Source organism: Streptomyces sp. P3, from assembly GCF_003032475.1.
Classification (GTDB): Bacteria; Actinomycetota; Actinomycetes; order Streptomycetales; family Streptomycetaceae; genus Streptomyces.
Genome location: NZ_CP028369.1, coordinates 3612546 through 3669783, shown reverse-complemented (window position 1 = coordinate 3669783; position 57238 = coordinate 3612546). Strand labels below are relative to the sequence as shown.

General features: G+C 71.3%; 47 protein-coding genes, 3 tRNA genes and 1 pseudogene (1 of these 51 running past the window's edge). 25 read left to right on the top strand and 26 right to left on the bottom strand.

What is annotated here, in order from left to right; all coding sequences use genetic code 11:
• Nucleotides 1-1382 precede the first annotated feature (1382 nt).
• From C6376_RS16405 to C6376_RS16390, 4 genes are all read left to right on the top strand, one after another.
• On the top strand, nt 1383-2813 hold the full coding sequence (locus C6376_RS16405) for a glycoside hydrolase family 43 protein (protein WP_107444096.1): 1431 nt from the start codon (nt 1383-1385) through the stop codon (nt 2811-2813).
• A gap of 101 nt (nt 2814-2914) precedes the next feature.
• Entirely contained in the window at nt 2915-5941 is a 3027-nt protein-coding gene (locus tag C6376_RS46145; RefSeq protein ID WP_107444095.1) for an RICIN domain-containing protein, read from the top strand.
• 393 nt (nt 5942-6334) lie between these two features.
• On the top strand, nt 6335-6607 hold the full coding sequence (locus C6376_RS16395; protein ID WP_107444094.1) for a hypothetical protein: 273 nt from the start codon (nt 6335-6337) through the stop codon (nt 6605-6607).
• Nucleotides 6608-6828: 221 nt separating this feature from the next.
• Complete coding sequence (locus C6376_RS16390; protein ID WP_107444093.1) at nt 6829-7344, top strand: MarR family winged helix-turn-helix transcriptional regulator; 516 nt, start codon at nt 6829-6831, stop codon at nt 7342-7344.
• 78 nt (nt 7345-7422) lie between these two features.
• Here C6376_RS16390 and C6376_RS16385 read toward each other — a convergent pair whose 3' ends face one another.
• The 4 genes from C6376_RS16385 to C6376_RS16370 all read right to left on the bottom strand — a co-directional run bounded on the left by C6376_RS16385 (nt 7423) and on the right by C6376_RS16370 (nt 9674).
• Nucleotides 7423-7848 (bottom strand): PPOX class F420-dependent oxidoreductase, encoded by a 426-nt coding sequence (locus C6376_RS16385; RefSeq protein ID WP_107444092.1) that lies wholly within the window; start codon nt 7846-7848, stop codon nt 7423-7425.
• Between the two features lie 75 nt (nt 7849-7923).
• Nucleotides 7924-8316 (bottom strand): nuclear transport factor 2 family protein, encoded by a 393-nt coding sequence (locus C6376_RS16380; protein ID WP_107444091.1) that lies wholly within the window; start codon nt 8314-8316, stop codon nt 7924-7926.
• Between the two features lie 37 nt (nt 8317-8353).
• Nucleotides 8354-9136 (bottom strand): MBL fold metallo-hydrolase, encoded by a 783-nt coding sequence (locus C6376_RS16375; RefSeq protein WP_107444090.1) that lies wholly within the window; start codon nt 9134-9136, stop codon nt 8354-8356.
• 157 nt (nt 9137-9293) lie between these two features.
• Nucleotides 9294-9674: a VOC family protein gene (locus C6376_RS16370; protein WP_107444089.1), complete on the bottom strand. Its 381-nt coding sequence runs from the start codon at nt 9672-9674 to the stop codon at nt 9294-9296.
• Nucleotides 9675-9966: 292 nt separating this feature from the next.
• Between C6376_RS16370 and C6376_RS45225 the strand changes: the two genes are divergently transcribed.
• A complete protein-coding gene (locus tag C6376_RS45225) occupies nt 9967-10152 on the top strand; it encodes a hypothetical protein (protein WP_254075963.1) in 186 nt (61 codons plus the stop codon).
• The gene (locus C6376_RS45220) at nt 10149-10391 is read left to right on the top strand and encodes a hypothetical protein (RefSeq protein WP_254075962.1); all 243 of its coding nucleotides are present in this window, start codon (nt 10149-10151) and stop codon (nt 10389-10391) included. The genes C6376_RS45225 and C6376_RS45220 overlap by 4 nt, the downstream gene beginning before the upstream one ends.
• Nucleotides 10392-10881: 490 nt before the next feature.
• Here the strand turns inward: C6376_RS45220 and C6376_RS16355 are convergent, their stop codons facing one another.
• Nucleotides 10882-11970: an MFS transporter gene (locus C6376_RS16355; protein ID WP_254075961.1), complete on the bottom strand. Its 1089-nt coding sequence runs from the start codon at nt 11968-11970 to the stop codon at nt 10882-10884.
• Nucleotides 11971-12338: 368 nt separating this feature from the next.
• Between C6376_RS16355 and C6376_RS16350 the strand changes: the two genes are divergently transcribed.
• On the top strand, nt 12339-13412 hold the full coding sequence (locus tag C6376_RS16350; protein WP_107449001.1) for an AraC family transcriptional regulator: 1074 nt from the start codon (nt 12339-12341) through the stop codon (nt 13410-13412).
• A gap of 8 nt (nt 13413-13420) precedes the next feature.
• On the opposite strand, the gene C6376_RS16345 is transcribed toward C6376_RS16350, so the two are convergent.
• The 5 genes and pseudogenes from C6376_RS16345 to C6376_RS16325 all read right to left on the bottom strand — a co-directional run bounded on the left by C6376_RS16345 (nt 13421) and on the right by C6376_RS16325 (nt 18666).
• Nucleotides 13421-14833 carry an aldehyde dehydrogenase family protein gene (locus C6376_RS16345; protein ID WP_107444086.1) on the bottom strand — a complete coding sequence of 471 codons (1413 nt, stop codon included), beginning with the start codon at nt 14831-14833 and terminating at the stop codon, nt 13421-13423.
• Nucleotides 14830-15708, bottom strand: a complete 879-nt coding sequence (locus tag C6376_RS16340) for an SDR family NAD(P)-dependent oxidoreductase (RefSeq protein WP_107444085.1) — start codon at nt 15706-15708, stop codon at nt 14830-14832. Before C6376_RS16340 ends, C6376_RS16345 begins: the two co-directional genes overlap by 4 nt.
• Nucleotides 15705-17051 (bottom strand): NAD(P)/FAD-dependent oxidoreductase, encoded by a 1347-nt coding sequence (locus C6376_RS16335; protein WP_173985656.1) that lies wholly within the window; start codon nt 17049-17051, stop codon nt 15705-15707. The genes C6376_RS16340 and C6376_RS16335 overlap by 4 nt, the downstream gene beginning before the upstream one ends.
• A 304-nt stretch (nt 17052-17355) precedes the next feature.
• A pseudogene (locus C6376_RS45215) lies at nt 17356-17499 on the bottom strand (ABC transporter ATP-binding protein); the annotation flags it as partial.
• Between the two features lie 708 nt (nt 17500-18207).
• The gene (locus C6376_RS16325) at nt 18208-18666 is read right to left on the bottom strand and encodes a hypothetical protein (RefSeq protein ID WP_159083212.1); all 459 of its coding nucleotides are present in this window, start codon (nt 18664-18666) and stop codon (nt 18208-18210) included.
• Between C6376_RS16325 and C6376_RS16320 the strand changes: the two genes are divergently transcribed.
• Nucleotides 18667-19473, top strand: coding sequence for a tetratricopeptide repeat protein (locus C6376_RS16320; RefSeq protein ID WP_159083211.1), 807 nt, complete (start codon nt 18667-18669; stop codon nt 19471-19473). It abuts the gene before it with no gap.
• Nucleotides 19474-19653: 180 nt separating this feature from the next.
• Here the strand turns inward: C6376_RS16320 and C6376_RS16315 are convergent, their stop codons facing one another.
• Nucleotides 19654-20538: a LysR family transcriptional regulator gene (locus C6376_RS16315; RefSeq protein ID WP_107444082.1), complete on the bottom strand. Its 885-nt coding sequence runs from the start codon at nt 20536-20538 to the stop codon at nt 19654-19656.
• Nucleotides 20539-20798: 260 nt separating this feature from the next.
• On the opposite strand from C6376_RS16315, the gene C6376_RS16310 reads away from it, so the two are divergent.
• The 3 genes from C6376_RS16310 (at nt 20799) to C6376_RS46395 (ending at nt 23038) form a co-directional block, all read left to right on the top strand.
• The gene (locus C6376_RS16310) at nt 20799-21917 is read left to right on the top strand and encodes a M20 family metallopeptidase (protein WP_107448999.1); all 1119 of its coding nucleotides are present in this window, start codon (nt 20799-20801) and stop codon (nt 21915-21917) included.
• Between the two features lie 490 nt (nt 21918-22407).
• Nucleotides 22408-22566 carry a hypothetical protein gene (locus C6376_RS16305; protein ID WP_254075960.1) on the top strand — a complete coding sequence of 53 codons (159 nt, stop codon included), beginning with the start codon at nt 22408-22410 and terminating at the stop codon, nt 22564-22566.
• Nucleotides 22567-22858: 292 nt separating this feature from the next.
• Nucleotides 22859-23038 carry a DUF3459 domain-containing protein gene (locus C6376_RS46395; protein ID WP_367881088.1) on the top strand — a complete coding sequence of 60 codons (180 nt, stop codon included), beginning with the start codon at nt 22859-22861 and terminating at the stop codon, nt 23036-23038.
• Between the two features lie 442 nt (nt 23039-23480).
• Here C6376_RS46395 and C6376_RS43840 read toward each other — a convergent pair whose 3' ends face one another.
• From C6376_RS43840 to C6376_RS16285, 4 genes are all read right to left on the bottom strand, one after another.
• Entirely contained in the window at nt 23481-23627 is a 147-nt protein-coding gene (locus C6376_RS43840) for a hypothetical protein (RefSeq protein WP_159083210.1), read from the bottom strand.
• 223 nt (nt 23628-23850) lie between these two features.
• Nucleotides 23851-23924: transfer RNA gene (locus C6376_RS16295), tRNA-Ile, on the bottom strand.
• Nucleotides 23925-24093: 169 nt separating this feature from the next.
• Nucleotides 24094-24166 (bottom strand) — tRNA-Asn (locus tag C6376_RS16290).
• A 5-nt stretch (nt 24167-24171) separates the two neighbouring features.
• A tRNA-Asn gene (locus tag C6376_RS16285) sits at nt 24172-24244 on the bottom strand.
• Nucleotides 24245-24401: 157 nt separating this feature from the next.
• Here C6376_RS16285 and C6376_RS16280 point away from each other — a divergent pair.
• The 4 genes from C6376_RS16280 to C6376_RS16265 all read left to right on the top strand — a co-directional run bounded on the left by C6376_RS16280 (nt 24402) and on the right by C6376_RS16265 (nt 30091).
• On the top strand, nt 24402-24707 hold the full coding sequence (locus C6376_RS16280; protein WP_057574869.1) for a hypothetical protein: 306 nt from the start codon (nt 24402-24404) through the stop codon (nt 24705-24707).
• Between the two features lie 104 nt (nt 24708-24811).
• The gene (locus C6376_RS16275) at nt 24812-26266 is read left to right on the top strand and encodes an FGGY-family carbohydrate kinase (RefSeq protein ID WP_107444080.1); all 1455 of its coding nucleotides are present in this window, start codon (nt 24812-24814) and stop codon (nt 26264-26266) included.
• Nucleotides 26267-26429: 163 nt separating this feature from the next.
• Complete coding sequence (locus C6376_RS16270) at nt 26430-28163, top strand: ABC transporter ATP-binding protein (RefSeq protein ID WP_107444079.1); 1734 nt, start codon at nt 26430-26432, stop codon at nt 28161-28163.
• The gene (locus C6376_RS16265; protein WP_107444078.1) at nt 28163-30091 is read left to right on the top strand and encodes an ABC transporter ATP-binding protein; all 1929 of its coding nucleotides are present in this window, start codon (nt 28163-28165) and stop codon (nt 30089-30091) included. The genes C6376_RS16270 and C6376_RS16265 overlap by 1 nt, the downstream gene beginning before the upstream one ends.
• Before the next feature lie 143 nt (nt 30092-30234).
• Here C6376_RS16265 and C6376_RS16260 read toward each other — a convergent pair whose 3' ends face one another.
• The 5 genes from C6376_RS16260 to C6376_RS16240 all read right to left on the bottom strand — a co-directional run bounded on the left by C6376_RS16260 (nt 30235) and on the right by C6376_RS16240 (nt 37097).
• A complete protein-coding gene (locus tag C6376_RS16260; protein WP_254075959.1) occupies nt 30235-31533 on the bottom strand; it encodes an RNA polymerase sigma factor in 1299 nt (432 codons plus the stop codon).
• A 54-nt stretch (nt 31534-31587) separates the two neighbouring features.
• Complete coding sequence (gene dnaG, locus C6376_RS16255; protein WP_107444077.1) at nt 31588-33486, bottom strand: DNA primase; 1899 nt, start codon at nt 33484-33486, stop codon at nt 31588-31590.
• Between the two features lie 29 nt (nt 33487-33515).
• A complete protein-coding gene (locus tag C6376_RS16250; RefSeq protein ID WP_107444076.1) occupies nt 33516-34781 on the bottom strand; it encodes an NAD(P)/FAD-dependent oxidoreductase in 1266 nt (421 codons plus the stop codon).
• A 142-nt stretch (nt 34782-34923) separates the two neighbouring features.
• A complete protein-coding gene (locus tag C6376_RS16245) occupies nt 34924-36207 on the bottom strand; it encodes a deoxyguanosinetriphosphate triphosphohydrolase (protein WP_107444075.1) in 1284 nt (427 codons plus the stop codon).
• Between the two features lie 110 nt (nt 36208-36317).
• Nucleotides 36318-37097 (bottom strand): sirohydrochlorin chelatase, encoded by a 780-nt coding sequence (locus C6376_RS16240; RefSeq protein WP_107444074.1) that lies wholly within the window; start codon nt 37095-37097, stop codon nt 36318-36320.
• A gap of 179 nt (nt 37098-37276) precedes the next feature.
• On the opposite strand from C6376_RS16240, the gene C6376_RS16235 reads away from it, so the two are divergent.
• Nucleotides 37277-37954 carry a vancomycin high temperature exclusion protein gene (locus tag C6376_RS16235; protein ID WP_107444073.1) on the top strand — a complete coding sequence of 226 codons (678 nt, stop codon included), beginning with the start codon at nt 37277-37279 and terminating at the stop codon, nt 37952-37954.
• Between the two features lie 63 nt (nt 37955-38017).
• On the opposite strand, the gene C6376_RS16230 is transcribed toward C6376_RS16235, so the two are convergent.
• The 3 genes from C6376_RS16230 to C6376_RS16220 all read right to left on the bottom strand — a co-directional run bounded on the left by C6376_RS16230 (nt 38018) and on the right by C6376_RS16220 (nt 41756).
• Nucleotides 38018-38785 carry an enoyl-CoA hydratase-related protein gene (locus C6376_RS16230; RefSeq protein ID WP_107444072.1) on the bottom strand — a complete coding sequence of 256 codons (768 nt, stop codon included), beginning with the start codon at nt 38783-38785 and terminating at the stop codon, nt 38018-38020.
• Between the two features lie 86 nt (nt 38786-38871).
• Nucleotides 38872-40242: a hypothetical protein gene (locus tag C6376_RS16225; RefSeq protein WP_254075958.1), complete on the bottom strand. Its 1371-nt coding sequence runs from the start codon at nt 40240-40242 to the stop codon at nt 38872-38874.
• Nucleotides 40239-41756 (bottom strand): amino acid adenylation domain-containing protein, encoded by a 1518-nt coding sequence (locus tag C6376_RS16220; RefSeq protein ID WP_107444071.1) that lies wholly within the window; start codon nt 41754-41756, stop codon nt 40239-40241. The genes C6376_RS16225 and C6376_RS16220 overlap by 4 nt, the downstream gene beginning before the upstream one ends.
• A 441-nt stretch (nt 41757-42197) precedes the next feature.
• Here C6376_RS16220 and C6376_RS16215 point away from each other — a divergent pair, with 441 nt between their 5' ends.
• Nucleotides 42198-44288: a molybdopterin oxidoreductase family protein gene (locus C6376_RS16215; RefSeq protein WP_107444070.1), complete on the top strand. Its 2091-nt coding sequence runs from the start codon at nt 42198-42200 to the stop codon at nt 44286-44288.
• Between the two features lie 178 nt (nt 44289-44466).
• On the opposite strand, the gene C6376_RS16210 is transcribed toward C6376_RS16215, so the two are convergent.
• On the bottom strand, nt 44467-45201 hold the full coding sequence (locus C6376_RS16210; protein ID WP_254075957.1) for a TetR/AcrR family transcriptional regulator: 735 nt from the start codon (nt 45199-45201) through the stop codon (nt 44467-44469).
• Between the two features lie 201 nt (nt 45202-45402).
• On the opposite strand from C6376_RS16210, the gene C6376_RS16205 reads away from it, so the two are divergent.
• Nucleotides 45403-46941: an MFS transporter gene (locus tag C6376_RS16205; protein WP_107444069.1), complete on the top strand. Its 1539-nt coding sequence runs from the start codon at nt 45403-45405 to the stop codon at nt 46939-46941.
• A 144-nt stretch (nt 46942-47085) separates the two neighbouring features.
• Here C6376_RS16205 and C6376_RS16200 read toward each other — a convergent pair whose 3' ends face one another.
• The gene (locus C6376_RS16200; protein WP_319594574.1) at nt 47086-47799 is read right to left on the bottom strand and encodes a DUF6215 domain-containing protein; all 714 of its coding nucleotides are present in this window, start codon (nt 47797-47799) and stop codon (nt 47086-47088) included.
• 148 nt (nt 47800-47947) lie between these two features.
• Nucleotides 47948-49594 carry a M4 family metallopeptidase gene (locus tag C6376_RS16195; RefSeq protein ID WP_107444067.1) on the bottom strand — a complete coding sequence of 549 codons (1647 nt, stop codon included), beginning with the start codon at nt 49592-49594 and terminating at the stop codon, nt 47948-47950.
• 153 nt (nt 49595-49747) lie between these two features.
• On the opposite strand from C6376_RS16195, the gene C6376_RS16190 reads away from it, so the two are divergent.
• From C6376_RS16190 to C6376_RS16160, 7 genes are all read left to right on the top strand, one after another.
• Nucleotides 49748-50179, top strand: coding sequence for a gamma-glutamylcyclotransferase family protein (locus tag C6376_RS16190; RefSeq protein ID WP_107444066.1), 432 nt, complete (start codon nt 49748-49750; stop codon nt 50177-50179).
• Nucleotides 50180-50395: 216 nt separating this feature from the next.
• Complete coding sequence (locus tag C6376_RS16185) at nt 50396-50950, top strand: hypothetical protein (RefSeq protein ID WP_107444065.1); 555 nt, start codon at nt 50396-50398, stop codon at nt 50948-50950.
• Nucleotides 50951-51204: 254 nt separating this feature from the next.
• On the top strand, nt 51205-51831 hold the full coding sequence (locus C6376_RS16180; protein ID WP_107444064.1) for a class F sortase: 627 nt from the start codon (nt 51205-51207) through the stop codon (nt 51829-51831).
• Between the two features lie 199 nt (nt 51832-52030).
• Nucleotides 52031-53242, top strand: a complete 1212-nt coding sequence (locus C6376_RS16175) for an NAD(P)/FAD-dependent oxidoreductase (protein ID WP_107444063.1) — start codon at nt 52031-52033, stop codon at nt 53240-53242.
• Nucleotides 53242-55848 carry a nitrite reductase large subunit NirB gene (gene nirB, locus C6376_RS16170; protein WP_107444062.1) on the top strand — a complete coding sequence of 869 codons (2607 nt, stop codon included), beginning with the start codon at nt 53242-53244 and terminating at the stop codon, nt 55846-55848. Before C6376_RS16175 ends, nirB begins: the two co-directional genes overlap by 1 nt.
• Nucleotides 55845-56204 (top strand): nitrite reductase small subunit NirD, encoded by a 360-nt coding sequence (nirD, locus tag C6376_RS16165; RefSeq protein WP_107444061.1) that lies wholly within the window; start codon nt 55845-55847, stop codon nt 56202-56204. The genes nirB and nirD overlap by 4 nt, the downstream gene beginning before the upstream one ends.
• A gap of 349 nt (nt 56205-56553) precedes the next feature.
• Nucleotides 56554-57238 carry the 5' portion of an IS5 family transposase gene (locus C6376_RS16160; RefSeq protein WP_254075816.1) on the top strand. The gene runs 137 nt beyond the window's last position, so the window shows 685 of its 822 coding nt (coding positions 1-685); it begins with the start codon at nt 56554-56556; its stop codon lies off the right edge, out of view.

The following is a 57238-nucleotide window of genomic DNA, read 5'->3' as shown; positions in this document are numbered from 1 at the left end:
CCATGGGCCGGACACTGGCACGGTACCCGCACCGATGACAAGACCCGTGACCGCGTGGGGTTCCCGGTCCCGGTCCCGGCGCCGCCGTCACCGTCGCCGCGCTTCGCGCCGGACCCGGGCCCATGCGTCACCGCACACGGAGGAAGGAGACCCGGGACGGGTGGGGACGGGGAGTGGTGAGGCGCGAGGCCGGCGAGGTGCGCGTGGGTGAGCGCGAGACTCCGAGGGACGGCGACCCCGCCGACGCGAGAGGTCGGCTCCGGCGAGCGGACGTCAAGGCCGGCCACCTCGCGGCTCAGGCGGTCCGCCGTCTCCGACAGCACCGGCGGGATCAGCCGCCGCAGCCTCCCGATTCGGCTGCGCGCACCGGGAGTTCGCGAAGGCGACGATCGGCGGAGGATCGCGCGGGCGGACCAGGCGCGCATCCGGTGGGCGCCGACCGCCGCAGAGGGCCGGGCCAGGGCCGCCGGGACCGCCAGGGCAGTACTGCCGGGCCGGGACCGCCAGTGCGGAACGGTCGAGGCCGCGCGCCGGGGCGATGGGGCGGGGCGGTCGAGGCCACAGGCCGGGGTGCTGAGGCGGGGGGCGGAGCGGTCGAGGCCGCGCGCGGGAGCCGATGGCGCAGGCGATCGCCGCCACCCGTCCCGGCGGGCGGGCTTGGCCGGACTTGGCCGGCGTCCGCTGCGCCGTCGGAATCCCCGGCCGCTACGAGCGGCACGCCGCCAAGATGCTCCTCACCCTCGCGTCCCGAGACGGGGAGGCGTCACGGTGGCGGTCGCCGCCTCCACGGCGCCACCGGTGACGTCGACTGGTGTGCGGTGCGGTGGGCGCCGACCGGTGGCGCGGTGCTCCGCGAGGACACCGGCCCGTGCGGCCGTCCCACCGAGGCTCACGGGACTCCTTCGTCGAACCGGTTCACGTGAAGGGAAGGTAGGAGGTGACTGCGCGGGTGTCAATACCTCTCACACGCCGTCCGCCGCGCCCCCGGAAACCCGTAGGTTCGACCTCGCGTCAACCTGCCGCCTACGCGTCCACCGCGCCCACCAGGAAGAACGGAGCGCACCGCCCTCCACCGAAGCGTCCGACCGCGGCACGGGACCCCGCAGAGGCGGTGCCCGAGTCGGGGCGCTCGCGTCGAGTCCGACCCCCGCTTCGGCTCCCCGGAATTCACGGACGTCGGAGGTATTGACGCATCCTGCTTCCCACACTTACCGTCTGCCCGAACATACGAACACTGTGCGATATTTCGGACAACTTGCCTCGGCCGAACGGGACTCGGCGGCGCAGGTTTCCCGGCCCGAGGGCCGCGACGGCATCCCCTCCACGCCACAGCGGTCACCACCAGGCCGACGCAGTCATCCGCAGAACGACAGGAGACGTACATGTCCGCGCTGCGCGCACGGCTGTCGGCGATATTGCTCGCCGCGTGCCTGCTCTTCACAGGTCAAGCCCTGACCACACCGCAACCGGCCGCCGCCGCCGACCCCGGCTACCTGATGGTGCACTTCACCGGGGAAGGGTCGACCAACCAGCAGATGTACCTCTCGCACAGCACGGACGGCGTGCACTGGAGCGACCTCAACGGCGGCGGCATGGTCCTGCGCTCCACCGTCGGCACGAAGGGCGTGCGCGACCCCGCGTTCGTGAGATCCCCCGACGGCAGTAAGTACTGGATCATCGCGACCGACCTGTGCATCGACTGCGGACAGACCTGGAGCCAGTCCATCAACGACGGCAGCCGCAACCTCGTGGTGTGGGAGTCGACCGACCTCGTCACCTGGTCGCAGCCGCGGCTGCTGAACGTCGCCGGCGCGATCCCCGACGGGCGCAACGCGTGGGCTCCGGAGGCGATCTGGGACCCGGCCAGCAACGACTACGTCCTGTACTGGGCGACGAACGTGCCCCTCAACGGCGCGACCAAGCACCGCATCTTCTACGCCCACACCAGCGACTTCCGCACCATCAGCGCCCCGCAGACCTACATCGAGCGCCCCGGCTCCCAGGAGATCATCGACACCCAGATCATCGAGGTCCCGGCCGGTGTCGGCAACTACCGCTACGTGCGGGCCTCCGGCGACGGTCAGATCACCCTCGAAGGCAGCAACTCGATCCTCGGGACGTGGACCAACCTCGGCAACCTCTCCGGCATCGGCCTGACCGGGTCGATGGTCGAGGGCCCGATGTGGATGAAGTTCAACGGCACCAACAAGTGGGCCCTCTACCTGGACCAGTACGCCACCGGTGGCGGCTACATGCCGGTCCTGACGACCGACCCGTCCAACCCCGCCGCCTACCAGAAGCAGACGTCGAGCAGCTACAACATGGGCGGCACGAAGAAGCGCCACGGCTGGATCATGAACCTGACGGCCGCCGAGGAGAGCCGTGTCCTCGCCCGCTGGCCCAACACCCCGGCCAACCGGCTCCAGTCGTACAACTTCCAGGACCGGTACGTCCGGCACACCAACTTCGACGTGCGCATCGACCAGAACGTCACCAGCGAGGACGCCAAGTTCCGGATGAGGCCCGGCCTGGCGGGCACCGGCACCGTCTCCTTCGAGTCGGTGAACTTCCCCGGACACTTCCTGCGCCACTCCAACTTCGACTTCCAGCTGGCCTACAACGACGGCACCGCCCAGTTCGCCGCGGACGCGACCTTCCGTCAGGTCGCCGGCCTCGCCGACTCCACCTGGTCGTCCTTCCAGTCGTACAACTACCCCGACCGCTACATCCGCCACTACGCCTACGAGCTGCGGCTGGACCCGATCACCACCGCGACCGGACGCAGCGACGCCACCTTCCGCGTCACGAGCTGACCCGACGACCCGACCGGATGCCGGCGCTCCGCTGCGAGCGCCGGCATCTCGGTCCGCGCACGCCGACCCAACGCATCAGTGCCCGATGGAGGTCACCTCACATGCGTCAGAGATTCAGACCCGGCAACCGTCTGGTGGCCGCACTGTGCGGCTCTCTGCTGTCCACGACCCTGCTGGCCGTGGGGCCCGGGGCCACCGCCGCCCAGGCAGCCGACGACCCCAACGCCGTCGCGCTCGACAAGGACGCGATCCTCGCCGCCAACCAGCTCGACGAGCGGCAGTGGTACAAGGACAACATCCCGTTCGTGGACACCCCCGACAACGACATCGACGACGTCTACTACTACCGGTGGAGCACCTACAAGCGCGCGCTCCGCTACACCGTCCCGGGCACGGGGTACGTGTCGACCGAGTACGACGTGCCGATCGGCTACGCCGGCAACCCGTACACGGCGCTCCCGGACGCGACCGGCTATCACCTGCTGGACGGACGCTGGCTGCACAACCGCGACTACGCCGGTGACTACCTGGACTTCTGGCTGCGCGGCGCGGGCAACCCGGGCGCACGGAACTTCAGCGAGTGGATCACGAGCGCCGCCTACCAGCGCTATCTCGCGACCGGTGACGCCGCGCAGATCAAGTCGGCTCTCCCGCACCTCATCGCCCTGTACAAGCGGTGGGACTCCAACTTCACCACCGACATCACGGTGAACGGCACCCAGTCGACCAGCGACCTCTACCACCAGAGCCCGCTGTCCGACGCCACGGAGTACACCGAGACGTCGATGCACAGCAGCAACTGGTTCAGCGGCGGCCGCGGTTACCGGCCCACGATCAACGCGTACATGTACGCCGCCGCCCAGTCGATCAGCAAGATCGCCACCATGACCGGGGACACGGCGACCGCGAACGACTACGACGCGAAGGCCGCGCAGCTCAAGGCAGCGGTGCAGAACTCGCTCTGGGACCCGCAGCGCAACTTCTTCATGCAGGTCTACAACACGGACGGCACCAACGGCGCCCTGCAGCAGACCCGGACGACATGGCGCGAGCTGATGGGCTACGCCCCCTGGGCGTTCAACCTGCCGGACGCGCAGTACTCGTCGGCGTGGAAGTACCTGGCGGACCCCAAGAGGTTCAAGGCGCCGTTCGGGCCCACGACCCTGGAGCGGGTGCACGACTTCGAGGCCGAGCAGGCCACCCGCAACCACGCCAACCTGTTCACCTCGTCGACGGCCTCGAACGGCCAGTACATCGGGCAGATCGACTTCGCCGACAGCTACGTCACGTTCACCGTGGACGCGCCCGGCGCCGGCACGTACCCGGTGACCGTCCACTACGCCAACGGCACCAGCGGCACGTCCACCCACCAGCTCGTCGTCAACGACGACACCGCGCACCCGATCACCGTCAGCTACGCGCCCACCGGCGCCTGGCAGAAGTTCTCGGAGTCGCAGGCCGTCACCGTGCAGGTCCCGTTGAAGGCCGGGGCCAACACGCTGAAGTTCGCCAAGGGCACGAGCTTCGCCGAGCTCGACCGCATCACGGCGAACCCGTACTTCAACTACCAGGCCATCCCGGCCCAGCAGAACCGCGACGACGCCAACTGCTGCCACTGGAACGGCCCGAGCTGGCCCTACCAGACGAGCCAGGTCCTCACCGGCATGGCGAACCTGCTCCAGGACTACCCGGCGCAGAGCTACGTCACCAAGGCCGACTACGCGACCATGCTGGCCCAGTTCGCCGACCTCCAGCACAAGGACGGCAAGCCCTACATCGCCGAGGCGGCGAACGGCGACACCGGCGACTGGATCTACGACGGCCTCAACTTCAGCGAGAACTACAACCACTCCAGCTTCAACGACCTCGTGCTCACCGGGCTGCTCGGCATCAAGCCGCAGGCGGGCAACACTCTCGTCCTGAAGCCGCTGATCCCGGCGGGCTGGGACTACTTCGCGGTGGAGAGCCTGCCGTACCACGGGCACACCTACTCGATCCGCTGGGACCGCGACGGCACCCACTACGGCAAGGGCAGCGGCCTGCAGGTCTTCCAGGACGGCGGCCGTATCCTCCAGTCCGCGACCCTCGGCAACACCACCGTGAACGTGGCCTCCCCGGTCACCCCGGCGCAGCCCGCGCGGATGATGAACGTGGCCGCGAACCCGCTGACCGCCGAGCAGGACTGGCTGGGCCGCGCCATCACCCAGCCCTACCCGAAGGCCTTCGCCTCCTACACCAACACCGTCTCCAACGGCCCGCACTGCCACAGCGGCCAGACCTGCAAGCCCACCACCTTCGACGCCCCGCTGCGGGCCACCGACGGCTGGATCCGCTACGACAAGACCCCCGACGACCGGTGGACCAACTCCGGTTCGCCGAACTCCACCGACCACCTCGGCGTCGACTTCGGCGCACCCCGCAAGATCAACGAGGTGAAGTTCTACACCTACGACGACGGCGCGAACATCCGTGTCCCGGCGAGCTACACCGTCCAGTATCTCGACAACGGCTCATGGGTGAACGTCCCGAACCAGACCAGGAGCCCGGCCGCACCGGTCGCGAACAACGTCAACGAGGTGACGTTCCCGACGATCACGACGTCCCAGTTCCGGGTCGTCTTCACGCCCCAGGCCGGCAAGTTCGTCGGCGTCACCGAGCTGGAGTCCTGGTACCCGGAGACCCCGGCCGTGAAGATCGTCAACAAGAACAGCAACCTGGAGCTCGGCATCTCCGGTTCCTCGATCAGCGCGGGTGGTGCCGCCCAGCAGCAGACGGCCGACACCACGGCCAACCACCACTGGAAGATCGTCCCCGCCGAGAACGGCTACTACAAGATCTTCAACGCCAACAGCGGCCAGGTCCTCGGCATCAAGGACGCCTCCAAGACGGCCGGCGCCGTCGCACTCCAGTGGGGCGACACCCTCACCTCCGACCACCTGTGGTCCCTGGTGGACGCCGGGGGCGGCTACAGCAAGATCGTCAACAAGAACAGCGGCATGGTCCTGGGCGTCCAGAGCATGTCCACCGCGTCCGGCGCCCCGGTCCTGCAGTGGGACGACAACGGCACTCCCGACCACCTGTGGCGCCTCGTCGCGGACGACGGTTCCACGCCGTTCGCCTCCTCCTGACCGGCCCTCCCCCGCCGCGGCGGCGTCCCCCGACGCCGCCGCGGCGGACCGGGAGGTCCAGGAACAGGCGGGAGCCCGGGTGACGCTCCCGGCGGCGGTCCCGGAGTCCGGGTCCGGCTCACGCGGGGTGCGCAGGGGGTACGGTTGCGGCATTGAGCGCACCTCGCACGCCGTCACCCGTTTCGGCGTCGCCCTCGGAGAACGGCACAGGCCGGCGCACGTCGGAGCCGGCCGGAAGAGAGCCGCACCATGCCTTTTGGCTCGTACAGCCACACCCCCTCGAGCGTCAGGCGCCGCGCGGCGCGATAGCGGATTCCCCGGTTGCCGGGATGCCTCCGAGGCGTCCCGGCATCTGGCGTACGCCCCCCGAACCGATCAAGAGGATGCGGACGCATGTACTCACAGGACTCGATCTCCGGCCACCGCCGCGGCCGCCCCGAACCGACTGCGGAGATGCTTTCCGGACTGGCCTGCCTCATCTGCACGACCGACTACCGGAACGCACCCGACACGGAGGCGGTGGTGGTTTCCCACCGGGACGGCAGGCAGCTGCTCGCCTGTCGTGGAACCTGCGCCCGCATCGCGTGCGGTGCGGTCGGCGGTCTGGACGAGACACCGCCGCCGCTGGCCGAGCGCGTCCGCGACCACCGGGCCGACGGCTCCTGACCCGTGTCCCGGGCAGCCACGGCAAGCGCGCCACGAACGACGCGAACGAGGAACGTATGAGCCTGTCGCGACTACCGCCGACGCGATGCCATGGCTCACCAGAGGTTGGAGGACACAGGGGCGGGGTGTTGTTGGTTCCGGGGCCGAAGTCGCGAGTGCGTCGCGTCTGACAGTAGCTACCATTAACTGTCCATGGAAGATAGTTCTACGGAAGTTGAGTGATGGCGGACGCCGACCTGAAGCTGCTGTACCGGGAGCTGGTCTCGCTGGAGATCGAGCTGTGGGACGGTATCGAGGGGCGGTTGAAGGCCGAGTACGACCTGCCGCTGACCTCGTTCGAGGTGCTGCACCTGCTGCATCAGCAGCCCGGGCGGCGGGTGCAGGACATCGCGGAGAAGTTCTCGATCACGGTGGGCGGCGCGAGCAAGGTGGTCGATCGTCTTGAGGCGGCGGGCCTGTGTGAGCGGCGGCCCAATCCGAACGACCGCCGTTCCTCGATCGTCGAACTGACCTCAGCGGGCCGGAAGCTGGTGGACGGGGCGCTGAAGGTCTTCGAGGAGGAGCTGGAACTGCGTATCGGGTCGGTGATTCCTGAGCGGTCCGTACGCGAGGTGACCGCGGTCCTCAGCACGCTGCGAGCAGCCGGACGCGCCCTGGACGCGGAGCGGAAGGCCGCCGCACAGACTCCGGTGCCGGCCATGCGGGCACCGAAGCAGCCCGGCGGGCCGGCATCGTGAGCCGCGACGGCCCGGCAGTGCCCGTGGGTTGACGAGCCGGAGCGGGACACACACAGCCCCGGCCCGTCGGCCCACAGTTCAGTCAGCGATACCGGCGAAGGCGATGACTTTGTCGATGCGGCCCCGGACGAGGAGGCTGCCGGGGCCACCGTTGCGCGCGGCGTACTCCTCGGCACGGTCGTCGCCCATGTACCGGGCGCCCAGGAGACCACCCCAGCGCAGCATGCCGTCCGGATCCTCGGAGATCGTCGCGCGGCCCTGGAGGAGGACGAACGCGTACGGGGGCCGGTCCTCGTCGACGCAGAGGGCGAACCGTCCGTCGCGGGCGAGGTTGCCGCCCTTGACTCCGTTCTTCTCGGTGGTGAGCACGATGTCGTCGCCATCGAGGAGGAACCAGACCGGTGTCACGTGAGGGCTGCCGTCGGCGCGGACTGTCGACAGTTTGCCGGTACGGGTGCCGTACGTGACGAACGCCCGCCACTGCTGCTCGGTCATCTTCCGCATGCGGGTGCCTTTCGTGTGCGTACGGATCACATCGTGGGTGTGCCCGGGGCCGCGTCGGCCCCGGGCACCACGGCTCTAGCCCCAGAAGGCGTCTTCGGAGGCCGGGTCGGCGGAGAAGAGCCACATCTCGGCGATCTTGCCGTTCTCGATGCGCAGGAGGTCGACGCCGTCCATGCTCATCGACGCGTTGTCGCGGCGGCCGGTGAAGTGGATGGTGGCGGTGACCAGGTCCCCGTTGCCCATGAGGGTGTGGATCTTGTCGATGGCGAAGGTGCCCCGGCTGGTCTCCATCATGCTGCCGAGCATCTGGAAAACGGCGCCCTGGCCCTTGTGCTCGCCGGAGAACTGGTTGTCTCCGGGCTGGTGCCAGACGATGTCGGCGTCGAGGAGTCCGCCGAGAGCGGCCATGTCTCCGGTCTGGACGGCCTGGAAGTAGGTGCGGGCGATGTCGATGTTCGCGCTGGTCACGTCGTGCTCTCCTTGGGTTCTTGTGCGGGGGCGGTGGCTATCGGGCGAAGTCGAGGCGGTCGGCGAGGCCGGCTTCGGTGAACGCGGCCTCGATCTCGTTTCGGCCTTCCTTGAAGTGGGCCCAACTGTCGTAGTGGGCGGGGACGACCCGGCGGGCGCCGAGTATCTGCGCGGCCCTGGCGCCCTGGGCACTGTCGAGGGTGAGCAGAGCGTTGTCGAAGGCGAAGGCCATGCGGGCTCCGCCGAGGAAGAGGACCGCGGTGTCGACAGGAGCGAACCTCCCGGCGATCTCCGTGACGTGCTCCAGGGCGGCGTTGTCGCCGCTGACGTAGACCGGCGGCAGGTCGTCGGAGGTGAGCACGAAGCCGACGACGTCGCCGGTGACCGGTTCGCAGCCGACGGGGCCGTGCCTCGCGGGGACGCCCGTGACGGTCACGGTGCCGCCGTCGGGCCTCCGGAGTTCGGCGGTCTCCCAGAAGGCCAGCCCCTGCGCGTTGCCGCCGAGACGACCGGCGCCGCTTTCGGTGGTGAGGACGACGGGGGCCTCGGGCAGGAAGGCCCGGCCTGCGCTGTCGAGGTTGTCGTCGTGCGTGTCGTGGGAGAGAAGGATGGCGTCGATGCCGCCCAGGTCTGCGGCGGTGACGGGCGACGGGTCGGTCTTGACGAGCTTGTGGTCACCGGGGAGAGGCATGGGGTACTCGCCGGGCGGGTCGAAGGTGGGGTCGGTGACGAACCTGAGCCCGCCGTACTCGATCAGGGTGGTCGGGCCGCCGTATACGTGGACGGGGATCCTGTCGCTGACGGCGCTGATGCCGGACATGGGGGCCTCCCGGTCGGGGGACTGTGCGGACGTGAGCCCTGCGGGTGGCTCCGGCAGGGGAGGGGACGAGAAGGGAAGGGGCGGAAGGAGAAGGACTGTCGTCCGTGCTGCGGGACAGACCGTCGGGCGGGTGTCGTGCGGCGGCCCGCGCAGCCGGTCAGGGGGTGGGCACGGAGAAGACGCCGAAGTGGTTGCCGGCCGTGTCCTTCAGCCGGGCGAAGGTGAAGCCCGCGGAGTCGGAGACCGGCTCCATGAGCACCTCGGCGCCCAGTTCACCGGCGCGCTCGACGGTCGTCGTGACGTCCTGGACGAGGACGTAGAAGATCGCATAGTTGGGGAACCCGCCCTCGGACTCCCACACGCCGCCCGTCGGCTGCTGGGCACCGGGCGGCATCACCGAGTGGTAGGTGACGCCCGGGGTGTTGGTGTTGGCGACGTAGTTCCAGTCGAACAGCTCGCCGTAGAACTTCTTGACCTTCTCCGGCTGGTCGGTGCCGAACTCGAACCAGGCGACCGAGTTGAAGGCGGGAACGGTCATGACGCTCACTCCTTGACAGTCCCATTTGGGAACGAACATGACTCTCCGGGGTGTGCTTGATCCGGGGGTGATCGCCGCTGATCCGGGGGTGATCGAGGCTCTCCTCCGGAACGGCTCACGAGCGCCCGCCTGCGGGGCGGGAGATCGAGGCCCCGGACCAGTTGCCCACCCAGCAAACCATTTAGATTCCATGGAATCAACTTCCAGAGATTATTGTTCCTCGTGATGCAGGTCTGGCGTCCAGCCGCCTCGCGCCGGGCGCGGGCGGCCGGCAACGGAGAGGGAGCCCCTCATGGAACCGGTCGAGATCGAGGCGAAGACCCTGATCCAGAAGTCGAAGACCCCGTCGAACGACTATGTGATCAACCCCTGTACCGGCTGCGTTCCGGGCTGCGCGTACTGCTTCGCAATTCACGGCGCCACCGGCGCCCAGGGTGCCCCGTCGCCTCCGCCCTCACGGCCGCGGGCAGGTCCGTGACCGCTGTGACCCGCAACGAGCAGGCCGTCGTGGACGGCGCCCGCGTCGTGGCCGCCGCCCACTCCTCCCCCGCCGACCTGACCGACACCTACCGCGGTGCTGCAGGAGTGTTCGTCCACCTGCCGATCACCTCGGAAGAGGACCGCCATATCTTCGCGAGCAACATCCTCACCGCCGTCCAAACGGCCCAGCCGGCCCGCGTGGTTGTATCCCCAACGTGTCCTCAACACGCCCTGTGAGGACGACAACGGAGGCGGAAGCGGCCTGAGTCGCCGGCTCGGGGCGGGATGCGAAGCCGGCCGCAGCGGATTGCTCTTCCGACGGGCAGAGGCTCTGCCTCGAAAATGGGGGGTAGAGCCTCTGTAACGACAGTCACGAGCCACGCGTCTGCAAGCAGCGCATCCGGAGCAGCCAGCCGTTCCAGACGCCTCGCTCGGCAGGCCTCTCCGTCGGCTGCGCGCGGGGATGGCAGGTCCGAGCCACCTGCCGGTACCTGCGGGCCGGCAGACCGTTGGGCAGACGGCCCCCAGGGGCGGTTCCCCCGTACCCGCGCGGGCCACCCCGGACGGCGCCGTCGTGTTCCCCGACATTGTGCGGGTCCGCCGCTGGGGCTGGGCGGCCTGCCCTTCGAGGTGACCGAGATCGAGCTGCCCGAGGGAAGCATCCGCGCGCCGGCGCGTCCGGACGGACGACGCCAAGCTTCTCATCGGGCACCCGGTGTGGGACCGCTCAGCCCAGTGGCTGAGGATCCGCCCGGTCGAAGGGAGGGACATTCTCCGCTCGGGCCGGGCGTGGAGGCTGCTGGGTGAAGTGGCGGGCCGCGGCCAGGACAAGAACCGCCAGGGCGGCCGGTGCCGCGTAGGCGAGACGGAACCGGCCGGTGGAGCCGAGGAGCCCACTCACTGCGCCACCTGTGATGACACCGGCGTAGTTGAAGAGGTTCAGGCGTGCCAGGACCGCCGCCGAGGCCGCAGGACGCAGCCACGCGGCGGAGGCCAGGCACAGCGGAGCCAGCACGGACACCCCCAGGCCCACCACCCCGGCCGCGAGAACGGCGAACGGCCAGCTCGGTGCCGTGGCCATGCCTGCCAGGGCACCTGCGACGAGCAGGGCAGCGGTGCGTACGACGGCGACCCCTCCGAACCGTTGCACGAGTCTGTCCGTGGCGACGCGACCGATGACTGTGCCGGCCTGGTAGGCCGCATACGCCAGCGGAGCGACGGTGAGGGACGCGGCGAGGGTCCGGCGCAGGTAGACCGCCGACCAGGCCGAGACGGTGGAGTCGACGACGTAGACGACCAGGAGGACCAGGCCGAACGGGATGAGCCGGATCCACAGGCGGCGCCCCAGCGGCGGCTGCGTGGGGCTGTCCGACGGCCCCGCGGGGGAAGAGGGCAGGGCATGCGTGCGCACGCAGACGGCGAGGAGCAGCACGATGCCGGCCTGCACGCTCAGGCCGGCGGCCACGGGCCACTCCAGCCGGGCAGCCCCCGCCGTGAGCAGGGCCGCGACCACGCCTCCCACGCTCCATGCCATGTAGAAGGAGCCGAAGACGCTGCGGCCGTAGGCGCGCTCGATCGCTGCTGCCCGGGTGTTGGCACCGACGTCCAGGGCACCGACTGCAAGCCCGAAGATGACGTACGCGCAGACGACGGTCGCCTCGTCGGGGGCCCACCCGATCAGAACCAGCGTGGCGCCGGCCGTCAGCACGGCTCCGCGCATCGTGGCGACGGGACCGGCGTGGCGGATCGCGGCCAGCCCCAGGAAGCTGCCGCCCCCAGCCGTCAGCGCCACCGCGACCATCAGGGTGGTTGTCACGAGCGGAGCCAGTTTCAGGTGTTCGGTGACCGCTGGGACGGTCGTGTAGACGGCAGCGACGGACACGCCTTGCGCGGCGAACGCGAGGGTCGCGCCCCTTCGGGCGCCGGTCTTGGAGACCGGGTGCCCGGCCCTCACCCGGATTGGAGCAGTGCAGGACATGATGCGGTCTCGCCTTCGTTCCTTTGGGGGCCGGACTGAGCAGTCGGGGACCAGCGAGGCGAACGCCGTGCGGGTTGCGGAAACCGTAGTCAGGCGCCGGGGGCAGCCTCAGGACACGAGAGGCCGTACAGGGGACTTCGGGGGCCACAGCGCGCGACCGGTGACGTCGGCTGCCTACGGTGGTCGCCGAGGAGAAGGTGAGTGCGATGTCCCCTGCCCCCGGCCCGGCAGATCTGCCCGGGACCAGCCGCAGCACATCGGCGACGATCCAGCCGAACATCCTGCGCTACCTGGTCGTGGTCGCCGACGAGCACGGCGTCGATCTGCGGCCCCTGCTGAAGCGGATGGGACTGGACGAGACGGTCATGCGCTCCGCCGCGCTGCGGGTGTCGTACCGGCAGGGCAGCGCGGTGATCCGTCGTGCCCTGAACCTGACAGGGGACGAGCACCTGGGGCTGAAGGTCGGCGCGGCGCAGCACCTGACCGCGTGGGGTCTGCTCGGCTTCGCCCTGATGGCCGACGACACGCTCCACCACGCCATCGAGACCGGGGTGAAGTACCAGAACCTGTCCGGCGCGATGGTGGTGTGGTCGGCCGCTGTGAGTGAGGAGGACGACGCCTTCGTGCTGCGCGCCGACCTTCCCGATCCCGCCATGGACCCGGCCGTGGCTTGCTTCCTGAGCGAGGAGGCGTTCGCCTCCGTGGTCACCCTGTCCCGGCTGTCCGTCGGTCCGCTCTTCGCGCCGAGGGCGGTGGAGTTCTCGTTTCCGTCCCCGCGCCAACTGGACATGTACGAGGCCCTGTTCGGCTGTCCTGTCCGTTTCGGCGCCGCCGTCAATCGCTTGGTCATCGACCCCGCGTGGGCGCGTACCCGGATGCCCGGCCGGGATCCCGTGAGCTACGCGTCGACGCTGGAGATGCTCGACGCGCAGCTGGCTTCCCGCCGTGACCAGCAGGATCTGCTGGAGGTGCTGGAGATCTCCGTCGCGCAGGGCCTGCCGTTGGTGCCGTCGTTCAGTGAGCAGGCGCGGCGGCATGCGACGAGTGAGCGGACGCTGCGCCGTCGGCTGGCCGAGTGCGGCACGACGTACGAGGCACTCGTCGAGGGAGTGCGCCGGGAACGCGTCGAGCAGTTGTTGCTCCGCCCGGAACTGACCCTGCGCGACATCTCCCGCCGGGCGGGGTTCTCCGACGAACGGGCGCTGCGCCGCGCGGTACGCCGCTGGCACGGCACTTCCCCGGTCCAGCTGCGGGAGCGGATGCGTACGGCTCGCCTCTGAGGCCGGGATCAGCGGGTGCGGATCCAGACCGCCTTCTCCCGGGTCCACTGCTCGAAGGCGTTGGTGGACTTCTCCACGCCCCCGAATCCGGACTGCTTCCAGCCGCCGAAGGGGGTGGTGATGTCGCCCTCGCTGTAGGCGTTCACGGAGATCACACCGGCCTCGATGCCGCGTGCCAGCCGGAACGCGCTGTCGAGGTCGCGTGTCCATACGGACGCGGCGAGCCCGTACTCGGTGGCATTGGCCATACGTACCGCCTGGTCCTCGGTGGTGAAGGTCTGGACGGTGACGACGGGACCGAACAGCTCCCTGGTGAGGACGTCACTGCCGGCGGGGGCCCGGGTGATCACGGTGGGCGGGTAGTAGGCGCCGCGCGGGGGCAGTCCGTGGGGCAGGCCCCCGGTGTGGATCTGGGCTCCCCCGTCCCGGGCGGCCTCCACGGCTCCCGCGACCCGGTCGAAGGCGGCGTGGTTGATGAGCGGCCCGATCTGCGTGCGCGGGTCGGCCGGACGGCCGATGACGAGCTCTCTCGCCGCGGCCGTGAACCGCTCCAGGACCTCCTCGGCGATACTGCGGTGAACCAGGACCCGGGAGCCGGCCGTGCAGTTCTGCCCCATGGTCAGGAACGCGGCCTCGATCATGTTGTCGATCAGCTCGTCCCCGTAGGCGAGCGCATCGGGCATCAGTACCTGGGGACTCTTGCCGCCCATCTCCAGTGAGACGCGCTTGAAGTTGCTGTCGGCCGCGTCCTTGAGAATACGGCGGCCGGTCGCGGTGGAGCCGGTGAAGGACAGCACCCCCACGAGGGGATCACGGGCGAGGGCTGCCCCGGCTTCGGAACCGTACCCGGGCAACACCGTGAGCACCCCGTCGGGCAGGCCGGCCTCGGCTGCGAGCGCGGCCAGGTGCAGGGCGGAGCGTGGGGTCGCCTCGGCGGGCTTGACCAGCAGACAGTTGCCTGCGGCCAGGGCCGGTCCGACCTTCCAGGCGGTCATGGCCAGCGGGTAGTTCCAGGGCAGGATCGCCGCGCCGACCCCGACCGGTTCGCGGCTCATGAGACCGAGACCGTCGGGCGCGCTCGGCGCGATGCGGCCGAAGGCCTTGTCGGCCGCCTCGGCGAACCAGCGGATCGTCTCGATCGCGCCCGGTACGTCGCCCGTACGGCACTCCGTGATCGGCTTGCCCGCGTCCTCGCTGTCCAGCCGGGCGAGGATCTCGGCGTCGCGTTCCATCAGGTCGGCCAGCCGCAGCAGCACCGCGGCGCGCTCCCGGACCGGCCGCCGCGACCACACCCCGGCGTCGTGGGCCCGCCGGGCCTGCTCGGCGGCCTTGGCGACGTCGTCGGCGCTCGCGGCGGGCAGGGTGGTGATCGGGTCACCGGTGGCGGGGTTGACGACCAGCAGCGTCTCGTTCGTGGTCATGCCTCCTCCACCAGCTCCCAGCGCCCCTCTGTCCGGCGGACCAGTCCGCGTCGGCGGAGTTCCTCCAGATAGCGGGCCATGCCGCGGTCACCGCGCTTGCGGAACAGCGGGAAGACCCGGGGCAGCAGGTTCGGCATGAGCATCGCGAACCGCACCAGACGGGACTCACCGGGCCGGGGGTAGGCCTCCAGCCGGGGCTTGTCCAGCAGGCTCACCACGGCCGCGACGACGTCGGCGGGCTGCTGGGGCCGGTCCTGGAACTGCAAGGAGTTCCCGCCGTCCACGGCCTCCTGGCGCAGCATCCGGGTGTCGGTCGCCGACGGGAGCACCGACCCGGCCAGAATGCCTCTGCTCCTCAGATCGAGCCCGATGGCGAGCATCGCGCCACGCAGACCGAACTTGGAAGCGGTGTAGATCGGGGTCTCGCCCAGCGGGAAGATCCCGCCGAGGGAGACCGTGGTGACCACCCGGGCGTCCCGTGAAGCCGTGAGAAGAGGAATGGCGATCCGGGTCGCGACCAGCGGTGAGGTCAGGTTGAGGGTGATCTCCCGCTCGATGCTCTCGACGCTGCGGACGTCGAAGCGTTCCGCGCTGGTCATACCGACGTTGTTGACGAGAACGTCTAGGCGACCGTGGGCATCGGAGACCCGTTCGAAGAGGCGCTCCACCTGGGCGCGGTCCATCAGGTCGCATCCGATACCGGTGTGCCCGGCGCCTGGAAGCCCGGCGGCGACCTTCTCGGCCCGGGCCTCGTCGATGTCGACGACGACGCAGCGGGCGCCGCCGGAGGCGAAGCGACGGCACAGAGCACTCCCGATGCCGCCCGCACCGCCGGTCACCAGCATGACCTTGTCGGTGAAGTCGAACCCGCTCATGCCACAGCCTCCGCGCGTCGCAGGGACCGTGCCGGGGGCGGCTGGCCCTCGGTACGCCAGCCCATGTCCCCCGCGACCTTGCCCAGGTACTTCACGAAGGCCCCGCTGTCGACGTAGCCGGTGTGGCGGGGCGAGTCGACGAACCGCAATCCGCCGGACAGATCCGGGCGGTCTGAGCGGATCATGCGGGCGAAACGCTCCGCGTTCGGCAACCGGTGCCGCGCGTCATGGACGTACCCGGCGATCAGTTGCGCCTGGGAGTCGAAGAGCTGGTACGCACCGGAGTTGGTCTCGACGAAGCCGATGCCGAACAAGCCCTCGTGCTCGCGCGAGAACGACGACAGGTACAGGTCCGGGTGCTGCTCGTCGCCGAAGTACCGCTGCGCGACCGGAACTCTGTGGACGTAGCCCGTGGCCAGGAGGATGAGATCGAAGTCGTCGCTCGTTCCGTCGGTGAAGTGCACTGTTCGGCCCTCGGCGCGGGCGATCCCGGGCTTGGCCGTGATGTCACCGTGCTGGAGGTGGTGGATCAGCATCGAGTTGATGGCCGGGTGGGTCTCGAACAGCTTGTGGTCCGGCTTCGGCAGTCCCAGCCGCGCCGGGTCGCCGTTGAGGATCCGCAGGAGGGCGCCGAAGACGCGCTGCGCCAGCCACATCGGCAGGTGCGGCCCACTGTTGGCGAGGGTGTCCACCGGCCGGCCGAACAGGTGCTTGGGAATGAACCAGTACCCGCGCCGCATGCTGATCACCGCGTGGTCCGCGGTCCGGGCCGCGTCGCACGCGATGTCGCAGCCGGAGTTCCCCGCACCCACTACCAGGACCCGCTTGCCCCGCAGTTCCTCCGCGCTGCGATAGCCGACGGTGTGCCGGACTTCCCCGCTGAACTCCCCCGGCAGTTCGGGGACGTTGGGGTGCCACTGCGAGCCCGTGCACACGACGACCTGCCCGTGCACGCTTTCCCGCCCGCCGGCCCGGGTGACCGTCCACGTTCCGTCCGCGTTCTTCTCGACGTTCTCCACCTCGACGCCGAACTCGACGCGGTCCGTCAACCCGTAGGCGTCGGCGAAGGTCCGCAGGTACGACAGGATCTGCCGGTGGGGCGGGTAGTCAGCGAAGTGGTCGGGCATCGGAAAGCCACCGAAGCCCGACAGCGTCCTGCTGGAAATGAAGTGGGCCGACTCGTACATGGGGCTGCCGGGATTGTCGATGTCCCAGATGCCGCCGGGCCCGGTGTGCCGCTCAAGGTGCGTGTACGGCAGATTCCGCTCCGCCAGGGCCCTGGCGACTGCCAGCCCAGCAGGTCCCGCCCCGATCACGCACGTGTCGAACTGGTTTGCCTTCACGGGCCCGCCTCCTCGTTCATCCCTCTTCACGGGTGTTGAAGGAAACGTATGCACCCGCCGCTCCACGGAAACTGACCCACGCGGCCACGGACCGGACCTCAGCGGCCGCACACGCCGGCCAAGCTGCCGCTGACGTTGCCGGCCGTCGCGGACGTCCTGGTGGCCGCGGGCTACTGGTCCTCGTCGAGCGGCAGTTCCAGATGTGCCCAGGCGGGCGTCTTCGAGTGGTACGGCCGGTGACAGCAGAAGTGCCTCGCTGCAGAGCGGGCCGGCGAACCGGACACCGAGCCGCGCTCATGGCGCAGACCACCCGCTGCTGGCCGCCCGAGAGCTGGGAGGGTCGGTGGCCGAGGCGGTCGGCCAGACCGACGGTCGCCACCACCCGGTCCAGCCACGCCTGGTCGGGCTTTCGTCCGGCGATGGACATAGGAAGAGTGATGCTCTCCAGCGGGCACGCCCAAGGTCCACCAGAGGGCTTCTCACTCCGACCGGCCGGAGCCTGGTGGAGAGGGCCGCGCGGCCACCCTTCGCAATACCTGCGTCCTCACAGCGTCCTCGAATTCGCCTCCGGCTCCCTTCCGGAGGCCGTTGACGCGACTCGACCACACCGCGGTCCGACACATTCACGCAGGTCAGCGCAGTGTCGAACCATCGCCGACGCAGGGACGGGCAGCGGATTCAGTCCGTGAGCCCGAGTTGGGGTTCCGGCACCTCAAAGAGACGTTTCCGCAGGTCACAGCCCTGCACTGGTGGGGCGGGTGGGACTCGAACCCACGGCCGACGGATTATGAGTCCTTTGAGGATCTTGGCGACCCTTGCCGATCAACGCCGATCCGTGGCGTTTTTGCAGGTCAGATGGGGTGAGTCGTGCCAGCGTTACTCGGCCCTTGCCAGTCCGTTCCCGTCCTTGCATCCCCAACGCGTCCCCACGGGACGGGGCCGGACACACACACCCGGGGGCTAGCGGCCCCTGCTGCCGACACCGTGACGGCCAGGAGGACCAAGCGGCCAGGCCCAGGACGGCCGGCCCGCACCAGGCGGCAGCCGCCCCTCCTTGCTGCTCCGACAGACGACCGGCTGCGGACCGGCAAACTCCATCTACGCCCACACCATCAGGGACAACAGGATCGGTTGCATACACTCATGAACCGCCCCCTCAATGCTCCAGGGGCAGGCCCGACAGGGCGTCGTCAGCCCACGGGGCGAGATCGGTGGGCAGCCCGCCGATGAGGGCGGTGAGCCGCTCGATCACGCGGACGGCATCGAGGTCGTAGTCGGCCGGCTGACCCCCGGTTCCACCGTCCTGCGTGTCGGCCGGCTCGTCCCTGAGCACAGTGAGGACGTCCCGTCCCTGGATCGACCACTCCATCACCTCTGCGGCCAGCATCGCCTCGATGGTCTTCTCGGTGACCAGTGCCTCGGCGAAGTCCGGCCGTAGCGTTTCGACTTCGAGGGCGTATCGAATGCGCCTGCCTCCCCCGCCGCGCAGCGCGACCCGAATGGACGGGAAGGCGGTGTCCAGGTGCACCGCGCAGACGGTCACGTGGTGCTGCTGCCAGGCCCGGAAGGGCGCGAAAGGTTCGGGCTCGAAGGCGTCGGCGATCGTGAATCGCACTTGACGGTACGGCTGCACGAGACCCGCCTCCGGATGGAGGAGGGCGCGGTGGCCGCCGCCCTGAACGACTTCACCGAACTCGCCGACCAGGCAGCCGAAGCCCTCGGCACGGGCCATGCCCTGGTACTCGACGCGCGAAGCCACGCTGCGCTGTGCCGGGGCCTGGCCGGCGACGCCGTCGGCGCGCGGGACGCCTGCGCCGCCCTCGTCGAGATGCTGGAACAGCGGCACGGCCCCGGCCATCTGCTCACGCTGAGCGCCCTCACCGATCTGGGCAGGTGGGCCGGCGAGGCGGGCGACACGCATGCGGCGGTCGACATCTACCTGCAGGCGGTGGCACGGTTGGAGTCCGCCGTCGGCCGCCTTCACCGGGACACCCTCATCGCCCGGCACAACCTCGCGTACTGGCGGGGACTGGCGGGCGAACGCCGGCTCGCCGTCGAGGAGTTCACCGCTGCGGCCGAGGACGCCGAGCGCGCGCTCGGCGCGGACCATCCGACCACGCTCACTTACCGCGTCAACCTGAGCTTCTGGCGCGGCCTCGCCGGCGAGCCGGCCATGGCGCTCGCAGAGTTGACCGAACTGCAGCCCAGGGTCGACAGGGTGCTCGGCGCCGACCACCCACGTGCGTTGCGGACCCGCCAGCAACGCGCCGAGCTCCTGGAACGCTCGGGGGACAGGGGCGGGGCTGCCACCCTGCTCACCTCGCTGCTGGCCGACATGATCCGTGTCCAGGGCAGCGGCCACCCGCGTACACGCGAGGCCGCGGAGGCGCTGGCACGCTGCGGCGAGCGGGAGATCCGGTGAGGTTCGTCGGTGTCCGTCAAGTCCTCGTATCCACCTCGCCGAGACAGCCGGCGGGGAGGAACCGCAGGGCGTTCGGCAGGAGAGTCAGGACCCCTCACGAACACCGCACGACCACCCGGAAGACCACCACAGTCTGGCCGATACTGACCTTGCACCGTGGCTGATCGCTCCTAAGACGGTTCAGTCGACGGCGTCGCGCAGTAGATCCCGCAGTTTCAGCGCCGCCGGTAGCGGGGCAAGAGGCAGCGCCACATGGACGGTCCGGCGCAGGGCCGAGTCGGTGAGGCGGCGCAGGACGAGTTCGTCGGGGACCGCCCGTGCGGCCAGCGAGGGCACCAGCGCCACTCCCAACCCGGCGGCCGCGTAACCGAACTTCGCCGTCCACTCCGCGATCCGGATGATCTTCCTGGGCGTGAAGCCCGCCCGCGCGCAGGCGTCGGCGAGCATCGTGGGACGGTCGCCGTACGCGCTGTGAAGCCATGCCTCGTCGTGCAGTTCACGCAGGTCGACCGCCCCGGCTCCGGCCAGGCGGTGCCCGCGTGGGAGAGCCACGAACAACTCGTCCTCGCACAGCACGGTCGTCGTGACACCGTCGGCCGACGGCAGACCGGACGGGTAGTCGCTGACGACGGCCAGGTCCAGCGCCCCGTCCGCAAGGCGCTGCATCAGCGTGTCGGTCCAGCCCTCCACCGCGACGACCTCCACATCCGGCCTGGTGTCCCGGAGCGCCCGCAGGGCGGTGGGCATCAGCGAGATGTTGGCGGTGGCAAACGCGCCTACGTGCAGCAGTCCGCCGAGCCCCGCGTGCAGCACGGCCAGCTCCCGCTCCGCCCGCGACAACCGGTCGAGCACCTCCATGGCGTGCCGGTGCAGTGTACGGCCGGCGGGATTGAGCCGTACGCCCCGAGGGAGGCGCTCGAACAGCGGCCCGCCGGTCTGCTGTTCCAGCGCGGCGATTCGCCGGGACACCGCGGACTGCGTGTAACTGAGGCGCACCGCCGCCTTCGTGAACGACCCCGTCTCGGCCACGGCCACCAGCAGCCGCAGCGCGTCGATCTCGAACACGTTTCTCCTTCCGAGATGTGCCTTCCCACAGCGCCATCCCTCCACGACACATTCCTTCAGTGCATTGATCCCATGCTATTCAGTCGCTGGTGGTATGCCGAGCCGGCCCATACCGTCGTTCGTGCGGCGGGGTCCGCAGGGGGAAGGCGCCCCGCCGCACCCGTGGCCCACGAGTTCCGAGGGGGAAATGTGTTGCGCCGAAGGAAGATTGCGACGGGGTGGGACCGGTGACCCGGGGAGCCGCGCTCTCGTTGCCGATGATGCTGGCCGATCTGGAGAGGCTCGTGCTCTGCGAGTCCTTCTCAGCCGACCACGCGGCGGTGGCGCGCAGCGCCGAGGTGGTCGGCGCCCTCGGGACGGCGCTGCTGGGCGCCGGACCGGAGACGATCGTGATCGACGGTGTGACCCACCTGCGGTGGACCTTCGGCACCCCGCGGGTCCTCCTGGTGGGACACCACGACACGGTGTGGCCCATCGGCTCTCTCCAGGACCACCCCTGGTCGGTGACCGACGGAATCGCCCGCGGCCCCGGGGTCCTGGACATGAAGGCGGGCCTGGTGCAGATGCTCCACGCGCTGGCCTCCCTGCCCTCCCCAGACGGGGTGTGCGTACTGGTCAGCGGGGACGAGGAGGTCGGCTCCGCGACCTCCCGGGAACTGATCGAGGAAGCCGCGCGGGGGTGCAGGGCCGCTTTCGTACTGGAGGCGTCCGCGGACGGGGAGGGTGCACTCAAGACCGCCCGCAAGGGCACTTCGAGGTACGAGATCGTGGTGCATGGCCGGGCCGCGCACGCGGGTCAGGAACCGCAGAAGGGGGTCAACGCGGCGGTCGAGGCAGCTCATCAGGTGCTGTCCGTCGCCGGCCTCGGAGCCTCGTTGCTCGGAGCCTCGTCGGGTGTCGCCGGCGGCGCCCACTCCGTCCTGGGCCTCGCGACCGTTACGCCCACCCTGCTGTCCGCCGGCACTGCCCGCAACACGGTGCCCGCGCTGGCCCGGGTGTCGGTGGACGTGCGCGTGCCGACGACTGCGGCACAGGACTGGGTCGACGAGCTCATGAGGGGCCTCAACGCCCGGACGCCCGGAGCCCGGCTCGAGGTGCTGGGCGGCAGGCAACGGCCACCCATGACACCGGAATCGTCCGCCGAACTGTTCGCCCTCGCCTCCCGGCTCGCCACGGAGTTGGGCCAGGAACCGCTGCGGGGGATCGCCGTCGGCGGCGCCTCGGACGGCAACTACACCGCGGCGGTGGGCTGTCCGACGCTGGACGGCCTGGGCGCCGTGGGCGCAGGCGCGCACGCGGACAGCGAGTACGTCGAGGTCGCGCGGATGGTCCCCCGCGCCCGTCTGCTGGCCCGGCTCATCGAGCACACGACCAATTGAACACGCGACCGAATGAAGCAGCCTTGACGAGGCCGCTTTGATACGAAACCGAGGCGCCTGTATGAGCGTGCCGGTTTCCCCGCCCCCTGAAGTCGCCGGACTGGCTTCCCGTGAAAACTTCGGCCTACCCGAACACACCTTCCTGCCGAAGAAGGAGATCGACGTACAGGAGAAGCGCGGCGGATGTTCATCGCCGCCTTCCTGGCCACCATCGCCTGCCTGGCGACCGGGGCATCCTGTTGTGGCTCTTCGTGGACCGGGTGCTCGCGTTGTACCCCCTACTCATCGCCGTAGTCAGCACCTTGCGTCGGGAGACTTGCCCCATGAGCTTTCTGACGGAGCCGTGGTGTCACCCCGAGGCCCTTGCTGCCTCCCTACTGGGCAAACGTCCCCGGTGGTCCAACGGGGAGCGAACGCTGTCTAGTCAATAGAGCCCAGCTGAACATTGGAGAGTCCTCCGTTGGTTTCCAAGATTCGTGTCCTTCTGGGCATGCTCGCGCTCCTGGCGCTGGCCATCGGCGCCATCGCCCTGCTCGCGGCCATGAAAGCCGATGCCGTCTGGTTCGGGATCGTTCCTCCCGGCATCCTCTTGTTCGGCGCGTCCGTCGCCCAGTCGCTCGGATGGTTCGACAAGAAGGCCGGCAACTGACCTGACGGCTCGCAGGTCGGGGTGGACGGTCTCCGAGTGGATGAAGCACGGGTGAGGTCGACGGTTCGCAGGGCACGGAGTTCTACTGCAGCGCCCAGAGACCGCGACGGCTGCTGCGTCCCGCCTCCCCTGACCGGGGACACCCCGCCCTTCGGCTTCAGCACGACCAGAGCCACCCCCTGGCTTCCCCAGCCCGCGGACTGGAAGTCGTACACCGCCGAAGCCAACCAGCCGACCGCACCTCCCTGCGCCTGCGCCGCACCAGCCCCGACCTGCGCGGCGAGGAGTTCCGCTGGCTGGACAGCCCGCCCCCCTCCTCTTCGAACGCGGCACCGGCCTGCTGCGCGCGGTCAACCTCTCCGATCAGCCGAACCCGCTCCCCGACGCCGGCAGCCCCCTCCTCGCTTCAGGGCCGCTGACCAAGGACGGGATGCTGCCGCCGGATACCACGGTCCTGTTGCATCTGGACTGACTGTCGACGGCGACGGGATCACCCCAGCCGGCCTCCCCGCGCCCCAATACGCCAGGGCCTGTCCGGTGATCACTCCCCGCCGATCGGACAGGCCCTGGTCCATCTGCAGAAGCTGAATGGAGTCGCCGGAGACGGGCCCGAGCCTCCATCAGGCCCGGAGCCGTTCAGGGCAGCACACGAGAGACCGAGCGCCCTTCCGGGGGCCGCTACACATTCGGGGGCGTTTTCGGACGGCCCGCACGACCGGTTCCACAGAAAGGCCATCGCCGCGTTCATGCCCGTGCCGGGCGTGCTGCCCGGCACGGGACGTGCCCCGACGACACACCCCGGACGGGTCCCTTCCAGATGGATGCCAGTCGCCACGCTTGCAGGTGAGTGAGTTCGGCGGTTTTATCGGGCCGTTTTCAGTTCGGGCAGTTTCCGCCTGATGCGCACCAGCCCCTCACTCCCCGGTGCCGATGCGATCGGGCTCCTCCAAGGCGAGGTCGAACCTGGTCAGCAGTGCCGCACGGAAGCCTCTCGGCCGGCCGGACAGGGAGCCCGCGGGCAGTGCTCCGCAGACCTTGCCGAAACCTTGTGTCCCCAGCACGTCCCCAGGATCACGAAACGAAGCAGAGCAGCTGCTGTCGGCTCGTCGGCCCTGGCCCCTGATCATCGGCATTACCGCAGGTCAGCACAATGCCTGCCCTGCGGGGTGGCAAGAACTTCACCGCACTCCGGAGCCACGAGCAGCGGATTCGGTCCGTTGAGCGACAGTTGACGCTCCGACACCCAAAAAATGAACGTTTCCGCAGGTCAGAGACCTGCAAAGGTGGGGCGGGTGGGACTCGAACCCACGGCCGACGGATTATGAGTCCGCTGCTCTAACCGGCTGAGCTACCGCCCCATAGCGGCGTGTCGCGTACAGGTGTGCGCGCCGTCTGCCGCAGCATAGCCGCACATACGATCTCACGCTCCGGCTGGTCGACCTTGCACGCCCAGGAGGACTTGCGCCCTGGCCTGCACGGTTCCCGCCGACATGAAAAAGGACCCCCACGGGGTCCTCGTTCACGATGCTCCCCCGACTGGACTCGAACCAGTAACCTGCCGGTTAACAGCCGGCTGCTCTGCCAATTGAGCTACAGGGGACCGAGCTCCCCCGACTGGACTCGAACCAGTAACCTGCCGGTTAACAGCCGGCTGCTCTGCCAATTGAGCTACAGGGGAATGCCTCGTCGCATCGAACGTGCCTAGCTGGGTATTCGCCAGGAAGCGCTCGCTCGCTGCGACACATACATTAGCGCAAGCAGGGGGGTGCTCCGCCAATCGGTTCCCCCCGGCGCCGGTGTCGGGCCGGGGACCTACTCGAGGAAGGGTGGCAGTCATGCGCTACAAGCTCACGTTCGTCGTCGGACTGGCTGTCGGTTACGTCCTGGGCACGCGCGCCGGGCGCGAGCGCTACGAGCAGCTGAAGAAGTCGGCGCGGCAGGTCGCCCAGAACCCCGCCGTGCGCAACACCGCCGAGACCGCCGCCCATCAGGGCCGCCAGTACGCGGGCAAGGCGTACCACGCGGTCAGCGACAAGGTCGGCGACCGGATGCCGGAGTCGGTGGCGGGCCGGGTGCGTTCGCTGCGCGACCGCAACGTCAACGGCGCGGGCGGGGACGACTGGGGTACGAGCAACACCTGACGACGCCGCCGTGACGGCGGGCGGCGGCTCCGTTCGGCCGTCCCGCCCGTCCCGGAAGCGCCCGACGGCCGCATCCGGGCCCGGCGTGCGGCAGAATTTTCGACATGGGGATAGTCGCCGGGTTGGACAGTTCGCCCGATTTCACTCGTATCGTCGTCTGCGACGCGGACACCGGAGCCGTGCTCCGGCAGGGATACGCGCCGCATCCGGTGGAAGGCGCCGAGGGCGGCGGCCGGCCGTCCGACGTCGACCCGCAGGCCTGGCTGCTGTCCCTGGGTGAGGCCGCGGGCGGCGGGCTGCTCGAAGGCGTGCAGGCCATCGGCGTGTCCGCGCAGCAGAACGCGGTCGTGCCGCTGGACTCGCAGGGCAACACCGTGCGGCCGGCGATGGTGGGCGGGGACAAGCGGGCGCAGGTCGCGGCGGCCGATCTGGTCGATGCGCTCGGCGGCCGCGAGGCGTGGGCGCAGGCGGTGGGATGCGTGCCCCAGGCGGCGCAGCCGGTGACAAAGCTGCGCTGGCTGGCGAAGAGCGAGCCCGACGCCGCCGCGCGGAGCGCCGTGCTGCTGCAGGCGCACGACTGGCTGGTGTGGCAGTTGCTGGGGCGGCCGGTGCGGCGAACCACCGACCGCGGCGGGGCGTCCGGCACCGGGTACTGGTCGGCCGCCACCGGCGGATACCGGCCGGATCTCGTCGAGTTGGCGCTCGGCCACCAGGCGATGCTGCCCGAGGTGATCGGGCCGTCCGACGCGGCCGGCACCACTCCGGAGGGGCTGCTGATCTCCGCCGGGACCGGCGAGACGATGGCGGCGGCGCTGGGGCTCGGGCTGGGGATGGGCGACGCCGTGGTCTCGCTCGGGGCCTCCGGGTCCGTGATGGCCGTGCACCCCGAGGCGCTCGTCGACCAGAGCGGGATGATCACCTCGCTGGCGGACGCGACCGGCATGCATCTGCCCGTCGTCACCACGCTCAACGCCGTACGGACCCTGCGCGGCGCGGCCGAGCTGGTCGGGGCGCCCGATCTGGACGCGCTGTCGGACCTGGCGATGAAGTCCACGCCGGGATCGCACGGGCTGGTCATGCTGCCGTACCTGGAGGGCGAGCGGACGCCGAACCTGCCGCACACCGCCGGCACGCTGGCCGGGCTGCGACGCGAGTCGATGAAGCCGGAGCATTTCGCGCGGGCCGCCTTCGAGGGCATGCTGTGCGGGCTCGCGGACGCGCTGGACGTGCTGCGCGGCCGGGGCGTGGACGTGCGGCGGGTCTTCCTGCTGGGGGCGGCGGCCGAGCTGCCGGCGGTGCAGTCGGCGGCGCCCGCGCTGTTCGGGGCGCAGGTGGTGGTGCCGCAGCCGGCCGACTACGCGGCGATCGGGGCGGCCCGGCAGGCCGCGTGGGCGCTCGGGGCCTCGCAGGGCACGCTCGATCCGCGGACGCCGCCGGCCTGGCAGGGAGCGGCGGCGCAGGTCCTCGACCCGGGTGAGGACCTGGCCGTGGGGCAGGCGGTGCGCCAGCAGTTCGTGTCGGTGCGGGAGCAGACCCATCCTGGAGCTTTCCGGGCATGATCGAGCAGATGGTTCATACCGGGCGCCCGGAGGCCGGGAAAGCACTGCTGTCGGCTTAATCGGTTGAGGTAACACGGGTGAGGTGTCGGACGATAGGGGCCAGGGGCAACCAATGCCCTCCCGGCTACCCCATGCCCCTCCCGCCGACTCCGAGAGACGTAGCGTGCTCATACGACTTCTGCGGACCTATCTCAGGCCCTACAGGAAACCCATCGCTCTGCTGGTGCTGCTGCAGTTCCTGCAGACCTGCGCCACCCTCTACCTGCCCACCCTGAACGCGCACATCATCGACAACGGCGTCGTCGAGGGAGACACCGGATACATCCTGACGTTCGGCGGCGTGATGATCGCCGTCTCGCTGGCGCAGGTCGTGTGCAACATCGGCGCCGTCTACTACGGCGCCAGGACCGCTTCCGCCCTCGGCCGGGACGTGCGGGCGGCCGTCTTCGACCGGGTGCAGTCCTTCTCCGCCCGGGAGGTCGGCCACTTCGGCGCACCCTCGCTGATCACCCGGACGACCAACGACGTCCAGCAGGTCCAGATGCTGGCCCTGATGACGTTCACGCTGATGGTGTCGGCGCCGATCATGTGCGTGGGAGGCATCGTGCTGGCGCTCGGGCTGGACGTGCCGCTGTCCGCGGTGCTGGTCGCCGTCGTGCCGACGCTGGGCATCTGCGTGACGCTGATCGTGCGCCGGCTGCGGCCGCTGTTCCGGTCCATGCAGGTGAAGCTGGACACCGTGAACCGGGTGCTGCGCGAGCAGATCACCGGCAACCGGGTGATCCGCGCGTTCGTGCGGGACGAGTACGAGCAGCAGCGGTTCCGGAAGGCCAACACGGACCTCACGGACATCTCGCTGAAGACCGGCAACATGCTGGCGCTGATGTTCCCGGTGGTCATGACCACGGTGAACCTGTCCTCGATCGCGGTGGTCTGGTTCGGCGCCCACCGGATCGACAGCGGGCAGATGCAGATCGGTGATCTGACCGCGTTCCTCGCCTACCTCATGCAGATCGTCATGTCCGTGATGATGGCCACGTTCATGTTCATGCAGGTGCCGCGCGCGGAGGTGTGCGCCGAGCGCATCCAGGAGGTGCTGCAGACCTCGTCCTCCGTGGTTCCGCCGGTGGCGCCCGTCACCGAGCTGCGGCGGCACGGGCACCTGGAGATCAGAGGGGCCGGGTTCCGTTACCCCGGCGCCGAGGAGCCCGTCCTGAAGGCCATCGAGCTGGTGGCCCGCCCCGGTGAGACGACGGCCGTGATCGGCTCGACCGGCAGCGGCAAGTCCACGCTCCTCGGGCTGGTGCCCCGGCTGTTCGACGCCACCGAGGGCGAGGTGCTCGTGGACGGGGTCGCCGTCGACGAGGTCGACCCGGTGCTGCTGGCGCGGACCGTCGGTCTGGTGCCGCAGAAGCCGTACCTGTTCGCGGGCACGGTCGCCACCAACCTGCGCTACGGCAATCCGGACGCCACCGACGAGGAACTGTGGCACGCGCTGGAGGTGGCGCAGGCCAAGGACTTCGTCAGCAAGCTGGAGAACGGCCTCGACTCTCCCATCGCGCAGGGCGGCACGAACGTCTCCGGCGGTCAGCGCCAGCGGCTGGCGATCGCCCGCACCCTCGTGCAGCGGCCGGAGATCTACCTGTTCGACGACTCCTTCTCGGCCCTCGACTACGCCACCGACGCGGCGCTTCGGGCGGCGCTCGGGCGGGAGACCGCCGAGGCGACCGTGGTGATCGTCGCCCAGCGGGTGGCGACCATCCGCGACGCCGACCGGATCATCGTCCTCGACGAGGGCCGGGTCGTCGGCACGGGCACCCACCGCGAGCTGATGGCGGACAACGAGACCTACCGGGAGATCGTGCTCTCCCAGCTCACGGAAGCGGAGGCTGCCTGATGGCCGGGCCCATGGGGCGCATGATGGCCGGCGGAGGTCCCGAGAACCGCTCGCTGGACTTCAAGGTGTCCGGCAGGCGGCTGCTCGCCCAGTTCAAGCCGGAACGGCTGACGCTCTACGCGATGCTGTTCTGCGTGGTGCTGAGCGTCGGCCTCAACGTGGTCGGACCGAAGATCCTCGGCCGGGCCACCGACCTCGTCTTCGCGGGCATCGTCGGCCGGGAGATGCCGGCCGGGGCGTCCAAGGAGCAGGTCCTCGACTCGATGCGGGACCGCGGTGACAGCAGTGTCGCCGACATGCTCAGGAGCACCGACTTCACGCCCGGCAAGGGCATCGACTTCGGCGCGGTCGGCGAGGTCCTGCTGGTCGCGGTCGGGGTGTTCCTCGTCGCCGGGCTGCTGATGGCGGTCGCGACGCGCCTGGTGAACAAGACCGTCAACCGCACGATGTTCCGGATGCGCGAGGACGTGCAGACGAAGCTGTCGCGGCTTCCGCTGTCGTACTTCGACAAGCGGCAGCGCGGCGAGGTGCTGTCCCGCGCGACCAACGACATCGACAACATCGGGCAGACCCTCCAGCAGTCGATGGGGCAGCTCATCAACTCGCTGCTGACGATCATCGGCGTGCTGGCGATGATGTTCTGGGTGTCGTGGCTGCTGGCGCTGGTGGCCCTCGTCACCGTGCCGCTGTCGGCGGTCGTCGCCACCCGCGTGGGCAAACGGTCGCAGCCGCACTTCGTGCAGCAGTGGCGCTCCACCGGCAAGCTCAACGCGCACATCGAGGAGATGTACACCGGCCACAACCTGGTGAAGGTGTTCGGCCGTCAGCAGCAGTCGGCCGAGCAGTTCGCCGAGCAGAACGACGCGCTGTACGAGGCCGGGTTCAAGGCGCAGTTCAACAGTGGTGTCATGCAGCCGCTGATGATGTTCGTGTCGAACCTCAACTACGTGCTGGTGGCGGTGGTCGGCGGACTGCGCGTCGCGTCGGGTTCGCTGTCCATCGGCGACGTGCAGGCGTTCATCCAGTACTCCCGCCAGTTCTCGATGCCGCTGACGCAGGTCGCGTCGATGGCGAACCTGGTGCAGTCGGGCGTGGCCTCGGCCGAGCGGGTCTTCGAGATCCTGGACGCGGAAGAGCAGGAGGCGGACCCGGTGACCGCCGTGCGGCCCGAGGAACTGCGCGGACGGGTGGCGCTGGAGGGCGTCTCCTTCCGCTACGACCCGCAGAAGCCGCTGATCGAGGACCTGTCGCTGTCGGTGGAGCCCGGCCACACGGTCGCCATCGTCGGTCCGACGGGCGCCGGCAAGACGACGCTGGTGAACCTGCTGATGCGGTTCTACGACGTCTCCGGCGGACGCATCACCCTCGACGGCGTCGACATAGCGCGGATGTCCCGTGACGAGCTGCGCGCCGGGATCGGCATGGTGCTCCAGGACACCTGGCTGTTCGGCGGCACCATCGCGGAGAACATCGCGTACGGCGCGTCGCGGGAGGTCACCCGCGGCGAGATCGAGGAGGCGGCACGGGCCGCGCACGCGGACCGGTTCGTCCGCACCCTGCCCGACGGCTACGACACCGTGATCGACGACGAGGGCAGCGGGGTCAGCGCGGGTGAGAAGCAGTTGATCACCATCGCGCGGGCGTTCCTGTCCGACCCGACGATCCTGGTGCTCGACGAGGCCACCAGCTCCGTCGACACCCGCACCGAGGTCCTGATCCAGAAGGCGATGGCGAAGCTGGCCCACGGGCGCACGTCGTTCGTCATCGCGCACCGGCTGTCGACCATCCGGGACGCCGACACGATCCTGGTGATGGAGAACGGCTCGATCGTCGAGCAGGGCGCGCACAGCGACCTGCTGTCGGCGGACGGGGCCTACGCCCGGTTGTACAAGGCGCAGTTCGCGGAGGCGGTGGCGGAGGTCGACTGACCGGGGACGGCCGCACGGCCGGCCGTGCCATGCGTGTGGCCGTGCCATGCGTGCCGTGCCGTGTCGTGCGTGACGTGCCATTCGTGCTGTGGGGGCCGCTCGCAACGGGTGACTGCGAGCGGCCCCGCCCGGTCGGCGCCGGCTCAGTCCAGGTAGCCCCTGAGCTGGTCGGCGAAGGCGTGGTCGCGCAGTTTGTTGAGGGTCTTCGACTCGATCTGCCGTATCCGCTCGCGTGTCACGCCGAAGATGCGGCCGATCTCCTCCAGGGTGCGCGGCCGGCCGTCGGCGAGTCCGTAGCGTAACTGGACGACCTTCCGCTCACGTTCGCCGAGCGTGGAGAGCACGGCCTCCAGGTGCTCGCGCAGCAGCAGGAAGGCCGCCGACTCCACGGGGCTGGCCGCGTCGCCGTCCTCGATGAGGTCGCCGAGGGCCACGTCGTCCTCCTCGCCCACGGGGGCGTGCAGGGAGACGGGCTCCTGGGCCAGCCGCAGGACCTCTCCGACGCGCTCCGGCAGCAGGTCGAGCTGGGCGGCCACCTCCTCCGCGGTGGGCTCGTAGCCGCGTTCCTGGAGCATCCGGCGCTGGACGCGGACGACCCGGTTGATGAGCTCGACGACGTGGACCGGGACGCGGATGGTGCGGGCCTGGTCGGCCAGCGCGCGGGACATCGCCTGCCGGATCCACCAGGTGGCGTAGGTGGAGAACTTGTAGCCGCGGGCGTAGTCGAACTTCTCGACCGCCCTGATCAGGCCGAGGTTGCCCTCCTGGACGAGGTCGAGCATGGTGAGCCCGCGGCCGACGTACCGCTTGGCGACGGACACCACGAGCCGCAGGTTGGACTCGATGAGGCGGCGCTTGGCCATCCGGCCCATGACGACCAGCCGGTCGAGGTCGAGGGCGAGCTCGCCGGCCAGGTCGGCCGAGCCGGCCAGCTTCTCCTCGGCGAACAGGCCGGCCTCCACGCGCCGGGCCAGCTCCACCTCCTCGGCCGCGGTGAGCAGCGGGATGCGGCCGATCTCCCGCAGGTACTGGCGGAACAGGTCGGAGGAGGGTCCGGCGCTCTCGGTGACGCGGGCGCGGGGCGGCGCCTCGCCGGGTTCGGGGCCGTCCGCGAGCGCCTCGGGCGGAGGGTCCGCGGGCTCGGCGTCCGACTGGGCATCGGTTTCGGGGGCGGTCCCGGCCGCGGCTTCCACGTCGGTCCGGGTCTCCGGGTGGTGCGCGGCTCGGCTCTGCGGCGGGACCGCTGCCAGGACGTCGGTCTCGGCGTCCGGTTCCGTGCCGTCGGGCGCGCTTTCGGCGGTGCTGTCGGTCGGGGTGAGGGTCCGGGTCTGGGTCTGCACGGGGGCGACCTCCAGGATGATCGCTGCTGAGGTGAGCGGCGGAGGTACTGGGGGGCCGCTCCGAGGACTCAGGCACCGCACCCAGTGTGGCGTACGGCACATCCTCGCCACGAGGGGCGTGCGGTGACTTTTTGAGTCCGGACCGTGACGTGCTGTTCAGAGGGCGTCGGGGCCGTGCACCTTCAGCGCCTGGTCGTACTGCTGGAGGACCCACAGCTCGTTCTTGGCGGCGGCCAGCTGCGCCGGGTCGCCGCCCGCCTCCAGCCGTTTGACGGTGATCTGGATCTCCTGGACCCGGCGCTCGACGGCACGGCGGCGCACCTGCACCAGGACGTTGCCCGCGTACACCTCGTCGACCGTGCGGCGCATGATCGGCTCGACCGCGAGTTCGGTGACCATCGCGCGGACGGCGTCGTCGGGGGCCATGTCCCGGACGCGGACCAGGTACTCCGAGCCGTCCTGCACGCCGGGCTCCGCGCCGCCCGCGTCGAGGACGGCCTGGCGGACGGCCGCGTAGGGCGCGGCGGTGAACTCGTCGGCCCCGTACGCGTCGAAGGCCGGGGAGACCAGCTCCGGGCGCTGCAGGGCGAGCTTGAGCAGCTCGCGTTCCGTCGCGTAGACGGGGTTGCGCAGGGTGAGCGCCGGGCCCGAGGCCTGGCGTGGGGAGGCCTCGTACTGCTGGGGGCCGCGACCGGCCGGCGCCGGGCCCTTGCCGCCCCGGTCGCGGGCCCAACGGGCCAGCTGGGCGACCCGCTTGACGACGAACTGGGTGTCCAGGATGCCGAGCATGCCGGCGAGCTGGACGGCGACCTCGTGCTGGGCGCCGCTGTTCTTGATGCGGGCGACGATGGGCGCGGCCTCGTCGAGGGCGGCGGCGCGGCCCGCGGGGGTGTCGAGGTCGTAGCGGACGACGATCTGGCGGAGCGCGAACTCGAAGAGCGGGGTGCGGGGCCGGGTCAGGTCGGCGACCGCCTCGTCGCCCTTGGCGAGGCGCAGGTCGCAGGGGTCCATGCCGTCGGGGGCGATGGCGATGTACGTCTCGGCGGCGAACTTCTGGTCGTCCTCGAAGGCGCGCAGGGCCGCCTTCTGGCCGGCCGCGTCGCCGTCGAAGGTGAAGATCACGCGGGCGCTGCCGTTGTCCATCAGCAGCCGGCGCAGGATCTTGATGTGGTCGCCGCCGAAGGCCGTGCCGCAGGTCGCGATGGCGGTGGTGACGCCGGCCAGGTGGCAGGCCATGACGTCGGTGTAGCCCTCGACGACCACCGCGCGGCTGGACTTGGCGATGTCCTTCTTCGCGAGGTCGATGCCGTAGAGGACCTGGGACTTCCGGTAGATCGCCGTGTCGGGCGTGTTGAGGTACTTGGGCCCGTTGTCGGCCTCGTAGAGCTTGCGCGCGCCGAAGCCGACGACCTCGCCGCCGATGTCGCGGATGGGCCACATCAGACGGCCCCGGAAGCGGTCGATAGGTCCGCGGCGGCCCTCCTGGGCGAGCCCGGACAGGAGCAGTTCCTTGTCGGTGAAGCCCTTGCCGCGCAGGAAGCGGGTGAGGTGGTCCCAGCCCTGGGGGCTGTAGCCGACGCCGAAGTGGACGGCGGCGGCCTGGTCGAACCCGCGCTCGGCGAGGAAGAGCCGGCCGGTGTCGGCCTCGGGGCTGAGCGCGAGCTGTTCCGCGTACCACTCGGCGGCGATCTTGTGGGCCTCGACCAGGCGGATGCGTTCGCCGCGCTGGTGGGAGGGGTTGTAGCCGCCCTCCTCGTAACGCAGGGTGATGCCGGCCTGGGCGGCGAGCCGCTCGACCGCCTCGGAGAAGGTGAGGTGGTCGACCTTCATCACGAACGTGATGGTGTCGCCGCCCTCCTGGCAGCCGAAGCAGTGGAAGAGCCCCTTGCTCGGGCTGACCTGGAAGGACGGCGACTTCTCGTCGTGGAACGGACACAGGCCCTTGAGGTTGCCGCCGCCCGCGCTTCGCAGCTGGAGGTACTCGGACACCACGGCGTCGATCGGGACCGCGTCCCGAACAGCCTTCACGTCCTCGTCGTTGATCCGTCCTGCCACGTGGTGATTCTACGGGGGCGCACCGACACTCAAGGGAGCAGACCGTCCAGGGGGACGTGGGGGTCGGCCAGTGCCTCCGTGTCCACCGGGGCCCTGGCGGTGATCAGCTTCTGGATGGGCTCCGTGACGTCCCACACGTTCACGTTCATCCCGGCCAGCACCCGGCCCGACTTCACCCAGAACGCGATGAACTCGCGCTTGGCCGCGTCGCCGCGGATCACGACCTCGTCGTACGTGCCCGGCGGCGCCCAGCCGCTGTACTCCATGCCCAGGTCGTACTGGTCGGAGAAGAAGTACGGCACGCGGTCGTAGGCGACGTCCTTGCCGAGCATCGCGCGGGCGGCCGCCGGCCCGCCGTTCAGGGCGTTCGCCCAGTGCTCGACGCGCAGCCGGGTGTCGAACAGGCCGTGCGGGAAGGACGCGACGTCGCCGGCGGCGTAGATGTCAGGGTCCGAGGTGCGCAGCGTCGTGTCCACGGCGACGCCGCCGCCGTGGGCCCGGTCGGCCATCTCCAGGCCGGCCGCCTCGGCGAGGGCGGTGCGCGGGGCCGCGCCGATCGCCGCGAGGACGTCGTGCGCCGGGTGTTCCTGGCCGTCGTCGGTGCGGGCGGCGAGGACCATGCCGTCCTGCCCGACGATCTCGGTGAGCCGGGCGCCGAAGTGGAAGCGGACGCCGTGCTCGCGGTGCAGGTCGGCGAAGACGCTTCCGAGCTCGGGGCCGAGGACCCCGTGCAGCGGCGTCGGCTCGGGTTCGACGACGGTGACCTCGGCGCCGTACTCGCGGGCCGCCGCCGCGATCTCCAGCCCGATCCAGCCGCCGCCGGCGATCACGATGTGGCCGTTGTCCCGGCCGAGGGCCGCGAGGACGCCCTTGAGGCGCTCGGCGTGCGAGAGCCGGCGCAGATGGTGCACGCCGGCCAGGTCGGTGCCGGGGATGTCCAGGCGGCGCGGCTCGGCGCCGGTGGCCAGCAGCAGCTTGTCGTAGGGGGCGAGTGTGCCGTCGTCGCCGAAGCGGACCGTCTTCGCGGTGCGGTCGATCGCGTCGACGGTCTGGCCGAGGTGCAGCTCGATGTCGTTCTGCGCGTACCAGGCGGGCTCGTGCACGAAGACGCTCTCGCGCGGCTCCTTGCCGAGCAGGTAGCCCTTGGAGAGCGGCGGCCGCTCGTAGGGGTGGTCGCGTTCGTCGCAGATCAGTATCACGCGGCCGGTGAAGCCCTCCGCTCGCAGCGTTTCGGCCGCCTTCGCGCCGGCCAGGCCTCCTCCGACGATGACGAATGTCTGATCCGCGTCGACCACGTGATGCCTCCTCGTTGAGCGTGCCGCCATATGCGAGCGTCCCGCACGCAGGGTGATGGGGGAAGGGGGACGTGCCCGATCACGCCCGCCGTGGCGCGTTGTCGGCCCGTTTGGGCGCACCGGGCGGACCGGGCGCTGCCGGTCAGCGTCTGCTGTGCGCCGTCAGCCGGCGGTGCAGCGAGCGGGCGGAGGCGTCGGTGAGCGACGCGATCTGGTCGACGACGACGCGCTTGCGGGCACGGTCGTCGGCGGCCCGGTCGAACAGCGCGCGGAACTGGGGGTCGAGGCCGTCGGGGGCGCGGGCGGTGAGGGCCTCGGCGAGTTCGCCGATGACGACGCGCTGGTCGGCGCGCAGGCGTTCCTGTTCGGCGCGTTGCATGACGTACCGGTCGGCGACGGCCTTGAGGACCGCGCACTCCAGGCGCGTCTCGTGCGGGACGACCAGTTCGGCGCCGTAGCGCGTGAGGCGGCCGGCGTGGTGCCGCGCGCGGGTGGCGCCCTCGGCGGCGAGGCAGAAACGGCCGATGAGCTGGCTGGTGGCGTCCTTGAGGCGGGCCTGGGCCACCGCCGTGCCGTCGTAGCCGTGCGGCCACCACTCCTGGTCCTGGAGGCGGTCGAGGGCGGCGGCGAGCTCGGCCGGGTCGGTGCCGGCGGGGACGTAGCGGCCCACGGCGACCCGGAAGATCTCCTGGCGTTCCGGTTCGGCGTGCAGGCAGTTGGGGTCGACATGGCCCGCGTGCAGGCCGTCCTCCACGTCGTGGACGGAGTACGCCACGTCGTCCGCCCAGTCCATGACCTGGGCCTCGAAGCACGTGCGGGTGCCCGGGGCCTCCTCGCGGACCCAGTCGAAGACGGGCCGGTCGTCGTCGTACACGCCGAACTTGGGCGAGCCGGCGTCGGTGGGGTGGCCGCCCCGCGGCCAGGGGTACTTGGTGGCGGCGTCGAGGGTGGCCCGGGTGAGGTTGAGGCCCACGGAGCCGTCCTCCGTGAAGCGCTTGGGCTCGATCCTGGTCAGCAGGCGCAGCGACTGGGCGTTGCCCTCGAAGCCGCCGCAGTCCCGGGCGAAGTCGTTGAGGGCCTGCTCGCCGTTGTGGCCGAAGGGCGGATGGCCGAGGTCGTGGGAGAGGCAGGCCGCCTCGACCAGGTCCGGGTCGCAGCCGAGGGCCGCCCCGAGCTCCCGGCCGACCTGGGCGCACTCGAGGGAATGGGTGAGGCGGGTGCGCGGCGTCGCGTCCCACTCCGGGGTGCGCTCTCCCGGGGTGACCACCTGCGTCTTGGCCGCGAGCCTTCTGAGCGCCGACGAGTGCAGGACACGCGCGCGGTCGCGCTGGAAGGCGGTACGGCCGGGGCGTTTGTCGGGCTCGGGGGCCCAGCGGGCGACTGACGTCGGGTCATAGGCGGTGTCGGGGTGTGCGGTGCCTTCCATGATTCGACAGTAAGCGGCGGGAGTGACAATCGGGGCGCTCCTCGCCTGCCGGGTTCCGTGGGGGGCGCGTTCGTACCGTCCACGGCGGTTGGCGTGCTTGCGCGCGCCCCTCAGGCGGCGTCGCTCCGGCCGTCCGCCGCGAGGGCCCGGTCGTAGCGGTGGAGCAGGAGGTCCGCCATCAGGGGGTGGACGCCCAGCGGGGCCGCGGCGATCCACGGGGCCGCCTGCGCGGCCTCCGTCGCGAAACGGCCGGGGGCCGTGAAGCAGGAGGCCACCGCCACCCGGTCGCGTCCTCGAGCGGCCAGGGCCCGCAACGCCGTCGCGACCGTCGGGGCCGCCGTCGACGCGTAGGCGGGGACGACCGGCACGCCCAGCCGTTCGGCGAGCAGTCGTGCCGTGCGGCGGGTGTCGGTCGCCGCGTCGGGGTCGCGGGAGCCGGCCGCCGCCAGGACCACCGCGCTCGACCGGCGCTCCCGCTCGGTCGCCGGCGTGCGCCAGCCGGCCTCGGTCAGGCGTGCGTGCAGGGTCTTTGCCAGCAGGGGATGCGGTCCCAGCGGTGCGGCCACACGCGTGCGCAGCCGGGCCCGCGCCGCCGTCTCGGGGATGTCGTGCTTGACGTGGTGGCCGCGGGCGAGGAGCAGCGGGACGAGGACCGCGTCCGTCGTGCCGCCGGCGTCCAGAGCGGCCAGGGTGTCCGTGAGCAGGGGCTCGTTCAGCTCGATGTGCCCGAGGTGCACCGCCAGGCCGGGGCGCTCGGCGCGGACGACGTCCAGGAGCGCGCGGACGGTGCTCAGGGCGCGCGGGTCACGGCTGCCGTGGGCGACGACGACCAGCGCGGGCGGGCCGGGTCGCCGGCGGCCGTCGAGGTGGACGAGGCGTGGCTGGCTCATGCACCCATCCTGCCCGGCCGAGGTTGCACCCCCGTTGCCTGACCGTCACGACTGTTTTCCGGGGCTTCACCGCCGGGGCGGGCCGGGTGTGAGGCGCGGGACACATGCCGGGAGGGCGAACCGGATCACGGCCCGCCGCGTCTTCCCTGGTCGAAGGGGTTTTCGACCGGGGGGATCTCATGAACATCCGTCGACCGCGGCTGCCGCGCACCCGCGCCGGGCGGCGCCGGCTGGTGCAGGCCGTGATGGCCGGGTGCGTGCTCGGGCTGCTGCCGGCCACCTGGCTGTACGTGTCCACGTCCGACCGGATCGGCACGACGGCGCAGGCGCCGCGCCGGGAGGTCGCCGTGGTGTTCGGGGCGGGGCTGTGGGACGGCGAGCCCTCGCCGTACCTCGCGCACCGGCTGGACGCGGCGGCGAAGCTGTACCGGGCCGGCCGGATCGAGGTCGTCCTCGTGACGGGCGACAACAGCCGCGAGGACTACGACGAACCCGACGCGATGCGCGCCTATCTGACGAGGCACGGCGTGCCGGACCGGCGGATCGTCAGCGACTACGCCGGGTTCGACACCTGGGACTCGTGTGTACGCGCCAAGAAGATCTTCGGCGTGGACGAGGCCGTGCTGATCAGCCAGGACTTCCACATCCGGCGGGCGGTCGCGCTGTGCGAGGCGGCGGGCGTCGACTCCTACGGCGTCGGCGTCGCCGCCAGGCACGACGTCACCTGGTACTACGGGGGCGCCCGGGAGGTCCTGGCGGCCGGAAAGGCCGCCCTGGACGCGGTGTTCGAGCCGGATCCCCGGTTCCTCGGGCCGAAGGAGCAGGGGGTGGCCCGGGCGTCGGCGGCAGCCAGGTGAGGTGTGGTGACGGGGCTGCGGGCGGGCGGGAGGCGTGCGCCCCGGGCCCGCCGCGCGAGGGTGTCAGCGTCCGGTGAAGCGCGGCCGGCGCTTCTCGAGGAACGCGGCCATCCCCTCCTTCTGGTCCTCCGTCGCGAACAGGGCGTGGAAGACGCGGCGTTCGTAGCGGATGCCGTCCCGCAGACCGGTCTCCAGGGCCCTGTCCACGCACTCGCGGGCCGCCCGCACCGCCGCGCCCCCGTACGACGCGACAGCCGCCGCCGCCTCCCACGCCTCGGGCAGCACCCGGTCGTCGGGGACCACCCGGGAGACCAGGCCCGCGCGTTCCGCCTCGCGGGCGTCCATCGTGCGGCCGGTGAGGACCAGGTCCATCGCCTTCGCGCGGCCGACCAGACGGGTCAGGCGCTGGGTGCCGCCGATGCCCGGGATCACCCCCAGCTTGATCTCCGGCTGCCCGAAGACCGCCGACTCCCCCGCGATCACCAGGTCGCACATCATCGCCAGTTCGCAGCCGCCGCCGAGGGCGACGCCGCTCACCGCGGCGATCCGCGGGGTGCGCAGGTCCGCGAAGTCCTCCCAGGCGGAGAAGTAGTCCTCCCGTGCCATCTCCACGGCCGACTTCCCCGCCATCTCCTTGATGTCGGCGCCGGCCGCGAAGGCCCGTTCGGAGCCGGTGACGACGACGCATCCGACGGAGTCGTCCGTGTCCAACGGGCGCAGGACGTGCAGGAGTTCGCCCAGCAGTTCCGCGTTCAGCGCGTTGAGGACGTGCGGTCGGTGCAGACGGACCGTCACGACCCCGCCCGCGCGTTCCAGTTTCAGGTTGTCCATCGTGTTGCTGCCTTCCCTGTCCCTGTCCGGGCCCTTTCCGGGCTCCGGGCTCTTCTCCGGGCTCTTGTCCAGGCTCCGTCCGGGGCTCACGAGTCCCAGATCGCGCCGTACGCCGGAATGCCGCGCCGTTCCAGCCCGTGCACCACCTGCCAGGTCAGCTTCTTGTTGGAGATGCAGATCACCGCCTCCGCCCCGAAGTCGCGGTAGGCCTCGTACGCGAGCGCCACCATGTCGGGCTTGCCGCCGCGTGAGGTGTCCCGGACGACGGCGTCCGGCTGGGCGGCGAGGATCTCGTCGACGAGGGCGTCGCCGTAGGTCGCCCGTGGATCGCGGGTCGCCCATACCAGCCGGGAGGGGACCTCGGCGGCGAGCAGATGCGGCAGGCAGGGGCCGATGCCGCTGCCGGTCGCCACGTACACCACCTTCGTGAACAGGACCTCGATGTTGGCGACCCCGGCGGTGGTGATGCCCTTCGTCCACACCTTCCGCGGCAGGTCGTCGATGAAGGCGCCGGTCCAGTCGCCCGCCCGCGAGACGGTGAGGCGGAAGCCGGACTCGCCGGGGGCCGGGACGTTGGCGAAGGAGTGCCACTCCTTCAGCGGGCTGCGGCTGATCGCGGTAGAGGAGCCGGCGAAGGGCGTCACGCCGTGGTCGAAGCGCGCCAACACCACATGACGGGAGGGGCGTTCGAGACGTACGTCCACCTTGCGCAGCCGCAGCCAGGGCAGCGCGACGCTGAAGGTGACCAGCGCCAGCACGGACACCGGTCCGGGGCCGGGAGCGGCCATCAGGGTGTGCGTCCAGAAGAGGGCGAGGGCGCCCCACCCGCCGAAGCGGTGGATCTTCTCGAAGTGGTCGTGGTGACGGGAGCGGAAGGGCGGCAGGGCGGTGGCGACGATCACGGCGAGCAGCGTCACCAGCGTCCAGCCGACGGCCCGCAGCGAGCCGTCGGTCGTCCGGAGCGTCAGCGCCAGGAACCAGGCGGTCCCCGCCAGCGCTCCGCCCACGTGCAGTCCCCCGAAGTGGTACACCTTGCCCAGCGTCCAGCGCAGCCGCAGCGGCCAGTGCGTCGGGGCCGAGGTCGCCAGCCGGAACAGCAGGTTGATGACGTACTGCTGGCGGACGAGGACGGCCAGGGCGAGGTTGGCGAGGGACGCGTGCGCCAGGACCTCCGTGGACAGCGGCCGGCTCCCGTACGCGTAGGCCAGGTTGGCCAGCAGCACCAGCGCCGCGAGGCGGTTGTGGTGCATCAGACGCGGGTGTTTGAGCAGACGTCGGGGCGCGGAGAGCAGCGGGGGCAGCTCGGCGGGCCTACGGTCGGGGGGCGGCGTGGTGGTCGGTGCGGAGGCGGAGGGTGCGGGAAGCCGGGACGGGGGCCGGGGGCGGGGCGGGGGCGGCAGCGGGGACGGGGACGAAGCCGCCGGCGGGGACGGGGGCGGGGAGGAGGACGTCGTCATCGGGAGGCCACCGCCGTCCGCTCGCGGGCCAGCTTCAGCAGCGCCGGCTTGTCGATCTTTCCGCGGTCGGTCTCCGGCAGTGAGGTCATGGGCATGACATCCTCAGGCACGCAGTAGTACGGCAGCGCGTCCGCCACCGCGCGGCGGGCCGCGTCGGGGTCCACGTCGGCCGGGCAGACGAAGGAGACCAGGCTGCGGGCGTCGCGCCGCAGGGTCACCGCCCGGGTGCAGCCCGGAACTCCTTCGAGGACCGACGACACGGAGTCCAGCTCCACCCGGAACCCGCGCACCTTGACCTGGTCGTCGGTACGGCCGAGGTGTTCGAGCTCGCCGCCGGGGGTCCAGCGGCCGAGGTCGCGGGTGCGGAACATCCGGTGCCCCCTGCCGAGGAAGGGATCGGGGGCGTAGCGCTCCGCGTTCAGCTCGTCGTTGCCGAGGTAGCCGGCCGAGACGCAGTCGCCGCCGGCCCACATCTCGCCGACCTCGCCGATGGGCAGGGCGCGGCGGTCGGCGTCGAGGACGTAGACGGTGTTGTTCGGGGTGGGGCGGCCGATGGTCAGCAGCGGGGCGGCCGGGGCGTGGCGGCTCATCGTGTTCACGATGGTCGTCTCGGTGGGGCCGCAGCAGTTGTGGAAGGCGGCCCGGGCCGCCCAGGCGTCGGCGAGCGGGCGCGGGCAGGGCTCGCCGGCGACGGCCACCGTGCGCACCCGGGGGCAGTCCGCCGGGTCGATGCCGGCGAGCACGGTCGGGGTGGCGACGAGGACGGTGGCGGTGCGGGCGGCCGCCGCGATGTCCTTGCCGCGGACGACCAGGGTGGCGCCGTGGGCGAGGCAGCCGAGGATCTCCCAGGCGGCCATGTCGAAGGCGATGTTGAGGAGTTGGGCCACCCGGTCGCCCGGGCGGATACCGAGGCCGCCGGGTTCCGTGCACAGGAGGTTGGCGACGTTGCGGTGGGTGACCTTCACGCCGTTGGGGCAGCCGGTGGTACCGGAGGTGAACAGGACGTAGCAGCCGTCGTCGGGGTCGATGCGGGGGCGCGGCGCGGGGGCGCGCGGGAGGGGCTCGTCGAGGGCGAGGACGCGGGGGCCGCGCGGGATCCGGGCGGCGTGCGCGCGCTGGGTGAGCACGACGCGGGTGGCGGCCGCCCGGACGACGTGCGCGAGCTGGGCGGAGGGTGCGAGGCCGATATCCTGGGGGACGTATGCCGCGCCCGCCTTCAGGATGCCGAGCAGGCCGACGAGCATCGGCAGCGAGCGGCGGACGAAGAGGCCGACGTGATCGCCGGGGCGGACGCCCTCGTGGACCAGCCGGGCGGCGAGGGCGTCGGCGTACCGGTTGAGTTCACCGTAGGTCAGGTTCGTGCCGCGGTGTTCGGCGGCGACCGCGTACGGGGCGGCGGCCGCGTGCCGTTCGACGGCGCGGTGGACCAGCGGGTCCGGGACGTCGATGGCGGGGCCGCGGCCGTAGCGCCAGAAAAGATCCTGGTCACGGGGGGTGAGATGGCGCAGAGGCATGGTGGGGTGACCTCCAGGCTGCTTCGGGATGCAGGTGACATGGCCGGCGGTGACGGCTCGCCCGGGGGGCGTACGCGGTGCGGGGGCGTACGCGGTGTGGGTTGTGCGCCGTGCGGTCTGACGCCGTGCGGAGTCGTGCGCCGCGCAGAGATGGTGCGCCGTGCAGGGGCAGAGGTGGTGCGCCTTGCGGGGTCGTGCGCGCACTCGACTGTAACGGCGGCTTTTCAAGCTTCAAGCATGCGCAACCGGACATCCACTGCACGGAATGAGTCACTTGTGGCGTCTTCGTCCACAGGGGCAACGTTCGTGCGGGTCGGCGACGACTCAAGGGCGGGGCGCCCTGTGCCTCACTCCGGGACGCGGCGCTCGGGGAGGGTGCCAGCACACCGCCGTAACAGGAGGCCGCACGGCGCGTAACACGGGCGACGCACGCTGGGGGGCATGCTGACCGCCTCGACGCCCACCCACTGCCCGTACTGCGCCCTGCAGTGCGGGATGGCCCTGTCGCCTCTGCCCGCGGGGGGCGTCGAGGTGGTCGAGCGCACCGGCTTCCCGGTGAACCGGGGAGCGCTGTGCGGCAAGGGGCGCACGGCGGCGGCGGTGCTGGCCCCGGGCGTCCGGCTGACCTCGCCTCTCGTGCGGTCCGGCGGCTCTCTCGTGCCGGCCTCCTGGGACGAGGCGCTGGACCGGATCGCCGGCGAGCTGGGCCGGGTGCGGGCCGCGCACGGGCCCGACGCGCTCGGCGTGTTCGGCGGCGGCGGGCTGACCAACGAGAAGGCGTACGCGCTCGGCAAGTTCGCCCGGGTGGTGCTGGGCACCTCGCAGATCGACTACAACGGCCGGTTCTGCATGTCGTCCGCGGCGGCGGCCGGAATGAAGGCGTTCGGACTCGACCGCGGGCTGCCCTTCCCGCTGGAGGACATCCCGCGCACGGGCTGTGTGATCCTGGTCGGCTCCAACCTCGCCGAGACCATGCCTCCGACTCTGCGGTTCTTCAGCGAGCTGCGCGAGAACGGCGGCACGCTCGTCGTGATCGACCCGCGCCGCACCAGGACCGCCGAGCAGGCCGACCTGCATCTGGCGCCGCGGCCCGGGACGGACCTCGCGCTCGCCCTGGGCCTGCTGCACCTCATCGTCGCCGAGGGACGGGTCGACGAGGAGTACGTGCGCGAGCGCACCGTCGGCTGGGAGGACGCGCGGGCGGCCGCCATGGCGCACTGGCCGGAGTACGTGGAACGGATCACGGGGGTGTCCGTTCCCCAACTTCGGGAGACCGTGAGGCTGTTCTGCGAGCCGGAGGCCGCGATGGTGCTCACCGCGCGCGGCCCCGAGCAGCAGTCCAAGGGGACCGACACGGTCGGCGCGTGGATCAACCTGTGCCTGGCGACGGGCCGGGCCGGGCGGCCGCTCAGCGGCTACGGCTGTCTGACCGGGCAGGGCAACGGGCAGGGCGGGCGCGAGCACGGCCAGAAGGCCGACCAGCTGCCCGGTTACCGCAAGCTGGACGACCCGGCGGCCCGGCGGCACGTGGCCGAGGTGTGGGGCGTGGACCCGGACTCGCTGCCCGGCCCCGGCCGCAGCGCCTACGAGCTCCTCGACGCGCTGGGGTCCGACGTCCGGTCGCTGCTGCTCATGGGGTCGAACCCGGTGGTCTCCGCGCCGCGCGCCGCGCACATCGAGGAACGCCTGAAGTCCCTCGACTTCCTCGCCGTCTGCGACGTCGTCCTGTCCGAGACGGCGGCCCTGGCGGACGTCGTCCTGCCCGTCGCCCAGTGGGCGGAGGAGACCGGGACCACCACCAGTCTGGAGGGCAGGGTACTGCTGCGCCGGCAGGCGGTCACCGCCCCGGAGGGCGTGCGCAGCGACCTGGCGGTGCTGCACGAACTGGCTGCGCGGCTGGGCGTCGAGAAGGGCTTCCCCGTCGAGCCCGAGGAGGTCTTCGAGGAACTGCGCCGGGCCAGCGCGGGCGGGATCGCCGACTATTCCGGGATCAGCTACGAACGGCTGGCGGAGGAGGACGGGGTGTTCTGGCCCTGCCCGGCCGGCCAGGACGGCCGCCCGGCGCCCGGCACACCTCGCCTGTTCCTCGACCGGTTCGCCACCGAGGACGGCCGGGCCCGGTTCGCGCCCGTCTCGCACCGGCCGAGCGCGGAGGAACCGGACGACGACTACCCCGTGCTGCTCACCACGGGGCGGGTGGTCGCGCAGTACCAGTCCGGCGCCCAGACCCGGCGGGTCGCCGAGCTGAACGCCGCCGCACCCGGCCCGTTCGTGGAACTGCACCCCCGCCTGGCGGCGCGGCTCGGGGCGGCCGAGGGCGATGCGCTGGCGGTCGTGTCCCGGCGGGGGCGGGCGGTGGCGCCGGCCCGGATCACCACGGGCATCCGCCCGGACACCGTGTTCATGCCGTTCCACTGGCCGGGCGCGGGCCGGGCCAACACCCTGACCAACCCGGCCCTGGACCCGACCTCGCGGATGCCTGAGTTCAAGGTGTGCGCGGTGCGGGTGGAGCTCGCGGGACCGTCCGTCTGACAAGCCCCTGCGCCGAGGCGGCGGGTTCCCGCTCGGACTCCGCGAGCCCCTGCTCGGCTCGGCGGGTTCCCGCTCGGACTCCGCGAGCCCCTGCTCGGCTCGGCGGGCTCCGCTCCGCGTCCCCGCGCTCCCGGAGCCCCCTCAGGGACTCCGGCTCCCGGGCTCCCGCTCCGAAGCCTCACTCCGGCAGGCGCAGTGCCAGGCCGTCCAGCAGGACGTCCAGGCCGTAGGCGAACTTGCCCTCGCGCAGCGCCGCCGGGTCGGCCGCCTCGGCGGCGTTCGCGGCGTACTCGCTCGCCAGATGGGCGTAGGGGGCGGCGGCCTGCTGGGCCGCGGGCATCAGGCGGGCGACGAACTCCGCCTCGGTCTCGCCGGATCGGGCGACCGTGGTGAGCCAGGCCGCCTCGGTGGTGCTCACGCCGATGACGTAGCTCAGCACGGGCTCGATGGCACGGCCCGGTTCGGCGAACCCGGCGGCCGTGAACAGCGCGGCCAGCCGCTCCGAGAAGGACATCAGGTTGGGGCCGAGGTAGGCGAGGCCCGCCTGTCCGAGGACGGAGGCGAGCCAGGGGTGCCGCAGCGCGGTCGCACGGAAGGAGCCCGCGGCGCCGGCGACGGCGGCGCGCCAGTCGGACCCGCCGGCAGACGGGACGTGGATCTCGGCGGCGACCTCGTCCACGGCCAGCTCCATCAGTTCGTCCTTGGTGGCGACGTGCCGGTAGAGGGAGGTCGCGCCCGCGTTCAGCCGGGCGCCCAGCTTGCGCATGCTCAGCGCCTCGATGCCGTCGGCGTCCAGCATGGCGACCGCCTCCCGGACGATCGCGTCCCGGCTGAGCGCGGGCTGGTCGGGCTCGCGGCGTCCGCGGGCCCACACGGAGGGGACGGGGCGGGGGTTCTTCGTCTCGGCGGCCACGGCTCTGCTCCCAAGGGGGTCGACTGACGACGGGCGAACATCGTGCGCTCTCAGCGTACACAGTTCCTCATTGCGCACACCGTTCCTCTGTGCGTACAGTGTGCGCATCGACAGAACGCCGTACGCGGCGCTCTGCAGGTCTCGCCGGAACAGTGTGCGCATCGCGAGAACACCGTGCGCACGACGAAAGGACAGGACGTCATGGAAACCCGTAGTCCTCGCCGCTGGTGGATCCTGGTCGTGCTGTGCCTGAGCACACTGGTCCTGACGGTCGACAGCATGGCGCTGACCGTGGCGGTGCCCTCGATGACCGAGGACATCGGTGCGAGCGCCCAGGACACCCAGTGGATCCTCGACTCCTACATCCTGGTCTTCGCCGGCCTGCTGCTGACCTCGGGAAGTCTCGGTGACCGTTTCGGCCGCCGGCGGGTGATGCTGGTCGGCCTGACCCTGTTCGGGGCGGCCTCACTGGCCGCGACGTTCTGCACCGACCCCGGCGAGGTGATCGCCGTCCGCACCGCGATGGGCGTCGGCGGGGCGCTGATCATGCCGTCCACGCTGTCCATCCTCATCACCGTCTTCGACGAGGAGGAGCGCGGCAGGGCGATGGCGGCGTGGGGCTCGGTGTCCATGCTGGGCCTGGTCGGCAGTCCGGTCCTGGGCGGCGTCCTCATCGACCACTTCTCCTGGCACTCGATCTTCCTGATCAACGTCCCGGTCGTCGTGCTCGCCGTCGTCGCCGCCGTGACCCTGATGCCGGAGTCCAGGGCGCCCTGGCATAAGCCCGACCCGCTCGGCGCGGTGCTCTCCGCGGTCGGCATGACCGCCCTGGTCTGGTGGATCATCGAGCTTCCGCTGCACGGCGCGTTCGGCGGACGCTCCGCCCTCAGCCTCGCGGTCGCCGTCATCGGTCTGGCCGGGTTCGTGGTCTGGGAGAACGTCACCCCCTCGCCGATGGTCCCGCTGGTCCTCTTCAAGCACCGCAACTTCAGCGGCGGTTCGCTCTCGCTGGCCCTGGTGCAGATCGGCAACGGCGGTCTGCTGCTGGTCCTCACCCAGTACCTGCAGTTCGTCCTCGGCTACTCCCCCGTCCGGGCCGGTCTCGCCTTCCTGCCGTTCGCTCTCGCGGCGCTGGCCGGCAACGGGGCGGGCGTCCACCTGGCCGGGAGGATCGGCAACCGGTTCGTCGTGCTGGCCGGGATGCTCGTGATGGCCGCCTCCTTCGCACTCCTCGCCACGGTCGGCGCGGACTCCGGATTCGCCGTCCCGGCCGTGGCCCTGGGACTGCTCGGACTCGGCGCCGGACTCGCGATGCCCGCCGCCGTCGCCGCGCTGATGGGCACCATCCCGGCAGACAAGGCGGGTGTCGGCTCGGCCCTGAACGACACCGTCCAGCAGGCCGGCACCGCGCTCGGCATCGCGATCCTCGGCTCCCTGCTGACCAGCGGCTTCGCCGCCGGGATGCCGGCCGACGCCCCCGAGGCGGCCCGGCAGTCGATCGGCGGGGCGCTGACGGCGGCCGACGGCGACCGCACTCTGGTCCGGGCGGCCCGGGAGGCCTTCACCGCCTCGATGACGACGACCTTCACGATCAGTGCGATCGGCGTCCTGGCGGCGGCCGTCCTGGCGGCCCTGGTCATGCGGGACGCCACGCCGCGGCAACCCGTCGCCGAGGCGCGGGCCGAGGAACCGCAGCCGGTCGCCGACACCCGCACGGAGGAACCGCAGCCGGTCGCCTGACCGTCACGACTGCCGCACCGGGAAGGCCGGCGCCCCACGTGAGGGCGCCGGCCTTCGGCGTGGGTGCGGCGGACTCCGACCGCCCTCACCGGGTTCCGGGACGACGGCGTGACCGGACGGTGTGCGACGGCGCCGGTCGGTTCGTCAGCGGGCGGTGGCCCAGCCCGGGATCGTGGGCAGGACCAGCTGGGCGACGCGCAGCAGTGCCGCGTCGTCCGGCCGCACGTCGTCCTGGCGCCAGATGGAGAGCTCGTAGGAGCCGCCGCGGTCCTTGGCGTCCGGGGCGACGACCAGGGTGCGGGCGATGCCGCCGGGCGCGCTCCGCGACTTGCCTCCGCCCAGGTTGAACTGGATGGCGATCGTCGGACTCGAGTAGAGCACCGCGGGGTGACCGGCGACCGTCTTCGTCTGCGCCTCGTTCAGCAGGTCCTGCATCCCGGCGATCGGGAGACCGTCGTAGGACCGCGACAACTTCACCGTGTAGGTGTCCAGTTGGACGGTCCCCTCGGGGGACGGGATCGACTTGTCCCCCGTCTCGACCGAGCCGTCACTGCCGTAGGCCGTCCGCGCCCGTTCCGCGGGCGTGCCGAGGAGCGTCGGCAGGTCCGCGCGGTTCAGCGCCGCGCACAACTGCGTCCCGGCGATGCGGTGCGCCGCCTTCGCGGCTGCGGCGGCCTTCGCGTCCTCGTCGTCGACCCGGCAGGTGGCCGGCTTGTCGGCGGCCTCCGCGGCGGCCTTCGCGTCGTTCTGCTGGATGACGTACAGCGCGCCACCCAGCGCCCCGACCACCACCAGCGCCGCGATGGCCTGAGCCCACGCGTTCGGGCCCTTCTCGGCCGCGGCGACTTCCTCGGTCATGTCCCCCATTACCCCCGGTACCCCCTGCTCGCGCCGGATGCGCGCGGAGGGAGCGTAGCGGGTGATCAGGCCACGGGGAAGCGGGATCGCGCCGCGTCCCGCCCCGGGAGGTCGTCGGGGCGGGACGCGGCGTCGCAGGCGGTGGAGGTCAGTTGACGTTGACGGCGCTCCAGGCCGCCGCCACCGCGTTGTACTCCGTGCTGCCGGCGCCGTAGAGGTCACGGGCGGCGTTCAGGGTGGCCGTCCGCGCACCCGCGTACTTGGTGGAGGACGTCATGTAGACCGTCAGGGCCCGGTACCAGATGGCGCCCAGCTTGTCGCGGCCGATGCCGGTGACCGTCGAGCCGTTGGAGGTGGGGGAGTTGTAGGTGACGCCGTTGATCGTCTTCGTTCCGCTGCCCTCCGCGAGGAGGTAGGCGAAGTGGTTGGCGACGCCCGAGGAGTAGTGCACGTCGAGGTTGCCGACAGAACTGCTCCAGGAGTCCGCCGAACTGCCGTCCTTGCTCGGCTTGTCCATGTAGCGCAGGGCGTCCCGGCCGAAGCCGGAGCGGACGATCTTCTCTCCGATGAGGTAGTCGCCGGCGTCGGAGGAGTTGTTGGCGTAGAACTCCACCAGCGAGCCGAAGATGTCGGACGTCGCCTCGTTCAGACCGCCGGACTCGCCCGAGTAGGTCAGGTTCGCCGACTTCGACGTCACGCCGTGCGACATCTCGTGTCCGGCCACGTCCAGCCCCACGAGCGGGCCGAGCTGCGTGGCGTTGCCGTCGCCGTACGTCATGCAGAAGCAGCTGTCGTCCCAGAAGGCGTTGGCGTAGTTGTTGCCGTAGTGGACCCGGTTGTAGGAGCCCTTGCCGTCGCCCGCGATGCCGTTGCGGCCGTGCACGTTCTTGTAGTAGTCCCAGGTCACGTCGGTGCCGTACTGGGCGTCCACGGCGGCCGTCGCACGGTCGGCCGCGGCTCCCGTCCCCCAGTGGTTGTCCGCGTCCGTGAACAGCGTGGCGGGGGCCCGGCTGAAGCAGATGCCGAAGAAGCACAGGTCGGTCTTGTTCTCGGCGTCGCCGGTGTACGTGTTGCCGCGCGTCGGATCCTTGAGCTGGTACGTCGAGCCGGACTGGGTCGTCTGCAGCGGGACCGTGCCGCCGTACAGGGACTTGCCGTCGCCGGTCGCCGTCTCCAGGGCGTCCCAGGCGTCGATCTGGGCGCCGGTGCGCGCGTCGGTCAGCACGGTGCGGGCGACCGGGTTGCCGAGCGAGTCCAGCCCGACGGCGTTGGTCCGCCAGGCCAGTCGCGGGGCGCCGTGCAGGGCGTCGACGACCAGCTGCGGCTTGGCCTTCACCTGGTTCAGACGCTCACCGAGGTTGGACGCGCGCAGCGCGTTCACGGCGACGTCGGCGGCCTTGGGTGCGGAGACCTTCGGGGTGATGGTCGGCAGGGAGATCGCCGCCCCGGTCGCGCGGTCCGCGCTGCGGTACGAGCCGTCGGGGGCCATGTGGACCACGAAGTCCCCGCCGAGCACGGGGAGTTGCCGGTAGGTGCGGTCGTAACGGACGTGCTGGACACCGTCCTTGTCGACCACCACGTCACGGACGGACGTGTCCTGCCCGGAGGTGAGACCCAGGGCCGCGGCCCGGTCGGCGAGGACCGCCGCCGCGTTGTCGAGGGCGGTGGCGCGGGTCGGTCTGTCGGCCGCGCCGGCGGCCGGGGAGAGCGCGGCCGCCAGGAGTGCGGCCGTGGTGACGGCGATGCCGGTGGTGGCGAGACGGGAACCTCGGACGTGCTGCCGTATCCGACTCATCAGTCTCTTCGGTCTCCTCATGAAGGCGCCGTGGGGGCGCGCGTGGGGATGGCGCTGACGTCGTCCTGGCATTTAAGAGGCCTCGACATGTCATGTCCATAGCATCGACGCGAGGGACCGGTGCAGGGGCGGTGAGGAGAGAGAATCGGTTCCGTGACCGCCCCCGCACTCCCCTTCTTCGTCTACGGCACCCTGCGCCCCGGCCAGGTCAACCACGACCGCTTCCTGCACGGCCGCACCCTGCGCGAGGAGCCGGCCCGGCTGCCGGGCGCGGTGCTCTACGACGGGCCCGGCTACCCCTACGCCGTCGAGGAGCCCGACGAAGCCGGCCTGACCGTCGCCGGGGACCTCGTGACGGCCCGCCCCGAGGCGTACGCCCGTCTGCTCGCCGACCTCGACCGGCTGGAGGAGTACGCGCCCGCCGACCCGCGCAACCTCTACGAGCGCGTCGCACGCGAGGTGACGAGGGCGGCCGGCGCCGCTCCCGTCCGCGCCTGGGTGTACGTGGCCGCGCCGGCCGTCGCCGCCGGCCTGCGGGTGCGCGGGAAGCCGATCGAGGGCGGCGACTGGCTCACCCGGCACTGACCGGTCACCCGTTCACACCCCCTGCGGACGGATTTCCGGGGGACTCCGTCTCCACACAGGTGACCTGGTGAAACGCCACCGCGGACCACTCCGGGCGCAGCACGTCCGACACCCGTTCATCCCATTCCTGACACACCATCAGCGAGCGTGTCCGTCCCGCTGCCACTTACCTCGGAGAGGCAGGGAATCTCGAGGAGCGAGCTCGAAGGAGCATCGATGCGACGACGGACCGCCCGTCTGCTGACCACCCGTCTGCTGACCGGTACCGCGCTCGCCGTCACCGTCGCGGCCGCCTTCGCCGCGCCCGCGCACGCCGTCACCGCCGGCAGCGGCACCGACGCCGGGCGCCTGGAGGTGTACCCGGCCACCGCGGTGCCGGGCGGACAGGTCTCGGTGAACACGGCGGACTGCGGGGCCGGCGCGGCGGCCGGCGACGCCGGAGCCGTGGGCGCAGGCCGCTTCCCGCTCGCGCCCGACGCCCACGAGGGCGAGGCGGCCGGGCGGTTCGGGGTACCGCCGAGCGCGCAGCCCGGCACCTACGAGATCGTCGCGGAGTGCGCCGCGGACGGCCGGCGGATCACCGGGGACCTGGTGGTCGTGCTCGCCTCGGACCGGCAGCAGACACAGCCGCGAGGAAGTGTGAAGACGGGGGTCGGCGGCGCACTGGGCACCGACCCCGTACAGACCGCGGCCGGCGTGGCGGCTCTCGCCGTCGCCGCCGCGGGCGGTACCTGGCTCCTGCATCGCCGGGCGAGAGGCGACGGGATCTGACGGACACCCTCCGCTGTCCGTCCGCCGGTACCGCATGTCCCCTCCCCCTCCGGGTCCGACGCCCCTCGCGACCCGGAGGGGGACACGGGAGTTCCCGCACGCTCCCACGTACCGGACGCCACCCACGCCGGACGTGACGACATCGGACGTCACCGTGCCGGACCACCACGCCGGACCACCACGTCGGGCGTCATCACGTCGGGCGTCACCAGCCGACGGCACCACGCCGGACGTCACAGAAACGGGGTCTCCCGATGCGCAGGGTCGGCAACACCGCCATAGCCGCCGTCACCGCGGCCGCCCTGTGCAGCGGCGCGTGGCTGCTGCGCAGCGGCACCGAGACGCACGCCCCGCCACAGCCGTCCGCCGCCCAGGCCCACACCGCAGGCCCGGACGTCCCGGGCAGGTCCGCCGCTGCGCTGCCGCCCTCCCCGCCCGACCGCATCCGCATCCCCGCGATCCACGTCGACGCCCCGCTGACGGGGCTCGCCCTCACCCCGTCCGGCAGCCTCGACGTCCCGCCCGCCGAGAAGGAGAACCTCGCCGGCTGGTACGAGGCGGGCATCACCCCCGGCGAGACGGGCACCGCGATCGTCGCCGGCCACGTCGACAACGCCGACGGTCCCGCCGTCTTCTACGACCTCGGCGCGCTGCGCAGGGGCAGCGCCGTCGAGGTGGACCGGCGCGACGGCGGCGTCGCCGTGTTCACCGTGGACGCCGTCGAGCTCTACCCGGCCCGCGGCTTCCCCGACGAGAAGGTCTACGGGCCGGCGAGCAGGCCCGAGCTGCGGGTGATCACCTGCGGCGGGGGCTACTCGAAGGCGACCGGCTACCAGGGCAACGTGGTCGTGTTCGCCCACCTGACGTCCGCACGCGGCTGACCGCCGGCCCGCCCCGGGGACCGCTCACCCCCGGGAGCCGCCGGATCGCCGGATCCCCGAGAGGCCGGGACGCCTGGACGCCTGGACGCCTGGACGCCGGAACCCTCACACCGCGGCCGGGGCTCCGCTGAGGGCAGCGTTCCTCGCGGGAAACAACCGTGATGCGGCCGGGTAACGTCGGCACCGCACGCTCCTGGACATGACCTCGAATTCGCGTGTGGTGGTGATCGGTGCCGGCCTCGCGGGCGCCCGACTCGCCCGCCGGCTCGGCGAGCTGGGCACGCCCGCACTGCTCGTCGGCGAGGAGGAGCACCGGCCGTACAACCGGGTCCTGCTCGCGGAGGTGCTGGCCGGCCGGTACGCCCCCGAGGTGATCGCGCTGCCCGCACCCGCCGGACTGGTCCGGGCCCGGGTGACCGGCATCGACCGCGACCGGCGGACCGTCTCCTGCGCGGACGGCTCCGAGATCGCGTACGGCACGCTCGTCCTGGCCACCGGCTCCAACCCGGTGCTGCCGCCGCTGCGCGGCCTGTTCACCCCCGACCACGTCCTGCCGGAGGGCGTCCACGCCTTCCGGACCATGGACGACTGCCTCGGCCTGTCCAAGGCGGTCCGGCCGGGTGTCCGGGCGGTCGTCATCGGCGGCGGACTGCTCGGCGTCTCGGCGGCCCGCGCGCTCGCCGTGCGCGGCGCTCAGGTCGTCCTCGCCCAGCAGGCCGAGCGCCTCATGGAGCGCCAGCTCGACCCGAACGCCTCCCGGCTCGTCCTGCGGCACCTGAAGGACCTCGGCGTCGAGGTCCACACCGAGTGCCGGGTGCGCGACGTGCGCTGCCTGGGCGGCGCCGTCCGCTCGGTGGAGATGGCCGACGGATACGCCCTCGACGCCGACCTGGTGGTGCTGGCCTGCGGCGTCTCGCCGCGCGCCGGTCTCGCCAAGGACGCGGGACTCGCCGTCCGCAAGGGCGTCCTCGTCGACGACGAGCTGCGCACCTCCGACCCCCACATCCGCGCGATCGGCGACTGCGCGCAGCACGACGGGACGGTGTACGGCCTCGCCGCGCCCGCCCTGGAACAGGCCGACGCGCTGGCCGAGTCGCTCGCCGGGCGGGCGACCCGCTACACCGGCACCCGCGTCCTCACCCGGCTCACCCTCGCCGGCAACAGCGCCTTCGACCTCGCCGCCTTCGGCGAGACCGAGCCGCTCCCCGGCGACGACGTCGTACAACTCGCCGACGCCACCCGGGGCACCTACCGCAAGGTCGTCGTCCGCGACGACCGCCTGGTCGGCGGGGTCCTCGTCGGCGAACTCGGCACCGTCGGCGCGCTCGCCCGCGCCTGGGAGGGAGCAGAGCCGCTGCCCTCCGACGGCGGCCCCCTGCTCCACCTGCTCACCAACGATGGAGGCTCCTGATGACCGCCACCCCGGAGGCCACGGAGGCCACCCCCACGATCGTGCTCGTCGGCCACGGCATGGTCGGCCAGCGCTTCCTCGAAGCGCTCGCCGAGCGCGGCCTGACCGCCACCCACCGCGTGGTCGTGCTCTGTGAGGAGCCGCGTCCCGCCTACGACCGCGTCGCCCTCACCTCGTACTTCTCCGGTAAGACGGCCGAGGACCTGTCCCTCACCGACCTGGAGTTCATCGCCGCGCACGGCATCGAACTGCACGTCGGGGACCCCGCGGAGACCGTCGACCGCGAGGCCCGCCGGGTGACCGCCCGCTCCGGACTGGTCGTCGACTACGACGTCCTCGTGCTCGCCACCGGCTCCTACCCGTTCGTCCCGCCGGTTCCGGGCAAGGACGCGGAGGGCTGCTTCGTCTACCGCACGATCGACGACCTCCTCGCCATCGAGGAGTACGCGAAGACGCGCGCCACGACCGGCGCAGTCGTCGGCGGCGGGCTCCTCGGCCTCGAGGCGGCGGGCGCCCTCAAGGGCCTCGGACTCACCTCCCACATCGTGGAGTTCGCGCCCCGGCTGATGCCCGTCCAGGTCGACGCGGGCGGCGGCGCGGCCCTGCTGCGCACCATCGAGGACATGGGCCTGTCCGTGCACACCGGCGTCGGCACCCAGGAGATCGTGGTCGGCGAGGACGGCGCGGTCACCGGCATGAAGCTGTCCGACGGCTCCGAACTCGCCGCCGACATGGTGGTGTTCAGCGCCGGCGTGCGTCCCCGTGACCAGCTCGCCCGCGACTGCGGACTGACGGTCGGCGAGCGCGGCGGCATCACCGTCGACGAGCAGTGCCGGACCGTCGCCGACCCGCACGTCTTCGCGATCGGCGAGTGCGCGCTGGCCGCCGACGGCCGGGTGTACGGCCTGGTCGCGCCCGGCTACGAGCAGGCCGAGACCGCGGCGGCGACGATCGCGGCCGACGAGGCCAGCTTCACCGGCGCCGACCTGTCGACCAAGCTCAAGCTGCTCGGCGTGGACGTGGCGTCCTTCGGCGACGCGCACGGCACCGCCGAGGACTGCCTGGACGTCGTCTACTCCGACTCCCGCTCCGGCCTGTACAAGAAGCTGGTCATCGGCCGTGACGGCACCCTGCTCGGCGGCATCCTGGTCGGCGACGCGGAGGCCTACGGCACCCTGCGGGCGTTCACCGGGTCCGTGCCGCCCGTCTCCCCCGAGTCGCTGGTCCTGCCGGCCGGTTCCGGAGAGGCCGTCCAGCTCGGCCCGTCCGCGCTGCCGGACGAGGCGATCATCTGCTCCTGCCACAACGTGTCCAAGGGCACCATCCGCGGCGCGGTGACGGAGCACTCCTGCACGACCGTGCCCGAGGTCAAGAAGTGCACCAAGGCCGGCACCGGCTGCGGCAGCTGCGTGAAGGTGCTCGGCCAACTGGTCACCGCCGAGCTGGAGGCGAGCGGCGTCGAGGTCGACAAGGGCCTGTGCGGCTGCTTCTCGCAGACCCGCGAGGAGCTGTACGAGATCGTCCTCGCCCTGCGCATCAACACCTACCAGGACCTCCTGGACCGCTACGGCCGCGACGGCGCCCGGGGCGGCGACGGCTGCGACGTCTGCAAGCCCGCGATCGGCTCGATCATCGCGTCCCTCGCCCCGACCATCGGCGCGAGCGGCTACGTCCTGGACGGCGAGCAGGCGGCACTGCAGGAGACCAACGACCACTTCCTGGCCAACCTGCAGAAGAACGGCTCCTACTCGGTCGTCCCGCGCATCCCCGGCGGCGAGATCACCCCCGAGGGCCTCATCGTGATCGGTGAGATCGCCCGCGACTTCGGCCTCTACACGAAGATCACCGGCGGCCAGCGGATCGACATGTTCGGCGCCCGGGTCGAACAACTTCCGCTGATCTGGACCCGGTTGGTGGACGCCGGCTTCGAGTCCGGCCACGCCTACGGCAAGTCGCTGCGCACCGTGAAGTCCTGCGTCGGCCAGACCTGGTGCCGCTACGGCGTCCAGGACTCCGTCCGCATGGCGATCGACCTGGAGCTGCGCTACCGGGGGCTCAGGTCGCCGCACAAGCTCAAGTCGGCGGTGTCGGGCTGTGCCCGCGAGTGCGCCGAGGCCCAGTCGAAGGACTTCGGCGTCATCGCCACCTCCAACGGCTGGAACCTGTACGTCGGCGGCAACGGCGGCGCCACCCCCCGCCACGCAGACCTGCTCGCCCAGGACCTGTCGGACGCCGAACTCATCCGGCTGATCGACCGGTTCCTGATGTTCTACATCCGCACCGCGGACCGCCTGGAGCGCACCTCGACCTGGCTGGAGCGCATCCCCGGCGGCCTGGACCACGTGCGGGACGTGGTGGTGGAGGACTCGCTCGGCATCTGCGAGGAGCTGGAGTCCCTGATGACGGCGCACGTGGCGCACTACGCCGACGAGTGGGCGACCACCATCAACGACCCCGAGAAGCTGGCCCGGTTCGTGTCCTTCGTGAACGCGCCGGACACCCCCGACCCGGTCGTCGGCTTCGTCCCCGAGCGCGACCAGATCAAGCCCGACCTGCCGCTGCTGACCATCGGCCACCGACCCCTGGAAGGGAGTGCCCAGCGATGACCCTGGCGCCCGAGACCACCGACCTGAAGGTCCAGCTCCGGCTGGCGCAGCATGCGGAGGAATGGTTCACGGTCTGTGACCTGAGCCTGCTCGTCCCCGGCCGGGGCGTGGCCGCGCTGCTGCCGGACGGCCGCCAGGTCGCCCTGTTCCGCGACCGCGCCGGCGAGCTGTACGCCGTCGACAACCGCGACCCGTTCAGCGGCGCGGCCGTCCTCTCCCGCGGTCTCACCGGAACCCACCGGGGCCGCCCCTTCGTCGCCTCCCCCCTGCTCAAGCAGCGCTTCGACCTGACCAGCGGTGAGTGCCTGGACGACGACGCGGTACGCATCCACACATACGAGGTCCGCACGGCCTGAACGGTGCGGCCCGGCCGGGAGAAGCGGCTCAGCGTAAGCGGCTTACCGAAGGGGCTTACCGGACGGCCCCTTGCCTGAGAAGCCGTATGCCTATCGATCATGAGCGCGGTTCTGATCGAACGGGGTCCCAGGTCGAGTGATCTTGGCCGCGCGGGCGCATGAAAGCAGGACCTCCGGTGCAGCACGAGGGTTGCGAAGCCAACTCGAGCGCCAGGAGGCCCTGTTGTCCCAGTCTTGCGTGACGGACCTGTTCCCGTCCAACTCCCGCGTGTCGGCGTGCGATTGCCTCGCTCACCGGTTCGGGAACGCGGCCGACCGCCCGGAGAGGGCGCCGGTGTATCCCTCCGACATGACGGATGAGGAATGGGCGGTGGTGCGCGACGCGATGCCGGTCCCGGCCTGGCTGGAGGGCCGGGGCGGACAGCCGGAGGGCTACTGCCACCGGCAGATGCTGGACGCGATCTTCTACGTCACCGACAATGGGATCAAGTGGCGCTCCCTGCCTGTCGATTACCCGGCATGGGACCGCGTGTACGCCTACTTTCGCAGGTGGCGACGGGCGGGCCTGGCCCGGGAGTTCCACGACCGGCTGCGCGGAAGGGTCCGTGAGGCCGAGGGCCGTCAGCCAGAGCCGACGGCAGCGATCATCGACTCGCAGTCGGTGAAGGGCGCCTCCTCGGTGCCCGCCGCCTCACGCGGCTACGACGGCGGCAAGAAGATCAACGGAAGGCGCCGGCACGTCATCACGGACAGCATCGGCCTCGTCTTGATGGTGCTGGTGACGGCCGGACACGTGACCGACCGGCAGGCCGCCCGCGTCATGCTGCCCCATCTGCGGGCGCGGTTCCGCACGATCACGCTGGTGTGGGCCGACGGCGGCTACACCGGCTGCCTGGTCGACTGGGCGAAGGAGAAACTCCAGCTCACGCTGGAGATCGTCAAACGCAGCGACGACATGAAGGGGTTCGTGGTGCTGCCGAGAAGGTGGGTGGTCGAGCGCACCCTGGGATGGCTGATGCGCTCGCGGCGCCTGG

Coding starts and splice junctions, on each gene's coding strand:
- C6376_RS16405 (WP_107444096.1), top strand. CDS start 1,383: ATGTCCGCGCTGCGCGCACGGCTGTCGGCGATATTGCTCGCCGCGTGC.
- C6376_RS46145 (WP_107444095.1), top strand. CDS start 2,915: ATGCGTCAGAGATTCAGACCCGGCAACCGTCTGGTGGCCGCACTGTGC.
- C6376_RS16395 (WP_107444094.1), top strand. CDS start 6,335: ATGTACTCACAGGACTCGATCTCCGGCCACCGCCGCGGCCGCCCCGAA.
- C6376_RS16390 (WP_107444093.1), top strand. CDS start 6,829: ATGGCGGACGCCGACCTGAAGCTGCTGTACCGGGAGCTGGTCTCGCTG.
- C6376_RS16385 (WP_107444092.1), bottom strand. CDS start 7,848: ATGCGGAAGATGACCGAGCAGCAGTGGCGGGCGTTCGTCACGTACGGC.
- C6376_RS16375 (WP_107444090.1), bottom strand. CDS start 9,136: ATGTCCGGCATCAGCGCCGTCAGCGACAGGATCCCCGTCCACGTATAC.
- C6376_RS16370 (WP_107444089.1), bottom strand. CDS start 9,674: ATGACCGTTCCCGCCTTCAACTCGGTCGCCTGGTTCGAGTTCGGCACC.
- C6376_RS45225 (WP_254075963.1), top strand. CDS start 9,967: ATGGAACCGGTCGAGATCGAGGCGAAGACCCTGATCCAGAAGTCGAAG.
- C6376_RS16350 (WP_107449001.1), top strand. CDS start 12,339: ATGTCCCCTGCCCCCGGCCCGGCAGATCTGCCCGGGACCAGCCGCAGC.
- C6376_RS16345 (WP_107444086.1), bottom strand. CDS start 14,833: ATGACCACGAACGAGACGCTGCTGGTCGTCAACCCCGCCACCGGTGAC.
- C6376_RS16340 (WP_107444085.1), bottom strand. CDS start 15,708: ATGAGCGGGTTCGACTTCACCGACAAGGTCATGCTGGTGACCGGCGGT.
- C6376_RS16310 (WP_107448999.1), top strand. CDS start 20,799: ATGCTGGCCGATCTGGAGAGGCTCGTGCTCTGCGAGTCCTTCTCAGCC.
- C6376_RS16305 (WP_254075960.1), top strand. CDS start 22,408: ATGCTCGCGCTCCTGGCGCTGGCCATCGGCGCCATCGCCCTGCTCGCG.
- C6376_RS16280 (WP_057574869.1), top strand. CDS start 24,402: ATGCGCTACAAGCTCACGTTCGTCGTCGGACTGGCTGTCGGTTACGTC.
- C6376_RS16275 (WP_107444080.1), top strand. CDS start 24,812: ATGGGGATAGTCGCCGGGTTGGACAGTTCGCCCGATTTCACTCGTATC.
- C6376_RS16265 (WP_107444078.1), top strand. CDS start 28,163: ATGGCCGGGCCCATGGGGCGCATGATGGCCGGCGGAGGTCCCGAGAAC.
- C6376_RS16260 (WP_254075959.1), bottom strand. CDS start 31,533: ATGTGCCGTACGCCACACTGGGTGCGGTGCCTGAGTCCTCGGAGCGGC.
- C6376_RS16245 (WP_107444075.1), bottom strand. CDS start 36,207: ATGGAAGGCACCGCACACCCCGACACCGCCTATGACCCGACGTCAGTC.
- C6376_RS16240 (WP_107444074.1), bottom strand. CDS start 37,097: ATGAGCCAGCCACGCCTCGTCCACCTCGACGGCCGCCGGCGACCCGGC.
- C6376_RS16235 (WP_107444073.1), top strand. CDS start 37,277: ATGAACATCCGTCGACCGCGGCTGCCGCGCACCCGCGCCGGGCGGCGC.
- C6376_RS16230 (WP_107444072.1), bottom strand. CDS start 38,785: ATGGACAACCTGAAACTGGAACGCGCGGGCGGGGTCGTGACGGTCCGT.
- C6376_RS16225 (WP_254075958.1), bottom strand. CDS start 40,242: ATGACGACGTCCTCCTCCCCGCCCCCGTCCCCGCCGGCGGCTTCGTCC.
- C6376_RS16220 (WP_107444071.1), bottom strand. CDS start 41,756: ATGCCTCTGCGCCATCTCACCCCCCGTGACCAGGATCTTTTCTGGCGC.
- C6376_RS16215 (WP_107444070.1), top strand. CDS start 42,198: ATGCTGACCGCCTCGACGCCCACCCACTGCCCGTACTGCGCCCTGCAG.
- C6376_RS16205 (WP_107444069.1), top strand. CDS start 45,403: ATGGAAACCCGTAGTCCTCGCCGCTGGTGGATCCTGGTCGTGCTGTGC.
- C6376_RS16200 (WP_319594574.1), bottom strand. CDS start 47,799: ATGACCGAGGAAGTCGCCGCGGCCGAGAAGGGCCCGAACGCGTGGGCT.
- C6376_RS16195 (WP_107444067.1), bottom strand. CDS start 49,594: ATGAGTCGGATACGGCAGCACGTCCGAGGTTCCCGTCTCGCCACCACC.
- C6376_RS16185 (WP_107444065.1), top strand. CDS start 50,396: ATGCGACGACGGACCGCCCGTCTGCTGACCACCCGTCTGCTGACCGGT.
- C6376_RS16180 (WP_107444064.1), top strand. CDS start 51,205: ATGCGCAGGGTCGGCAACACCGCCATAGCCGCCGTCACCGCGGCCGCC.
- C6376_RS16175 (WP_107444063.1), top strand. CDS start 52,031: ATGACCTCGAATTCGCGTGTGGTGGTGATCGGTGCCGGCCTCGCGGGC.
- nirB (WP_107444062.1), top strand. CDS start 53,242: ATGACCGCCACCCCGGAGGCCACGGAGGCCACCCCCACGATCGTGCTC.
- nirD (WP_107444061.1), top strand. CDS start 55,845: ATGACCCTGGCGCCCGAGACCACCGACCTGAAGGTCCAGCTCCGGCTG.